The organism is Caulobacter sp. DWR2-3-1b2 (assembly GCF_049896345.1).
Lineage (GTDB): Bacteria > Pseudomonadota > Alphaproteobacteria > Caulobacterales > Caulobacteraceae > Caulobacter.
This window is the reverse complement of sequence record NZ_JAFCUC010000008.1, coordinates 54,927-110,888: the sequence shown is the minus strand read 5'-3', so window position 1 is coordinate 110,888 and position 55,962 is coordinate 54,927. Positions and strand designations below refer to the sequence as shown.

Annotated in this window: 55 protein-coding genes; 46 read left to right on the top strand and 9 right to left on the bottom strand. The window is 68.8% G+C overall.

From position 1 onward, the window contains the following. Window positions 1-147: 147 nt before the first annotated feature. The 10 genes from ACP694_RS18680 (at window position 148) to ACP694_RS18635 (ending at window position 8,249) form a co-directional block, all read left to right on the top strand. Window positions 148-621: a PaaI family thioesterase gene (locus ACP694_RS18680; protein WP_426014957.1), complete on the top strand. Its 474-nt coding sequence runs from the start codon at window positions 148-150 to the stop codon at window positions 619-621. Between the two features lie 2 nt (window positions 622-623). Further along, window positions 624-1,547, top strand: coding sequence for an alpha/beta fold hydrolase (locus ACP694_RS18675; RefSeq protein WP_426014955.1), 924 nt, complete (start codon window positions 624-626; stop codon window positions 1,545-1,547). A gap of 102 nt (window positions 1,548-1,649) precedes the next feature. Then, a complete protein-coding gene (locus ACP694_RS18670) occupies window positions 1,650-2,690 on the top strand; it encodes a glycosyltransferase family 9 protein (protein ID WP_426014953.1) in 1,041 nt (346 codons plus the stop codon). A 59-nt stretch (window positions 2,691-2,749) separates the two neighbouring features. Continuing rightward, window positions 2,750-2,980 carry an aa3-type cytochrome c oxidase subunit IV gene (locus ACP694_RS18665; protein WP_426014951.1) on the top strand — a complete coding sequence of 77 codons (231 nt, stop codon included), beginning with the start codon at window positions 2,750-2,752 and terminating at the stop codon, window positions 2,978-2,980. Window positions 2,981-3,100: 120 nt separating this feature from the next. Continuing rightward, on the top strand, window positions 3,101-4,243 hold the full coding sequence (locus tag ACP694_RS18660) for a Re/Si-specific NAD(P)(+) transhydrogenase subunit alpha (RefSeq protein WP_426014950.1): 1,143 nt from the start codon (window positions 3,101-3,103) through the stop codon (window positions 4,241-4,243). A 26-nt stretch (window positions 4,244-4,269) separates the two neighbouring features. Continuing rightward, complete coding sequence (locus tag ACP694_RS18655; RefSeq protein WP_426014948.1) at window positions 4,270-4,608, top strand: NAD(P) transhydrogenase subunit alpha; 339 nt, start codon at window positions 4,270-4,272, stop codon at window positions 4,606-4,608. Further along, a complete protein-coding gene (locus ACP694_RS18650) occupies window positions 4,605-5,546 on the top strand; it encodes a hypothetical protein (protein WP_426014947.1) in 942 nt (313 codons plus the stop codon). Before ACP694_RS18655 ends, ACP694_RS18650 begins: the two co-directional genes overlap by 4 nt. Window positions 5,547-5,553: 7 nt before the next feature. After that, the gene (locus ACP694_RS18645) at window positions 5,554-6,450 is read left to right on the top strand and encodes a hypothetical protein (protein ID WP_426014945.1); all 897 of its coding nucleotides are present in this window, start codon (window positions 5,554-5,556) and stop codon (window positions 6,448-6,450) included. Next, the gene (locus ACP694_RS18640) at window positions 6,447-6,767 is read left to right on the top strand and encodes a hypothetical protein (RefSeq protein ID WP_426014944.1); all 321 of its coding nucleotides are present in this window, start codon (window positions 6,447-6,449) and stop codon (window positions 6,765-6,767) included. The genes ACP694_RS18645 and ACP694_RS18640 overlap by 4 nt, the downstream gene beginning before the upstream one ends. A 63-nt stretch (window positions 6,768-6,830) precedes the next feature. Beyond that, a complete protein-coding gene (locus ACP694_RS18635) occupies window positions 6,831-8,249 on the top strand; it encodes an NAD(P)(+) transhydrogenase (Re/Si-specific) subunit beta (RefSeq protein ID WP_426014942.1) in 1,419 nt (472 codons plus the stop codon). Window positions 8,250-8,670: 421 nt separating this feature from the next. Here ACP694_RS18635 and ACP694_RS18630 read toward each other — a convergent pair whose 3' ends face one another. Both ACP694_RS18630 and ACP694_RS18625 read right to left on the bottom strand, forming a co-directional pair. Beyond that, on the bottom strand, window positions 8,671-11,748 hold the full coding sequence (locus ACP694_RS18630) for an efflux RND transporter permease subunit (RefSeq protein WP_426014940.1): 3,078 nt from the start codon (window positions 11,746-11,748) through the stop codon (window positions 8,671-8,673). Between the two features lie 202 nt (window positions 11,749-11,950). After that, entirely contained in the window at window positions 11,951-12,931 is a 981-nt protein-coding gene (locus ACP694_RS18625; RefSeq protein ID WP_426014937.1) for an efflux RND transporter periplasmic adaptor subunit, read from the bottom strand. Between the two features lie 327 nt (window positions 12,932-13,258). Between ACP694_RS18625 and ACP694_RS18620 the strand changes: the two genes are divergently transcribed. The 5 genes from ACP694_RS18620 (at window position 13,259) to ACP694_RS18600 (ending at window position 17,716) form a co-directional block, all read left to right on the top strand. Continuing rightward, entirely contained in the window at window positions 13,259-13,891 is a 633-nt protein-coding gene (locus ACP694_RS18620; protein ID WP_426014935.1) for a TetR/AcrR family transcriptional regulator, read from the top strand. A 64-nt stretch (window positions 13,892-13,955) separates the two neighbouring features. Then, on the top strand, window positions 13,956-14,156 hold the full coding sequence (locus tag ACP694_RS18615; RefSeq protein ID WP_426014933.1) for a hypothetical protein: 201 nt from the start codon (window positions 13,956-13,958) through the stop codon (window positions 14,154-14,156). Between the two features lie 11 nt (window positions 14,157-14,167). Then, complete coding sequence (locus ACP694_RS18610) at window positions 14,168-15,052, top strand: EamA family transporter (protein WP_426014931.1); 885 nt, start codon at window positions 14,168-14,170, stop codon at window positions 15,050-15,052. Window positions 15,053-15,125: 73 nt separating this feature from the next. Then, entirely contained in the window at window positions 15,126-17,111 is a 1,986-nt protein-coding gene (locus tag ACP694_RS18605; RefSeq protein ID WP_426014929.1) for an alpha/beta fold hydrolase, read from the top strand. 95 nt (window positions 17,112-17,206) lie between these two features. Beyond that, window positions 17,207-17,716, top strand: a complete 510-nt coding sequence (locus ACP694_RS18600; RefSeq protein ID WP_426014927.1) for a DUF1993 domain-containing protein — start codon at window positions 17,207-17,209, stop codon at window positions 17,714-17,716. A gap of 7 nt (window positions 17,717-17,723) precedes the next feature. On the opposite strand, the gene ACP694_RS18595 is transcribed toward ACP694_RS18600, so the two are convergent. From ACP694_RS18595 to ACP694_RS18585, 3 genes are all read right to left on the bottom strand, one after another. Continuing rightward, window positions 17,724-19,571 carry an ABC-F family ATP-binding cassette domain-containing protein gene (locus ACP694_RS18595; protein WP_426014924.1) on the bottom strand — a complete coding sequence of 616 codons (1,848 nt, stop codon included), beginning with the start codon at window positions 19,569-19,571 and terminating at the stop codon, window positions 17,724-17,726. 205 nt (window positions 19,572-19,776) lie between these two features. After that, a complete protein-coding gene (locus tag ACP694_RS18590; protein WP_426014923.1) occupies window positions 19,777-20,373 on the bottom strand; it encodes a transposase in 597 nt (198 codons plus the stop codon). 153 nt (window positions 20,374-20,526) lie between these two features. After that, complete coding sequence (locus ACP694_RS18585; RefSeq protein WP_426014920.1) at window positions 20,527-22,689, bottom strand: transglycosylase domain-containing protein; 2,163 nt, start codon at window positions 22,687-22,689, stop codon at window positions 20,527-20,529. Window positions 22,690-22,743: 54 nt separating this feature from the next. On the opposite strand from ACP694_RS18585, the gene ACP694_RS18580 reads away from it, so the two are divergent. The 3 genes from ACP694_RS18580 (at window position 22,744) to ACP694_RS18570 (ending at window position 26,267) form a co-directional block, all read left to right on the top strand. Then, on the top strand, window positions 22,744-23,232 hold the full coding sequence (locus ACP694_RS18580) for a YcgN family cysteine cluster protein (protein ID WP_426014966.1): 489 nt from the start codon (window positions 22,744-22,746) through the stop codon (window positions 23,230-23,232). Window positions 23,233-24,646: 1,414 nt separating this feature from the next. Then, window positions 24,647-25,132: a hypothetical protein gene (locus ACP694_RS18575; RefSeq protein ID WP_426014918.1), complete on the top strand. Its 486-nt coding sequence runs from the start codon at window positions 24,647-24,649 to the stop codon at window positions 25,130-25,132. Beyond that, window positions 25,083-26,267 (top strand): DNA-packaging protein, encoded by a 1,185-nt coding sequence (locus ACP694_RS18570; RefSeq protein ID WP_426014916.1) that lies wholly within the window; start codon window positions 25,083-25,085, stop codon window positions 26,265-26,267. Before ACP694_RS18575 ends, ACP694_RS18570 begins: the two co-directional genes overlap by 50 nt. Window positions 26,268-26,325: 58 nt before the next feature. Here the strand turns inward: ACP694_RS18570 and ACP694_RS18565 are convergent, their stop codons facing one another. Beyond that, complete coding sequence (locus ACP694_RS18565) at window positions 26,326-26,733, bottom strand: endonuclease domain-containing protein (protein WP_426014914.1); 408 nt, start codon at window positions 26,731-26,733, stop codon at window positions 26,326-26,328. A gap of 81 nt (window positions 26,734-26,814) precedes the next feature. Between ACP694_RS18565 and ACP694_RS18560 the strand changes: the two genes are divergently transcribed. The 10 genes from ACP694_RS18560 (at window position 26,815) to ACP694_RS18515 (ending at window position 32,669) form a co-directional block, all read left to right on the top strand. Beyond that, entirely contained in the window at window positions 26,815-28,014 is a 1,200-nt protein-coding gene (locus tag ACP694_RS18560; protein ID WP_426014912.1) for a phage portal protein, read from the top strand. 156 nt (window positions 28,015-28,170) lie between these two features. Beyond that, window positions 28,171-28,419 carry a hypothetical protein gene (locus tag ACP694_RS18555; RefSeq protein WP_426014910.1) on the top strand — a complete coding sequence of 83 codons (249 nt, stop codon included), beginning with the start codon at window positions 28,171-28,173 and terminating at the stop codon, window positions 28,417-28,419. Beyond that, window positions 28,416-28,835, top strand: a complete 420-nt coding sequence (locus ACP694_RS18550) for an HK97 family phage prohead protease (protein ID WP_426014908.1) — start codon at window positions 28,416-28,418, stop codon at window positions 28,833-28,835. Before ACP694_RS18555 ends, ACP694_RS18550 begins: the two co-directional genes overlap by 4 nt. A 157-nt stretch (window positions 28,836-28,992) precedes the next feature. Beyond that, complete coding sequence (locus ACP694_RS18545) at window positions 28,993-30,231, top strand: phage major capsid protein (RefSeq protein WP_426014906.1); 1,239 nt, start codon at window positions 28,993-28,995, stop codon at window positions 30,229-30,231. A 138-nt stretch (window positions 30,232-30,369) separates the two neighbouring features. After that, window positions 30,370-30,654 carry a head-tail connector protein gene (locus ACP694_RS18540; RefSeq protein ID WP_426014904.1) on the top strand — a complete coding sequence of 95 codons (285 nt, stop codon included), beginning with the start codon at window positions 30,370-30,372 and terminating at the stop codon, window positions 30,652-30,654. After that, on the top strand, window positions 30,651-31,067 hold the full coding sequence (locus tag ACP694_RS18535; protein ID WP_426014902.1) for a DUF3168 domain-containing protein: 417 nt from the start codon (window positions 30,651-30,653) through the stop codon (window positions 31,065-31,067). The genes ACP694_RS18540 and ACP694_RS18535 overlap by 4 nt, the downstream gene beginning before the upstream one ends. Window positions 31,068-31,221: 154 nt before the next feature. Beyond that, window positions 31,222-31,638 (top strand): phage major tail protein, TP901-1 family, encoded by a 417-nt coding sequence (locus tag ACP694_RS18530; protein WP_426014901.1) that lies wholly within the window; start codon window positions 31,222-31,224, stop codon window positions 31,636-31,638. 31 nt (window positions 31,639-31,669) lie between these two features. Next, window positions 31,670-31,960 carry a GTA-gp10 family protein gene (locus ACP694_RS18525; RefSeq protein WP_426014900.1) on the top strand — a complete coding sequence of 97 codons (291 nt, stop codon included), beginning with the start codon at window positions 31,670-31,672 and terminating at the stop codon, window positions 31,958-31,960. Next, complete coding sequence (locus ACP694_RS18520; protein ID WP_426014898.1) at window positions 31,957-32,142, top strand: phage tail assembly chaperone; 186 nt, start codon at window positions 31,957-31,959, stop codon at window positions 32,140-32,142. Before ACP694_RS18525 ends, ACP694_RS18520 begins: the two co-directional genes overlap by 4 nt. Next, a complete protein-coding gene (locus ACP694_RS18515) occupies window positions 32,139-32,669 on the top strand; it encodes a phage tail tape measure protein (RefSeq protein ID WP_426014896.1) in 531 nt (176 codons plus the stop codon). Before ACP694_RS18520 ends, ACP694_RS18515 begins: the two co-directional genes overlap by 4 nt. Window positions 32,670-32,720: 51 nt before the next feature. Here ACP694_RS18515 and ACP694_RS18510 read toward each other — a convergent pair whose 3' ends face one another. Both ACP694_RS18510 and ACP694_RS18505 read right to left on the bottom strand, forming a co-directional pair. Beyond that, the gene (locus tag ACP694_RS18510; protein WP_426014894.1) at window positions 32,721-33,179 is read right to left on the bottom strand and encodes a DUF805 domain-containing protein; all 459 of its coding nucleotides are present in this window, start codon (window positions 33,177-33,179) and stop codon (window positions 32,721-32,723) included. Window positions 33,180-33,271: 92 nt separating this feature from the next. After that, window positions 33,272-34,246: a hypothetical protein gene (locus ACP694_RS18505; RefSeq protein WP_426014892.1), complete on the bottom strand. Its 975-nt coding sequence runs from the start codon at window positions 34,244-34,246 to the stop codon at window positions 33,272-33,274. 65 nt (window positions 34,247-34,311) lie between these two features. On the opposite strand from ACP694_RS18505, the gene ACP694_RS18500 reads away from it, so the two are divergent. From ACP694_RS18500 to ACP694_RS18480, 5 genes are all read left to right on the top strand, one after another. Next, window positions 34,312-34,941 (top strand): phage distal tail protein, Rcc01695 family, encoded by a 630-nt coding sequence (locus ACP694_RS18500; RefSeq protein WP_426014890.1) that lies wholly within the window; start codon window positions 34,312-34,314, stop codon window positions 34,939-34,941. Beyond that, window positions 34,941-35,591: a baseplate hub protein gene (locus ACP694_RS18495; protein ID WP_426014889.1), complete on the top strand. Its 651-nt coding sequence runs from the start codon at window positions 34,941-34,943 to the stop codon at window positions 35,589-35,591. The genes ACP694_RS18500 and ACP694_RS18495 overlap by 1 nt, the downstream gene beginning before the upstream one ends. A 131-nt stretch (window positions 35,592-35,722) precedes the next feature. Beyond that, window positions 35,723-36,166, top strand: a complete 444-nt coding sequence (locus ACP694_RS18490) for an NlpC/P60 family protein (protein ID WP_426014888.1) — start codon at window positions 35,723-35,725, stop codon at window positions 36,164-36,166. A 14-nt stretch (window positions 36,167-36,180) separates the two neighbouring features. Further along, on the top strand, window positions 36,181-39,999 hold the full coding sequence (locus tag ACP694_RS18485) for a baseplate multidomain protein megatron (RefSeq protein ID WP_426014887.1): 3,819 nt from the start codon (window positions 36,181-36,183) through the stop codon (window positions 39,997-39,999). 81 nt (window positions 40,000-40,080) lie between these two features. After that, window positions 40,081-41,010 carry a DnaJ C-terminal domain-containing protein gene (locus tag ACP694_RS18480; RefSeq protein ID WP_426014886.1) on the top strand — a complete coding sequence of 310 codons (930 nt, stop codon included), beginning with the start codon at window positions 40,081-40,083 and terminating at the stop codon, window positions 41,008-41,010. Window positions 41,011-41,021: 11 nt separating this feature from the next. Here the strand turns inward: ACP694_RS18480 and ACP694_RS18475 are convergent, their stop codons facing one another. Continuing rightward, entirely contained in the window at window positions 41,022-42,323 is a 1,302-nt protein-coding gene (locus ACP694_RS18475; RefSeq protein ID WP_426014884.1) for a hypothetical protein, read from the bottom strand. 221 nt (window positions 42,324-42,544) lie between these two features. Between ACP694_RS18475 and ACP694_RS18470 the strand changes: the two genes are divergently transcribed. From ACP694_RS18470 to ACP694_RS18410, 13 genes are all read left to right on the top strand, one after another. Beyond that, window positions 42,545-42,862 (top strand): PepSY domain-containing protein, encoded by a 318-nt coding sequence (locus ACP694_RS18470; RefSeq protein ID WP_426014882.1) that lies wholly within the window; start codon window positions 42,545-42,547, stop codon window positions 42,860-42,862. A 13-nt stretch (window positions 42,863-42,875) separates the two neighbouring features. Next, window positions 42,876-43,556: a response regulator transcription factor gene (locus ACP694_RS18465; protein WP_426014880.1), complete on the top strand. Its 681-nt coding sequence runs from the start codon at window positions 42,876-42,878 to the stop codon at window positions 43,554-43,556. 217 nt (window positions 43,557-43,773) lie between these two features. Beyond that, window positions 43,774-45,162: an ATP-binding protein gene (locus ACP694_RS18460; RefSeq protein WP_426014878.1), complete on the top strand. Its 1,389-nt coding sequence runs from the start codon at window positions 43,774-43,776 to the stop codon at window positions 45,160-45,162. Between the two features lie 383 nt (window positions 45,163-45,545). Further along, on the top strand, window positions 45,546-46,886 hold the full coding sequence (locus ACP694_RS18455) for a hypothetical protein (RefSeq protein WP_426014876.1): 1,341 nt from the start codon (window positions 45,546-45,548) through the stop codon (window positions 46,884-46,886). A gap of 55 nt (window positions 46,887-46,941) precedes the next feature. Next, window positions 46,942-48,069, top strand: coding sequence for a c-type cytochrome biogenesis protein CcmI (gene ccmI, locus ACP694_RS18450; RefSeq protein WP_426014874.1), 1,128 nt, complete (start codon window positions 46,942-46,944; stop codon window positions 48,067-48,069). Continuing rightward, window positions 48,066-48,557: a cytochrome c maturation protein CcmE gene (gene ccmE / locus ACP694_RS18445; protein ID WP_426014872.1), complete on the top strand. Its 492-nt coding sequence runs from the start codon at window positions 48,066-48,068 to the stop codon at window positions 48,555-48,557. Before ccmI ends, ccmE begins: the two co-directional genes overlap by 4 nt. Before the next feature lie 181 nt (window positions 48,558-48,738). Beyond that, window positions 48,739-50,715: a heme lyase CcmF/NrfE family subunit gene (locus tag ACP694_RS18440; RefSeq protein WP_426014870.1), complete on the top strand. Its 1,977-nt coding sequence runs from the start codon at window positions 48,739-48,741 to the stop codon at window positions 50,713-50,715. Window positions 50,716-50,903: 188 nt separating this feature from the next. Then, on the top strand, window positions 50,904-51,344 hold the full coding sequence (locus ACP694_RS18435) for a cytochrome c-type biogenesis protein (RefSeq protein WP_426014964.1): 441 nt from the start codon (window positions 50,904-50,906) through the stop codon (window positions 51,342-51,344). Between the two features lie 144 nt (window positions 51,345-51,488). Continuing rightward, entirely contained in the window at window positions 51,489-53,078 is a 1,590-nt protein-coding gene (locus ACP694_RS18430) for a trypsin-like peptidase domain-containing protein (RefSeq protein WP_426014868.1), read from the top strand. Between the two features lie 149 nt (window positions 53,079-53,227). Then, window positions 53,228-53,899 (top strand): response regulator transcription factor, encoded by a 672-nt coding sequence (locus ACP694_RS18425; RefSeq protein ID WP_426014867.1) that lies wholly within the window; start codon window positions 53,228-53,230, stop codon window positions 53,897-53,899. 33 nt (window positions 53,900-53,932) lie between these two features. Continuing rightward, the gene (locus ACP694_RS18420) at window positions 53,933-54,154 is read left to right on the top strand and encodes a hypothetical protein (RefSeq protein ID WP_426014865.1); all 222 of its coding nucleotides are present in this window, start codon (window positions 53,933-53,935) and stop codon (window positions 54,152-54,154) included. Beyond that, entirely contained in the window at window positions 54,155-54,469 is a 315-nt protein-coding gene (locus tag ACP694_RS18415) for a type II toxin-antitoxin system RelE/ParE family toxin (RefSeq protein WP_426014863.1), read from the top strand. It abuts the gene before it with no gap. A 3-nt stretch (window positions 54,470-54,472) separates the two neighbouring features. Continuing rightward, a complete protein-coding gene (locus ACP694_RS18410) occupies window positions 54,473-55,879 on the top strand; it encodes a sensor histidine kinase (protein ID WP_426014861.1) in 1,407 nt (468 codons plus the stop codon). Window positions 55,880-55,962: the final 83 nt, after the last annotated feature.

Below are 55,962 nucleotides of genomic sequence, written 5' to 3'. Positions count from 1 at the left end.
CCCCCCCCCCCCCCCCCCCCCTCCCCCGTTGCACGGGGGAGGAAGCGGAACGAATACGCATCGTGACGGAGGGGGCGTCTCGCCGCGTTACTCACCTTCCCACGCGTCGCCCTTGCCACGGTTCAAACGCCCGTTAGACTTTCCCCCATGTCCGACGATCTCACAGACGCCCAGGCGGCCGCCATTCCCGAGGGCTATAGCCAGCTGAACTGGTCGCGCGGCTTTGGCCGGCAGATCGGGCCGCTGTACGAGCAGCGAGCCGGACCGGGCGAGGCCACGCTGGGCTTCCGGGTCGAGGAGCACCACACCAACGGCCTGGGCAATTGCCACGGCGGCATGCTGATGAGCTTCGCCGACATGGCCTGGGGGCGGATCATCTCGCTGCAGAAGTCCTACAGCTGGGTCACGGTGCGGCTCAACTGCGACTTTCTCTCGGGCGCCCAACTGGGCGATTTCGTCGAGGGGCGGGGCGAGCTGATCTCCGAGCAGGAGCTGGTGTTCGTCGTGCGCGGCCGGATCTGGGTGGGCGAGCGGACGCTGATGACCGGCACGGGGGTGTTCAAGGCTCTGCAGCCCCGCTCGCCGCGACCGGGCGAGATCGCCTTCAAGGCTGAGGACTGAACATGGCAGACGACCGTCCTACGCCTTCGTCGCTGCTGGGCCCCTTCAACGGTGAGACGCCGCCGGCGCCGGCCTGGTTCGACGCCGCCATCGCCGTGACCCCCGAGCGCTCGCGCATTCCCGTCGAGGGCGCCGAAATCGAGCTGCTGACCTGGGGCGAGGTCGGCAAGCCGGGCCTGCTGTTCCTGCACGGCAACGGCGCCCATGCCGACTGGTGGAGCTTCATCGCGCCATTCTTCGCGAAGGACTGGCGCTGCGCGGCGATCTCGTGGTCGGGCATGGGCGGCTCGGACTGGCGCGAAGCCTATACCGCCCAGCTGTTCGCCGCCGAGATCTTCGCCGCCGTTGCAGCGGCGGGGCTGGAGGCGGGCGGGGTCAAGCCGATCCTGGTCGGCCATTCGTTCGGCGGCTTTCCCACCCTCTATTGCGGCGTAGAGCATGCTGACCGGCTGCGGGGGATCGTCATGGTCGACAGCAGCATCCAGCCCCCGGAAAAACGCTGGCGCGGCCCGCCCTCGCGGCCCGACGCCGCCAACCGGGTCTATGCCACGCTGGAGGAGGCGCTGGCACGCTTCCGGCTCGCCCCGCCGCAGGGCTGCGAAAACCCCTATATCGCCGATTTCATCGCGCGTGGGTCGCTGAAGGCCGTCGAGGGCGGCTGGACCTGGAAGTTCGACCCGGCCATCTGGCAGAGGTTCTCGATGCCGGACCTGGGCGAGCTTCTGCCGCGCATCGCCTGCCCGGTGGCCCTGATGTGGGGCGAGCGCTCGGCGCTGATGCACGACGAGACGCTGGACTACATGTTCAGCCAGATGCCCGACGACACTTTGCGTCTCGCCATCCCCGACGCCGACCACCACGTGATGGTCGATCAGCCCCTGGCCTTCGTGGCGGGGCTGCGAGGACTGCTGGCGGGGTGGGGGTAGGGTTTGCCAGCCAGCCGCTGACGTTCTACTTCCGTCTTTCCGGCCCCTGAGGAGCGCGCTACGCGCGACCTAAGGGCCGGGGAGACGGAGTTTTAGGGCAGGATGAGCGCTGACAAGTCGTCACGAGCCGGCCCCGTCCTCGTCTACGCCCCCGATCGCGGGATCGGCGACCTGATGTGGCACTTGCCGACCTTCCGGGCGATCGCCGCCCAGACGCCGGAGGGGCAGGTGGTGCTGGCCGCGCGACCGTCGAGCCGGGCCGCCGAGGTGTTGGCGGTCGAGCCGTCGATCGCCAGCGTGGTCTATGCGCGCCATTTCTCCGGAACCCTCAAGGGCGTCAGCGAGGTGCTCGACTTCTGGCGCATTTGCCGCGAGGTCAAGCCGCGCGCCGTGTGGATCCTGGAGAAGATAGGCCGTCCCGCCCAGGCCGCCTGGCTGGCCGGCGTGCCGGAGCGGCGCGGCTTTGGCCTTGGTCACAAGAGCCAGGAGCAGTGGCTGCAGGGACCGTTCCTGCCCAAGGCCCTGCGCCCGGCCCATCGGTTGGACAAGCTGGCGGCCTTCGAGGCCCTGCACGGCCTGAAGGTCGAGAGCCGCGAGCCAAACCTCAAGCTCGACCCCAAGGCCGTGGCCGCCGTCCAGGCCCGGTTCGCCGAACGTCCCGGCCCGTGGCTGGTGCTCGGCGTCGGGGCCAGCGAGCCGGCGCGGACCTGGCCCGCCGAGCGGTTCGCGGCCGTGTCGCAAGGCCTGGCCGACCTGTTTCCGACGGTGTTCTGGCTGGGCGGCCCAAACGACGCGCTGCGCGTCCAACAGACAGTCGACGCCCAGCCCGCGCCCATCCCTGGCGTTTTGGCCCGCGACCTGCTCGCCTGCGACCTGCCGCTGGACCAGGCCGCCGCCCTGATCGCCCTGTCAGCCGGGTTCCTGGGCAACGACTCTGGCCCCCTGAACGTCGCCGCCTCGGTGGGATGTCCGGCCATCGGCCTGATGGGGACCAGCCCCGTGCCGGCCTATTCGCGCTGGCTCAGTCGCCTCGACGGTGGGGAGGGCAGGATCGCCGATATTTCGGTCGATCAGGCCGTCCAGGCTGTTCGAACACGGTTCACTGACGAGGCTTGGGCCAACCGCGACATCGGGGCGGCTTGAGCCGGCGCGCCGCACGTTGTAAGCGGCGGGGCGTTTTTTCTTCCAAGTAGGAATTAGACATGGCCGGCGACTACAACCGCGGTGAAATGAACATCCACGAACAGGCCGCGACCTTCGAGGGTTTTGGCAAGTTCACCAAGTGGGGCTCGCTGGCGATCGCCACCCTGCTGCTGACCATCACCGTGTGGTTCTGCACCGACGCCGGCCCGCTGGCCGGCTTCGGCGCGGGAATCGCGCTGGCGGTGCTGGGCTTCCTGGCCCTGCGCGAAAAGCCCGCCTCCGCCCACTGACACCGGTAGACATCGGTATATTTTTGCCCCTGACGCGAGCGTAAGGCTCGACATGGGGCAAGAACCTCCCCTAGAGAGACGCGCAAGCTCGCGTGAGCAAGCAGCGTCCTTGGGAGGGGTATGCCGGTGGCCATCATCGCCGTCACGAAAGAGACCCGCGGGGGTGAAACCCGGGTCGCGGCCACGCCCGAGACCGTCAAGAAACTGGCCGCGGCCGGCTGGACGGTGGTGGTCGAGGCTGGGGCCGGCGCCGCCGCCGCCTATCCCGACGCCGACTACGCGGCGGCCGGGGCGACCCTGGCCGCTACAGCGGCGCAGGCGGTGAAGGACGCCGACGTTCTTTTCAAGGTGCGCGCGCCCGAGGCCGCAGAGATCGCCGCCCTGAAGACCGGCGCGATCGTCGCTGCGGCGCTCAATCCGCATGTCGACAAGGACAGTCTGAACGCCCTGGCCAAGGCCGGCGCCAGCAGTCTCGCCATGGAATTCATCCCGCGCATTACCCGGGCCCAGGTGATGGACATGTTGTCCTCGCAAGCCAACCTGGCCGGTTATCGCGCCGTGATCGAGGCCTCGGAAGCCTATGGCAAGGCCCTGCCGATGATGATGACCGCCGCCGGCACGATCGCCGCGGCCAAGGTGTTCATCATGGGGGTCGGCGTCGCCGGCCTGCAGGCCATCGCCACGGCCCGCCGCCTGGGCGCGGTGGTCACCGCCACCGACGTGCGTCCCGCCACCAAGGAACAGGTCGAGAGCCTGGGCGCCAAGTTCCTGGCGGTCGAGGACGAGGAGTTCAAGAACGCCCAGACCGCCGGCGGCTACGCCAAGGAGATGAGCGCCGAGTACCAGGCCAAGCAGGCCGAGCTGGTCTCGGCCCACATCGCCAAGCAGGACATCGTCATCACCACCGCCCTGATCCCCGGCCGCCCGGCTCCCAAGCTGGTCAGCGCCGCCCAGGTGGCCTCGATGCGGCCGGGCTCGATCATCGTCGACCTGGCCATCGAGGCCGGCGGCAATGTGGTCGGCGCCAAGCTCGGCGAGACGGCGGTCACCGAGAACGGCGTCAAGATCCTGGGCATTCCCAACCTGCCCGGCCGCATCGCCACCGACGCCTCGGCGCTCTATGCCCGCAACCTCTTCGCCCTATCGGGCCTGTTCCTGAACAAGGAGGGCAGCTTTGCCCCCGACTTCGAGGACGAGATCCTGAAAGCGGCCTTGGTCACCCGAGGCGGCGAAGTCGTGCATCCCGCGTTGAAGACCGCCTAACTCCAAGCTCGAAAAGGGAGGCTCCCATGGAAGCCGTCGACCCCACCGTGTTCCGCCTGGCGATCTTCGTGCTCGCCATCTTCGTCGGCTATTACGTGGTCTGGAGCGTGACGCCGGCTTTGCACACCCCGCTGATGGCCGTGACCAACGCCATCTCGTCGGTGATCATCGTCGGCGCGCTTCTAGCTGCCGCTGCGCACGGGGCTGACGCCGACCTGGCCGGCGGCACGGTCGCCGCCTCGACCTGGATCTCCAAGGGAGCCGGCGCCATCGCCGCCGCCTTCGCGGCCGTCAACATCTTCGGCGGCTTCCTGGTCACCAACCGGATGCTGGCCATGTACAAGAAGAAAGAGAAGGCCAAGTGAGCCAAAACAGCGCCCTTCAAGCCCTCGGGCTGCTGGTTGCGCTATTCGTAACGGGTTCGGGCGCGGAGGCGGCCGAGCCGTCCGCGAGCGGCCGACCCTTGCTTCTTTTCCCAATCATCGTCGAGCCGCCAACAACGACCTCGACGACCGCCGTTGCCAGTGGCGGAGACCTGTTCAGCCAGGCATTCCGATCCGAAGCGGCGGTTCGTCTGACGTTCGCCTATCAACTGCCGGACGCCACTGGGCGCACCATCGCCTTCCCGGAAGGCGCTGTGTTCGCAAAGGCCGTGACCGCCGAGAGCGACGTGTTTTGCGCGCCGAGCTCCAACGGGGCGATCGGCATCTTCTTGAAGGGGGACGTCGGTGTTTGCTTTCGCGACGCGGATCATGACGGAGTGTTCGATGGGCAAGCGCTGGTCGACTCCGCTTCGCGCGCCCGTACCGCCTACGAGCTGAAACCGAAGGCTTGGCGCTGGGCTCCTGCGAAGGTGGCCTACAGCCCGATCCGCCCGGAGGACATCCCGGCCGGGAGGATCGCTATCGACTACTTTTACGTCGATCCGCCTTTAGCCCGCCCCCAGGCATCCGTCGCGTTGCGTATCTGCGCGCCGGACGCCATGACCGCCCCAACCAAGGAATGGACATGGGGCCAGTGCGGAACGTTGATGGTGGGCTTCAAGGTCACCGCTTACAGGGACCGGACGGCGATCGACCTGAAAGCCCCGGGGCCTCAAGCCCTGACCTTGGGGCCAATGGCTACGACGGTTCGGGTGGATGTCGCGGGTCTAGCTTCGGCGGAGACCGGCCAGCCGTTTCCGGCCGGACGTAAGCTGATGATGCTCGCTGCCACCTACGGCCGTCCCAACGACCCGGCCCTCCAGACTTCGATCTTTGCGCTGTTGCCCGCTGACGCTCCCCTGGGCGAGGTCCGTCCATGAGCCGCTCGTGTTCAAGGGGCGGGTGCTGATGTTCGGCGGCAAGCGCATCGTCAAACAGGCCCAGGTCGCCAACCGCATCGCCTTGCAGCGGTGGTGGGACGACCTGCGGACCAGTGCGCGGGCGCGCCAGCCCGGCCGGCTGATCGCCCATGGCCGCAAGACCTATAGCCAGAACGACGAGGACGGCATCGTCCTGGAGATCTTCAACCGCCTCGGCGAGGGCGACCGGCGGTTCATCGAGTTCGGCGTCCAGGCCGGGGTCGAGTGCAACACCGCCCTGCTGCTGATGGCCGGCTGGAGCGGTCTGTGGCTGGACGGTTCGGACAGGTATGTCGCCGCCGCCAAGGGCCACCACGCCGTGGCCGTGGGGCAGGGGCGGCTGACTGTCCAGAAGGCCTTCGTCACGTCCGAGAACATCGACGCCCTGCTGGGCCCTTGGGCTAGCGGGACCGCCGCCAAGCCCGCCTCCGTCGACCTGCTGTCGATCGACATCGACGGCAACGACTACTGGATCTGGGACGCGATCACCGCCGTGCGGCCCCGCGTCGTGATTATCGAATACAACGCCGCCTATCCGCCGCCCGTTGCCTATGTCGCCGAGTACAGGGCCGACCGCACCTGGGACGGCGGCAATGACCACAGCGCCAGCCTGACCAGCCTGGAAGCCCTGGGCCGCGCCAAGGGCTACGCCCTGGTCGGCTGCAATCTGTCGGGCGCCAACGCCTTCTTCGTGCGCGACGACGAACTGACCGGCGAGGGCGGCCAACCCCGCTTCGCCGCGCCCTACACGGCGGCGAACCACTACGAGCCGCCCCGCTACGACCTCTCCGGCCTGCCTTCAGGCCATCCGCCACGGTTCGGCGTCAACGCCGCGCCTGAGCTGGCGGGGGGGAGGTCCGCATGAGCGATGGCGCTTCGCCCTTGCTGACCATCATTTTGATGAGCGCAGCTTTTGGCGGCGGATTCCTGCTGCTTCTCTTCATGTTGTGGGCCAGTGGTCGCAGCCCGATCGTCCGGATCGCCGGGGAGTTGGCCGCGAACCTGCTATACTTGGCGATGGCGCTGCTCCAGGCCTGGAACGCCCGTGGAGCGGACGACGCGACCGTCTGGAAGGCTGTTTCAGCGACCTTGGCGGTTGCAGCGGCCTTTAACGCATTCCGCTTCGCGAAGTCTCGCCAGAAGTCCGAGTTTTCACCGCCCGATGGAACGGCCAAGCCATGACGTTCCACCATCTCAGCGGCGTCGCCGCTCGTTTCTCTCCGCTCTTGGGGGCCAAGACCTGACATGAACGCCAATTTCGCCGCCGTCCTCTACATCGTGTCCGGGGTGCTCTTCATCCTGGCCCTGCGTGGGCTGTCCAGCCCGGTGACCAGCCAGGCGGGCAACCGCAACGGCATGATCGGCATGGCCATCGCCGTGCTGACCACCCTGGCCACGCTCTGGAAACAGGGCGCGCTGGACCCCGTGACCATCGGGTTGATCCTCGGCGGCGTCGCGGTGGGCGGCACGGTCGGGGCGGTGATCGCCCGCAAGGTGGCCATGACCTCGATGCCGCAGCTGGTGGCGGCCTTCCACAGCCTGGTCGGCATGGCCGCCTGCCTGGTGGCCGTCGCGGCGATCTACACCCCGGCCGCCTACGGCATCGTCGGCGAGGACGGCCATGTGCACCTCAACAGCCTGATCGAGCTGTCGCTGGGCTTGGCGATCGGCGCCATCACCTTCACCGGCTCGGTCATCGCCTTCGCCAAACTGAACGGCAATATGGGCGGCGCGCCGATCATGCTGCCGGGTCGCCACCTGCTGAACATCGCCCTGGCCGTGGGCATCGTCGCCCTGGTGGTGGTGCTGGTGATCAGCGGCGGCGCGGCGATCTGGGCGTTCTGGGCGATCTTCGCCCTGGCCCTGATCCTCGGGATCACCCTGATCATCCCGATCGGCGGGGCCGACATGCCCGTCGTGGTGTCGATGCTCAACAGCTATTCCGGCTGGGCGGCGGCGGCCCTGGGCTTCACGCTGGAAAACACCACCCTGATCATCACCGGCGCCCTGGTGGGCAGCTCGGGGGCGATCCTGTCCTACATCATGTGCAAGGCCATGAACCGGTCCTTCATCTCGGTGATCCTCGGCGGCTTCGGCGCCGCCGACGCCGTGGCGGGGCCTGGCGGGACGGCCGAGACCCGGCCCGTCAAGCAGGGCAGCGCCGAGGACGCGGCCTTCATCATGAAGAACGCCAGCAAGGTGATCATCGTCCCCGGCTACGGCATGGCCGTCTCCCAGGCCCAGCACATCCTGCGCGAGATGGGCGACAAGCTGAAGGAGGAAGGCGTCGAGGTGAAATACGCCATCCACCCCGTCGCCGGCCGGATGCCCGGCCACATGAACGTGCTGCTGGCCGAGGCCAATGTCCCCTATGACGAGGTGTTCGAGCTGGAGGACATCAACAGCGAGTTCTCGACCGCCGACGTCGCCTTCGTGATCGGCGCCAACGACGTCACCAACCCGGCCGCCAAGACCGATCCGACCAGCGCCATCTACGGCATGCCGATCCTCGACGTCGAAAAGGCCCGCACCGTGCTGTTCATCAAGCGCGGCATGAGCTCGGGCTATGCCGGGGTGGAGAACGAGCTGTTCTTCCGCGACAACACCATGATGCTGTTCGGCGACGCCAAGAAGATGGTCGAGGGGATCGTCAAGGCGCTCTGAAGCTTTTTTCGAGCGAAGTGGTTCCGGTTCGCGTGAAGAAAAATGCGTCAAAACAAAAGATTAGAGCTCACGGCCTGACGCAGTCAGGTCGGGAAATGCTCTAGGGCTTTTTTCGAGCGAAGTGGTTCCGGTGAGGGCGGCAGACGATCTGCCAGGACGGGCCGCACATCTTGTCCTGTTCTTCTCGGAAGAGGCTTTCGTTGGCGTCGATCCAGCCGGGCAGGCCCCTACGGTGGGGGCGTTTCTAGAGCAAGCCGCGCGATATAGAAATCGCACGGCTTGCTCTAGATTCTTGTTTTCGCATCGCTTTTGCGGAAAATCGGTGGCCACTTTTCCGCGCGATGCTCTAGGCAGATGGCTTCGGGCTGTGGTCGCTTGCCGGCCACTCCCCCCACCGCCACATCCCCCACAGCGGGAGGCATTAGGACCGCTCTTCCCCCCGCGCCGTCAGCCAGTACATCACCGGCGTCGCCACCCGCGACAGCACGGTGCTCGTGATCAGCCCGCCGATGATCGCGATGGCCAGTGGCGAGTACAGCCCCGAGCCCTCCATCGCCAAGGGCAGCAAGCCGCCGATCGCCGTGACCGAGGTCAGCAGCACCGGCAGGAACCGCACCTCCCCCGCCTTCTCGATGGCGTCGTGCAGACCCATGCCGCCGCGCCGCAGCTGTTCGGTGAAATCGACCAGCAGGATCGAATTCTTGATCTCGATGCCAATCAGGGCGATCAGGCCGATGGTCGCGGTGAAGCTCAGCGAATGGCCGGTGATCCACAGAGCCGCCACCGCCCCGAACAGGCCGAACGGGATGATGCCGGCCACCACCAGGGCGGTCTTGAACCGCTGGAACTCCAGGACCAGCACCGCCAGGATTCCGAACACCGCCACCATCACCGCCGCGCCGAGCCCCGCGAAGCTTTTGGACTGGGCCTCGGCCTGGCCGCCCAGGGTCAGGCGGTAGCCGGGAGGCATGGGCAGGTCGCGATCGAGCCGCGCCACGATGTCGGCGGTGACCTTGGCGGTCAGGTAGCCGGTCTGGACATAGGACGAGACGGTCACCGTCCGCTCGCGGTCGAAGCGGTCGATGCGGGCCGGGCTGGAGCGCAGGGTCGGGGTGGCGATGGCGCCCAGCGGGGCGGCCTCGCCGTCGGCGGTGGGCACATAGATCTTGGACAGGTCGGCCAGGGCGTTGCGATCTCCCGTTTGGGCCGACCCGTCGGTCGCGGCCATCGGCAGCCGCACCTTGACCGCATAGTCGTCGCCGTCCGGATCGCGGAAGCGGCCGGTCTCCTCGCCCGACAGCGCCAGGCGCGCCACCCGGCGGGGGGCTCCGGCCGGCACGCCCAGGGCGGCGGCCTTGCCCTCGTCGACACCGAGGTCGAGGTCGGTGCGGTCCAGCCGCACGGGGTTGCTGACGTCGCGGGTCCCCGGCGCGGCCTTCAGCACCGCCTCGGCCCGGGCGGCCAGGGCCTTCAGGACCTCCAGGTTCTGGCCGGTCAGGCGCACGGCGATCGGGGCGTCGATCGGCGGGCCGTTCTCGAAGGTCACCACGCTGATCCGCGCCCCGGGGAAGCGGGCGAAGTCGCGGCGCAGGTCGTCCAGCACCGCCTCGCTCTTGCCTGGCTCCCAGGCCTTCAGGCTGGCGAACACCTCGCCATAGGTCGTCGAACTCTCGCGCTGGCTGACATTGTAGAAGATCTGCGGATTGCCCCGCCCCAGATTGGCGGCACGCCAGGTAATGTCCGGCTCGGCCTTCAGACGCGCCTCGACGAACCGAAGGGCGCGGTCGGTGCGGGCCAGGGGGCTGCCGTCGGGGGTCTCGACCCGGACGATGAACTGCGGAGTCTCGGCGGCCGGAAACAGGCTGCTGCCGATGATCTTCAGCATCGGCAGGGTGGTGAGGCAGAGGGCCAGCATGATCGCCAGGCTCAGCCACGGCCGCGCCAGGCCGAAATGCAGAACCGGTCGGTAGAAGCGATGGATGGCCCCGTTCACCGCCCGCAGCAACGCGTTGCCCTCGGGGTCGGAATGCTTGTCCAGCACCCGGCTGGCCAGGAACGGGATGATGGTCATCGACACCACGAAGGACGCGCCCACCGTGCATAGCACCGTCACCGGCAGCGAGCGGATATAGGCGCCCGAGCCCGCCGGCAGGGCCATCAGCGGCAGGAAGGCCAGCATCAGGCAGGCCGTGCACCCCACCACCGCCAGGGCGATCTGCCGGGCGCCATTGATCGCGGCGGCCGTGCGCTCCTCGCCCTCGCGGATGCGGCGGGCGATGTTCTCGGTAATGACGATGCTGTCGTCGACCAGCAGCCCCAGGGCCAGCACGAAGCCGGCGATCGACAGCTGGTTCAGGGTGAAGCCGAAGGCCTGCAGCATCGACAGGCCGATCAGCAGGCTCAGCGGGATCGACACCATCACCACCAGCCCGGCCCGCGTCCCCAGCGGCAGCAGGGTGATCAGCACCAGGGCCAGGGCGATGCCGAAGTCGCGGAACAACCTATTCAACCTGAGTTCGACATTCCTGGCCTGGACAAAGCCGCGCTCCAGCTTGACCCCGGCCGGCAGGGTCTTCTCATAGTCGTCCAGCACCTTGTCGACGCCGGCGGTGATCTTGGCGACGTCCTGGCCGTCCTTCTGGGTGACGGTGATGAACACCGCCCGCCGGTCGTTGAAGCGGGTCAGGTGGGTGGGCTCGGCCTGGGCCCAGGCCACCTGGGCGACGTCGCGCACCCGCACCACCTGGCCGCCGAGCGAGCGGACCGGCGTGTCCTTGACCGCGTCCAGCGATCGGAAGGCGCCGCCGGCCTTGACGTTGAAGCGGCGGTCTCCGGCCTGCACCGCCCCGATCGGCGCCTCGGCTCCAGCGGCCTTCAGGGCGTCGGAGACGGCGATGGCGGGGAGTTTCAAGGCCGACAATCGGGCCAGGTCCAGCGACACCCGCACCTCGGAAGGCGGCGCGCCGTAGTAGCGGGCCTGGCGCACGCCGGGCACGCGGTCGAGCCGCTCGCGCAGCCGGTCGGCCACCTTTTCCAGCCGGCGCATCGGCAAGACTTCGCTCGTCAGAGCCACCTGGACGATGGCCACCTCGGTGGTGCGCACGCGGTCGATCTCGAGGCGAGTCAGGCCTGCCGGGAGGTTACCCCGGATGGCGTTCACCTCGCGGACCACCTGATCGTATTTGCGCTCGGGATCGACATCCCAGGTGAAGTGGACCCGGATCACCGCCGCACCGTCTAGGCTGGTCGATTCGACCTTGTCGATATTGTCGAGGCCGTCGACCGCATCCTCGATCGGGTCGGCGACCAGCTGCTCCATCTCCGAGGGCTCGGCCCCGGGCAGCACGGCGCGGATCACCACGATGGGGATCGGGAAGTGCGGATCCTCGGAGCGCGGCACGCTGAGGAAGGCGTTGACCCCCAGCATGACCAGCAGGCCAAAGGCCACCAGGGTGAACTGCCAGCGGCGGACCGCGAAGCCGAAGAGATCGGGCTTCATCGCGAAGGTCCCCGATCGCGAACTCCCCCAACATCCGTCATTCCCGCCCTTGTGGCGGGAACCCCTGGTTCAGCCGACGGTGAAGCGCCATGGCGCGCTGGCGCGCCACACTTCCGCACCTGCGGCGGAGAGAGGGGTTCCCGCCACAAGGGCGGGAATGACGGCTGAAATGTGGGGGCCTTAGCGAGAAAGGCAGAGCGCATCATCGCCCCGCCTTCCCGCCCAGCGCCTTGGCATCCGTAACCGTCACCCGGTCGCCGTCCGAGACGAAGCCGGCGCCGGCGGTGATCACCCGCGCGCCGTCCGGCAGGCCGGCCACCAAGGCGTCGTCGCCGTCGAAGCCGCCGAACCGCACGGGCGTGCGGCGGGCCTTGCCGCCCTCCAGCCGCAGCACGGCCGCCCTTCCGCCCGAGGCTTCCAGCACCGCCTCGGCGGGGATGCGGGCGAAGCCGGCGTTGGCGGTGGGCGCGCGGGAGGCGAGGCGGGCATTGGCGATCTGGCCGCTGCGCAGGTCAGGCCTCTCTTGGTTGGAGGAGGCGGCGACCTCGATCTCGACGATGACCGCGCCGGTCCGCACGTCGGTCGCCTGGCCCACGCGGGTGACGTGGCCCGTCAGCATCTGGCCAGGTAGGGCGTCGACGGTGATCTCCACGGGCGAGCCGACCGCGATCCCCGCGACGTCGCGGGCGGCCAGCGGGACGCGCAGCACCAGCGGGCTGGTCAGGTCGGCGACGGTGACCACGGCCTGGCCGGCCTGCACCACCTCGCCGGCCTGGGCCTTGCGCTCCAGCACCACGCCGGAAGCTGGGGAAACAAGCTGGGCCCAGCGACGGTCGAAGGCCGCGCCGCCATAGGCGGCGCTGGCCGAGCGCACGGCGCTCTCGGCGTCGTCGACGCGGACCTTGGTGACATAGCCCTTGGCGAAGAGAATCTTGGCCCGGTCCAGGTCGCGGCGGGCCTTGTCGAGCTCGGCGCTGGAGGCTTGCTGGCGGGCGTCGACGGCGGCCGGGTCGATCGCGGCCAGCACCTGGCCAGCCCGGACCGGGTCGCCGGCCTCGACGCCGACCCGGGTCAGCACCCCGGCGATCCGGAACGACAGCGCCATCTGCCGGCGACGCTCCAGGGTCCCGGTGGCGGTGACGCCGCCATTGGCGTGGGGCGCGGCGACGGCGACGGCCTCCACCGCCTGGGGCGGGGGTGGAGCGGCCGGGGTCTTGTGGGGGCCGCAGGCGGTGAGGGCGAGGGCGGAGAGCAGGGCAAGGAACGCCGCCTTCCCCCTGGAGGGGGGAAGGGCTGGGGATGGGGGTGGAAACGCATTAGGATAAGGCGCGAACGCAGCGGCCGCCTCCAGCGACGCCGCCCCCATCCCCGACCCTTCTCCCCTCCAGGGCGAAGGGAGTTTCTCCGTGCCCATAACCCCGCCCCCTCGACTATCGATCGATGATAAGTTATCAGTGATAGATTATCGCGACTTGTCAAGCCGCTCGCGGTCGGAGAAAGCATCGAAACGATGAAGGCGCCGCAGGTCCGATCTCCCCGCAAGGCCAAGGGCCAGGGCGGCGAACGTCGCGAGGAGATCCTCGACGCCGCCCTGACCCTGTTCAGCGCCAACGGCCTGCAGGCGGTCTCGACCCGGCAGATCGCCGAGGCGGCCGGCATCAGCCAGCCGGGGCTCTACGCCTATTTCGCCACCAAGGATGACCTGATCGCCGAGCTGTGCGTCCGGGCCTTCGCCAAGCTGTCGGCGCGAATGGAGGCGGGCAAGGCCCAGTGGACCCCGACCCCGGAGATGTTCGACCGGGCGATGATGACCTATATCGACTTTGGCCTCAGCGAACCGGACGCCTATCGCGTGGCCTTCATGGTCGAGAAGAGCCACGACGGCTCGTTCCTTTCGCGGAGCGGCGGGCGGCCCATGGCGGCGGGTCTTGAAGCCTTCCAGGGCTTCGTGGCGATGATCGCCGACCTCCACGACCACGGCTTGACGGCCGACGACGACGCCCTGCGCCTGACCCAGACCCTGTGGGCGGGGCTGCACGGACTGGTCTCGCTGCTGATCGCCCGGCCGGAGTTTCCGTGGGTCGAGCGCGAGGCGCTGATCGCCGCCCATATCGCCATGCTGCGGCGCGGGGCGCTGAAGTAGGAGAGGGTTTCGGAGGGCGGGCTCCGCGCCTATATCCCGCCTTCCTCATTCTGAAAGACACCCCATGGCCAAGCTGCAGCTCCTCGAAACCTTTAGCCTGCAGGAAACCGAGAACGGCTATAGGCTGCTGGTCTCGGCGGTGGGCGGCGACGCCCTCTATGTCGAGATCACTTCGGCCCAGATGGACGACATCATCGAGAGCCTCGAAGCGGCCATGGGCGGCGAAGAGGACGGTGACGCGGTCGAGGACGACGAGGCGTTCTAGGGCAACGGCTTATGCCGCAAGCCGCTCGCCTTCGCGCCCTGACGCCCTACGCCGCCTTGCTGGGCGCCATGGTGTCGTTGTGCATCGGCACGTCCTTCGCCAAGAGCCTGTTCCCGCTGGTCGGGGCCCAGGGGACCAGCGCCTATCGGGTGGGGTTCTCGGCCCTGATCCTGCTGGTGGTCTGGCGGCCCTGGCGCACCCGGTGGGCGGGGCCGGATCTGAGAGCGGTGGCGATTTATGGCGCGGTCATGGGGGCGATGAACCTGTGCTTCTACATGTCGCTGCGGACCATCCCGATGGGCCTGGCGATCGCGATCGAGTTCACCGGCCCGCTCAGCCTGGCCATGCTGCACGCTCGCAAGCCCAGCCATTTCGCCTGGATCGGCCTGGCGGTGGTCGGGCTGGCCCTGCTGCTGCCGTTGGGCGACGCCAGCCTCAATCTCGACCCGGCAGGCGTGGCCTTCGCGGCGGCGGCGGCGGTGTTCTGGGCGCTCTATATCGTGGCCGGCCAGCGAACCGGTCATCTGCATGGCGGCCAGTCGGTGGCCCTGGGCATGACCACGGCCGCCCTGGTGGTGGCCCCGTTCGGGATCGTGGCGGCCGGGACCAAGCTTTTGGACCCCATGGTGCTGGGCCTTGGCCTGGTGGTGGCCGTGGTCTCCAGCGCCATCCCCTATTCGCTGGAAATGGTCGCCATGCGCGGCATCTCCAAGCGTAGCTTCGGGGTGACGCTCAGCCTCGAACCGGCGGTCGGGGCGCTGGCGGGCCTGCTGTTGCTGGGCGAGCACCTGGTCCGCCGCCAATGGCTGGCCATCGCCTGCGTCATCGCCGCCTCTGTCGGCACGGCCCTGTCGGACCAGGCCGGGCGGCGCGCCAAGGCCCCACTGCACGACTAAGCGTCGATCCCCGACTTGATTTAAGGCCAAGCTTCGATCTAATGCGCGGGTGCAACCCAGAGTAAGTTGATCCATGCCTAGACCCATCGGGGCCGCCCTGACCGGCCTTACCCTTTCCGCGTTGGCAGGGACGGCGCTCGCGGCCGAGACTCCCGCCGCCACGGCGTTCGGGGCTCGCCAGAGAGTGCAGCAGGCCAGTCTGTCGCCCGACGGCCAGTCGATCGCCCTGGTTCAGCCCTTGGCCGAAAGCCAGGCGACCGCCGTGTTCGTGGCCCGGCTGGACGGCGCCGGCCAGCCCAAGCCTATCCTCGGTTCATCCGGTCATCCCGACCGCCTGACCAACTGCCACTGGGTGTCCAACGGCCGGCTGGTCTGCGGCATCTTCATGATGGTGGATCAGGACGCCGAGAAGATCGGCTATTCACGCATCGTCGCCGTCAACGCTGACGGGACCAAGGTGCAGGAGCTAAGCGCGCGCTCCCGCGGGATGGCGGTGGCCTACCGGCAGGACGGCGGCGACATCGTCGATTGGCTGGCCGACGACGCCAATGGCGCGCTGTTGATGACCCGGTCGTTCATGCCCGAGGAGACGACAGGGACAATGCTGTCCAACCAGAAGAGCGGCCTAGCGGTCGAGCGGGTCGACACCACCACCCTGGCCCGCAGCCCGATCGAGCCGCCGCGCGGCGATGCGGTGGAGTATCTCTCCGACCAGCACGGGGCGGTCCGCATCTACGGCCAGCAGCCCAAGACCAATGCCGGCTACCGGACTGCGCGGACCAACTATTTCTACCGCCTGCCGGGCGCCGGCGCCGACTGGCGGCCGCTCGGGACCTATGACGCCGAGGCCTACACGGGCTTCTCGCCCGTAGCGGTGGATCGCGACCTGAACGCCGCCTACGGCTTCGAACGGGTGGACGGTCGCCAGGCGTTGGTTAGGCTGTCGCTGGACGGCGCGATGAAGCGCGAGGTTCTGGTCGCCCGCGACGACGTCGATGTGGACGACGTGATCCGTATCGGCCGCCAGAACCGCGTGGTCGGGGCCAGCTTCGCGACCGACAAACGCCAGTCGGTGTTCTTCGACCCGGCCCTGCAGAAGCTGGCCGCGTCCCTGTCCAAGGCCTTGCTGGGCCATCCCGTCGTCACGTTTGTTGACGCCAGCGCTGATGAGAAGCGGCTGTTGTTGTGGGCCGGCAGCGACGTCGATCCGGGGCGATACTACCTGTACGACCGCAACACCCACCAGCTTAGCGAGGTCATGGCCCAGCGGCCCGAGCTGGCGGATTTCAAGCTCTCGCCGGTTCAGGCCATCACCTACAAGGCCGCCGACGGAACCATGGTGCCGGCCTATCTGACCCTGCCGCCCGGCAGCGACGGCAAGAACATCCCCGCCATCGTGATGCCGCACGGCGGGCCGGAAGCGCGCGACGAGTGGGGCTTCGACTGGCTGTCGCAATATTTCGCCAACCGCGGCTTCGCGGTGCTGCAGCCCAACTTCCGGGGCTCGTCGGGCTATGGTGAGGCCTGGTTCGAGAAGAACGGCTTCCAGTCGTGGCGCCAGGCGGTCGGCGACATCAACGACGCCGGGCGCTGGTTGCAGAGCCAGGGCGTCGCCGCGCCGGGCAAGCTGGCCATCGTCGGCTGGTCCTACGGCGGCTACGCGGCCCTGCAGTCTTCAGTGCTAGACCCCGACCTGTTCCAGGCCATTGTTGCGGTCGCCCCAGTCACCGACCTGGAGACCCTGCGCGAAGAGGCGCGCCTCTATGACAAATACAAGCTGGTCGACGCCTTCATTGGCCGGGGACCGCACGTGAAGGAAGGCTCGCCGGCCCGGAACGCCGAGAAGATCAAGGCGCCGGTGCTGATGTTCCATGGCGACGACGACACCAATGTCGGGATCGGCGAGTCCCGCCTGATGCTGTCGCGGCTGAAGGCGGCGGGCAAGAGCGCCGAGTTGGTGGTGTTCAAGGACCTGGATCACCAGCTAGACGACAGCGCGGCGCGCGCCCAGATGCTGGACAAGGCCGACGCGTTCCTGCGCAAGACGCTGGGGCTGTAGGGTCCCTGCTCCCGCAAGGGGAGAAGGATCCAGGCCCTTGCCAGCGCGGCTCCAGGACCGCAATCTCCGCTCAAAAGCCTAGGGAGACGCCCGTCATGACCGTCAGCCTGTTCACTTTCGTGGATCTGTTCACCCGCCACCTGGGGACCGCCGAGCACCTGCTCACCAAAGGCGCGGCCCATGCCGCGGCCCACGGGCTGAGCGAGGAAGCCGTGCTCGACTGGCGGCTGATCGACGACATGCACCCGCTGCGCTTTCAACTGATGGTGGTCTGCAACTTCGCCCAGCAATGGCCGGCGCGGGTGGCGGGCCTGCCGGTTCCCGAAGCGGTCGGCGACCAGCTTGACCTGGCCGGTTTGAAAGCCGCCATCGCCGGGGCGAAGGCGTTCCTGGCGGGGCTGACGGCCGAACAGTTCGAAGGCCGCGACTCGGTCCTGCTGACCTACGCCATTGCCCAGGGCATGGAGCCGACCCTGGAGTCCGGCCACTGGCTGAGTGTCTTCGCGACGACCAACCTGATGTTCCACCTGTCGACGGCCTACGCCATCCTGCGCGCCAAGGGCGTGCCGCTGGGCAAGCCCGACCTGTTCGTTGCGGGGCTTTAGGCGGGCGCTAACCCGCCATGGTCTCGCGCTTTTCCTCGAGCGCCAGCCATTCTTCCTCGGCCGTGGCCAGGTCGGCTCGGGCCTTGTCGAGAGATTTCATCACCTTGTCGAAGCTGACCGGGTCCTTGGCATAGAAGGCCGGATCGGCCAGTTTGGCCTCGATGTCGGCGATGATCTTGGGCGAGGCGGCGACCAGGGTCTCGCACTCCTCCAGCCGCCGCTGATCCTTGTAGGACAGCTTGACGGTCTTCTTCGGCGGGGTGGGCGCGGGCGGCGGGGTCAGCACCGCCTTGTGCGAGCCTGTGCCGGTGGCGAAGTCGCCGGCCGCGCCCCGGGCGCCCTTGAAGAAGTCCGGGGCCTGGTCGATCAGGTCGGTCCAGCCGCCCGGGGTTTCCAGCACCTTGCCATGGCCGTTCATGGCGATGGTCGAGGTCGCCAGGCGGTCGATGAAATCGCGATCGTGGCTGACCAGAATGAGGGTTCCCTCGAAATCAGCCAACAGCTCCTCGAGCAGGTCCAGCGTGTCCATGTCCAGGTCGTTGGTCGGTTCGTCGAGCACCATCAGGTTGGTCGGCGAGGCCAGCGCCCGGGCCAGCAGCAGGCGGTTGCGCTCGCCGCCCGACAGGCTGGTGACCGGCTGGCGCAGCTGAGCCTCGGTGAACAGGAACTCCTTGGCGTAGCCGGCCACGTGCTTGGCGATGCCGCGCACCAGAATCGAGTCGCCGCCGCCGGGGGTCAGAAAGTCCCACAGGGTCATCTTCTCCGACAGAGCCATACGGTTCTGGTCGACATAGGAGATCTCAAGATTGGTGCCCAGCTGCACCGTGCCCTCGTCGATCGGGATCTCGCCCAGCAGCATCCGCACCAGCGTGGTCTTGCCCGCGCCATTGGGGCCCACCAGGGCCACGCGGTCGCCGCGCAAAATGCGGGTCGAGAAGTCCTCGATGATCGTCCGGTCGCCGAACCGCTTGGTGACGTGCTTGGCCTCGACCACCCGCTTGCCCGACGTGCCCGAGCTCTCGACGGCCATGGTCATGCTGCCGCGCTTGTCGGACTGCAGGTCCTTCTTTTGGCCGCGCAGGTCCATCAAGGCGCGGCGACGGCCCTCGTTGCGGGCCCGGCGGCCTTGGACGCCGCGGGCCAGCCAGGCGTTTTCCTTCTCCAGCTGCTTGTTGAGCCGCCGCTCCTCGTCGGCCTCGGCCGACAGCACCTGCTCGCTCCACAGCTCGAACTCGGCGAAGCCCTTGTCGAGGCGGCGCACCTTGCGATGCTCCAGCCAGAAGGTGCGCTGGGTGACGCGATTGAGGAAGGCGCGGTCGTGGCTGACGATCAGGGCGGCGCACTTGGAGCCGGCCAGCTCCTCTTCCAGGGTCTGGATCGCGAAGATGTCCAGGTGGTTGGTCGGCTCGTCCAGCAGCAGCACGTCGGGCTGTTCGGCGAACGCCCTGGCCAGCGCCGCCCGGCGACGCTCGCCGCCCGACAGGCCCTGGGTGCTCTTGGCGTAGTCCAGGCCGAAATCGGCCAGGGTGGCGTGGGCCTCGTAGTCCTCGGCCCCGCCGGCCGTGCAATAGTCCAGCAGGGTGTCGCCGGTGATCTCTGGCTCCTGGCTGACATAGACGATCTTCGAGCCCGGCTGGGCTGAGCGCTCGCCGCTGTCGGGCTCTACGCCCTGGTTGGCCAGGATCTTCAGCAGGGTGGACTTGCCAGCCCCGTTGCGCCCGACCAGGCAGGCGCGGATCCGCGGCTCCAGGGCCAGGTCGACGCCGTCGAACAGCGGCTTGGCGCCATCGGCGAGGCGAACGTCCTTGAGGGCCAGGACAGGGGCCTTGCCAGAGGCGCGGAGAGGGGAAGCCATGATCGGTGGGTCTACTGTCGAACGGAAACGGAGGAGGAGGTGGGGGCTATAGCAGGGCCGGCGCGGGGGCGGGGGGATTTCTTGTTGCAGCGCGGCGGGGGCGGGGGCGGCGGAGGACGGGGATGAGGACGGGGACACACACTCACCCAGACCACGGCTCTCGCACGACCGAGGCGCTGGGATGAGTGTGTGTCCCCAAATCATCCTAAATCTCGGCTCTGGCTTTTAGCGGCCGCCCCAACCGCGTCGCGACCTGCAAAGCGACACGTGCGTCGGCGCTAATGTCGTCATCGAAGAAGGTAGCCATGTCGTCTCCCAGCAGTCTCGATAGAGGCGCGGGCGCCAGCAGCACGTCGGCATGACCGGTCAGGTGCGCTCTTACGCTGGACCATGGCCAGTCGATCGCCCGGCGAGTCAGGCCGGCTCGCACCGGGTTCAGTCCCACATAGCGGGCGCAGAGGCGCAGATAGGTCTCGTCCATCGGAAACGACGCGAACCGGCCTTGCCAAAGGTAACCCTTCCAGCCCTCACGGCGGTTGATGTGCCGAGTGTAGCGGACATGGGTCATGGCGATCGCCTCGGCCAAGCCCTCGTCGGTCGAGGGAGTGGCGATGAGGTGGACGTGGTTGGGCATTAAACAGTAGGCCCAGACCTCGACCTCTGCTGCCTTGAAGGCTTCGGCCGCGAGCTGGAGATAGGTTTTGTAGTCGGCCGCGCAGAGAAAGGTTGGCTGTCGGCGGTTGCCGCGCTGAGTGACGTGGTGCGGCGTTCCTGGGATGACCACGCGCGCCGTTCTGGGCATGAGATGTCCCCATTTTTGTTCTATATTTGTTCTAGTTTCGCTCGTTGTCAATCGGAGAGGTGAATTGGCTGTTTGGGGACACACACTCACCCTGACGACGCTGCCAAGACGGCTTGAGTGAAGGAATGAGTGTGTGTCCCCGTCAGCCCTAAGCTAATAGGGCAGTTCCGGCTGCGGGGCTGGCGCCGGAACCGGCGCCTCGGGGGCGACCACCGGCTCGGCCTCGGCGGCGGTGCGGGCGAATTCCGAGGCCAGGGTTTCGTAGAAGCCATTGCGCGGGTCGGGCGCGCTCGTGGGCGCGGCGTCAGGCAGCAGCCACGGGAAGTCTCGGATCGCCAGGCCCTCGTGGGCGCTCAGCATGAACCGCCGCCAGATGCTGGCCGGGATGTCGCCGCCGACCACCTTGTTCATCGGCCTGTCGTCGTCATTGCCCACCCAGACCCCGGTGACATAGTCCGGCGTAAAGCCCACGAACCAGGCGTCGCGCCAGTTCTGGCTGGTGCCGGTCTTGCCCGCCGCCGGCCAGCCGAAGGCGGCCCGCTTGGCGGTGCCGATCTCGACGACCTTTTTCATCATCCGCACCATCATGCTGGCCTTGGCGATGTCGTAGACGCTGACGAGATTGGGCGCGGCCATGTGGCTGAAGATCGCCCGGCCGTCCTGGGTGGTAATCGTCTCGATGACATAGGGCTCGAGCCGATTGCCGCCCTGCTGGAACACCTGAAACCCCGAGGTCAGCTGCAGCAGGTTCACCTCATAGGCCCCCAGCGCCACCGACAGGTCGGGGTTGGACGGCAGCGACGTTATTCCAAACCGCCGGGCCAGATCGCCGATCGCCGGACCGCCAGCCTCCTGGGCCAGCTTGATGGCGATGGTGTTGATCGAATTGACCAAGGCGCTCTGCACGGTCATCGGGCCGCGATAGCCTCCGCTGTAATTTTCGGGTTTCCAACTGCCGAACTGCACGGGTCCATCCACGCGGATGTCGGTGGGCAGCACGCCCTTCTCCAGGGCGGCGGCATAGATGAACGGCTTGAAGCTGGAGCCCGGCTGGCGCTTGGCCTGGACGGCGCGGTTGAAAGGACTGTCGACATAGTCCGTGCCGCCGACCATGGCCCGGATCGCGCCGTCGGCCGACAGCGACAGCAGGGCCGCCTGGCGGGCTCCGGCGCTCTGCCCGCCGATGGCGATGGCCTGGCGCACGGTGTCGGCCCCCACATGCTGCAGGCGCGGATCGATGGTCAGGCGCACCACCAGGTCGGGGGCGTTCTGGCCGGCGATGCGCACGGCCTCGGTGGTGGCGTAGTCCAGCACCCAGCCAAAATCGCCCTCGTCCTGCCTCGCCAGGGGCGACAGGCGCGGGGTGTCGTCCAGGGCCCGGCTCTCCTGCTCGGGAGTGATCCAGCCTTCGCGACGCATATTGGCCAGGATCAGGCGCGAGCGGGCGATGGCTCCGCCCATGTCGCGGGTCAGGGCCAGGCGGGTGGGGGCCTTGGGCAAGGACGCCAGCAGGGCGGCCTCCGACAGGGTCAGCTGGCTGGCGGGCTTGTTGAAATAGGTCTGGGACGCGCCGTCGACGCCATAGGTGCCGGCCCCGAAATAGACCCGGTTCAAATAGAGCTCGAGGATCTCGTCCTTGGTCAGCACCCGCTCCAGCTTCCAGGCCAGGACCATCTCCTGGACCTTGCGCTTGGTGATCCGGTCGGGGGTCAGGAACAGGCCCTTGGCCAGTTGCTGGCTCAGGGTCGAGGCGCCCTGAACGGTGCGGCCAGCCCGGTGATTGACCCAGGCGGCGCGGACGATGCCATAGGGGTCGATGGCCCCGTGCTTGTAAAAGCGCTTGTCCTCGGCGGCCAGGAAGGCCAGCGGCAGGTAGTTGGGCACGCCGGCCAGGGTGATCCGCTGGCCATAGCGGGGCCCGCGGGTGGCGATCACCTGGCCGCCTCGGTCCTCGAAGCGGATGCCCGGCGCGCGATTGACCGCGAACAGCGCCTCGCGCGAGGGCAGGGGCGGCACGTCGCGCAGGTACTTCCACCAGACCATGCCGACGCCGGAGCCCGCGGTGACCAGGCCCACGACGAACAGCGCCAGCACGGCGATCCAGATCCACCGGCCCTTCCGGGCCTTGGCGTGTTTCAGGTCGGCGCGGAACGGCTCTTCCGGCTCGGGCCGGCGTGGGGGTTCGGGCAGGCGTTCGGGCGGGGGAGGCGGAGGCGGTGGCGGCGGTGGAGCCGAGCCGAACGCGGGCGGACGCGCGCCCTCGGCCGGCGCCGCCTTGTCGTTGAACCGATAGGGCGGCAGCGTCCAGTCGTTCACGATCGTCCCATGGTCCCGGTTGGTATCGGCAGCGTTTGGGTTTAGGACGCCGGGATCATGGCGCGCAAACCTTTCTGGGAGACGAAGTCCCTAAACCAGATGACCGTCCCCGAGTGGGAAAGTCTATGCGATGGCTGCGGCCTTTGCTGCCTGGTTCGCTTCGAAGACGAAGATACCGGCGAGATCATCCCCACAAGGGTGCACTGCCAGCTGTTCAACACCCACAGCTGCACCTGCAGCGACTATCCCAACCGCAAGAAGACTGTGCCCGACTGCATCAAGCTGACGCCGCACAATATCGAGCGCCTGGCCTGGATGCCGCCGTCCTGCGCCTATCGCCGGCTCAACGAGGGCAAGACCCTGCCGCTGTGGCATCCGCTGATCACCGGCGATCCGGAGAGCGTCCACACGGCAGGGGTCTCGGTGCGGGATCAGACGGTGTCGGAGCTATCGTTCGACCAGGCCGAGGACGCCATGGACTTCGTGGCGCTGGATCTGATGTACGACAAGAGTGACGTGGTGGACTGGGAGCCGGAGGAGTAGGGGGTTTGCAAGCCGGCGATGAAAGTCTGATTTCCAACGCGGTGGAGCATAGTGCTCCGTATTCGAACTTTGGCGGAATCGTGTTGTTAAGGACACTTGTCGACTAGCGGCACCGTAGTTGGCAGCTCATGTTATAAAAGTCACCTCATTAATATGAGACGTCATGTGAGTAGACTCAAACCGCCAAAAGGCTGCATTTTCTGTGGTGATGGAGGGCTTTCGCGCGAGCATCTTTGGCCTGCTTGGGCGCGGGATATACTCCCTGAAACTAACGGGTATAGCCAAATAGGCTCCAATGACCCTTCCGATGGTCAGTGCTCTGTTGGGCTCTCGCGTCAATTTGAGCGACAAGGGCGCATCACTGACGCCCGGCTACGCGTCGTCTGTCGCGCCTGCAACAATGGGTGGATGAGTCGTCTTGAGGAAAGTTCACGCTTAGACGTAACCGCACTGATATTAGGCGAGCAGCGCCAGATCGGGACAGAAGGGTTAAAAAATATTTCGGAGTGGATAACTCTTAAAATCATAGTTGCTGATGCATCCCCTGGAGGCAGAAGTGTGTTTCTGACGGATGAGCGAAGAGGGTTTTTCGCGGAGAGAATTATACCGTCTCCACTCACTATACAACTATACAGGTGTGGCGAAAGTCCATGGGATACGATTTTCCACTCAATTTCTTCTAAGGCTAGCCACCAATCCAATGGAAAGCCAAACTCTGATAATTTAAAGATATTCTTATTCGGAGCCGGTGAGGCGCTTTTTCACGCTGTATACGGCCGTAATTTAAACATAGCTGCCGCACCGAATCCGGGTTTAAGCCTCTCTCTTATTCCACCAGCCGCAGATTCTACTTGGCCGCCTTCGCAGCGGCTGAGCGTTGAGCAGGCGCATATACTGGCGACTGAGCTCAGACGGCAGAGTAGTCCGGCGTTCCGCTGGCACGCCGGCTAATATCCGCTCCCCGGCGAACGCCCGCATCCGCCCCGGATGCGGCTGCGCCTTAAACCCTTGGTGGATTGGAGCTCTGGCGTTTGGCCGTGTCAAGGACGGCCCGGAGGGCCGCCGCTCCGCGGCCGGCCGGAGGCCGGTCCTTGACACGGCCAAACGCCAGAGCAAGCTCGCCATCAAGGTTTCAAGGCGCGGCCTCGCCGTGGCGGGCGGATCGGGAAGGGGCTGGGCGGTCATCCCGTTGATCCGCTCATCCCGGCATTCGCCGGGATGAGCGGTGTTTCGGACCGCTGGCAAGCGGTCCATTAGGGCGCTTTTCAGCCCCCTCCTGGGGATAGAGCGCCGTCGACGCTCGGCGTCGAGCACACAGACCCAAGTAAAATCAATGCTCTAAAACTATCTCACCCTCTTTGCGCTGGCGCGCCCGCTGCTGCCGTATCTTTGTGTCATGGCCCGGAGAAGCGAGATGAGCCCCGAGGAACTGATGCGAGACGGCGATAGGTTGCTGGTCGAACTGCACATCGCCAACCTCTTCGACGTGCAGGACACCACCGCCCTGCGCACCCCGGCCGAGCAGACCAAGCTGCTCGGCTCCGTCGCTTTCACCGCGCGCCGGATGAACGCGACCGTCGCCGCCAGCCGCCGCTCCCTGGCCGATGTCATGGCCGACGCCAGGGCGATCAAGGCTTCCAGGATGAAGGCCCAGGCCGCCAAGGCGGCCGCCAACGAGAACAACGAGAACCCCAGCCCGGAGATGGAAATGGATGACGACTCTGGCCGCACCCCCGAACGCGTCGCCGCTTTTCATACCGAAATCCAGCGAAGACTGGCTGCTCTTGTTGAACGAAGAGAAGCTAAAGGAATGGGTCGCCAACACCCCGTGGTCGGCCTTGGAGCGTCAGATGAAGGCCTTGCGGCCGTCGCAGGCCCCTCACCAGAAAGCCCCATCTGACCCCTGGACCACTTGGCTGTTCCTCGGCGGTCGCGGCGCCGGCAAGACCTTCGCGGGCGCGTCCTGGATCGTCGACCAAGCCGAGCCCGGCGTCCACCTCGCCCTGGTCGGTCCCACCTTCCACGACGTGCGCGAAGTGATGATCGAGGGGCCGTCCGGCATCAAGAGCCTCTACCCGCCCGGCGAGCGGCCGACCTGGCGCGCCAGCCGCAAGCGCCTGGAGTTCAAGAACGGCGCCGTCGCCCAGGCCTTCTCGGCCGAGGATCCCGACAGCCTGCGCGGCCCCCAGTTCCACGCCGCCTGGGCCGACGAGTTCTGCGCCTGGCGGAGGCCCGCCGAGACCCTGGCCATGCTGCGCTTTGGCCTGCGCCTGGGCCAGGATCCGCGCCTGGTGGTCACCACCACGCCCCGGCCGATCCGCGCCCTGCGCACCCTGATCGCCGAGCCCGGCACGATCGACACCCGCGCGGCCACCGGCGCCAATGCGGCCTATCTCGCTCCGGCCTTCCTGGCCACGCTGCAAAGCCTGTACGGCGGCACGCGCCTGGCCGCCCAGGAGTTGGATGGCTTGATCGTCGAGGGCGAGGGCGGGCTGTTCCGCGCCGAGGACCTGGCCCGCTGCCGGGGCGCGCCGCCGGCCGCCTTCGACCGGGTGGTCGTGGCGGTGGATCCGCCGGCCACCGCCGGCGGCGACGCCTGCGGCATCGTGGTCTGCGGCCGGGCCGGCGACCGGGCCTTCGTCCTGGCCGACCTGACCGCGCGCGGCCTGTCGCCCCACGGCTGGGCGAGGCGCGCCGTCGAGGCCGCCCACCGCTTCGACGCCGACGCCCTGGTGGCCGAGGCCAACCAGGGCGGCGACATGGTCCGCGCCGTCCTGGCCCAGGCCGACCCGCCGTGCCCGGTCAAGTTGGTCAAGGCCTCGCTGGGCAAGCGGGCCAGGGCCGAGCCGGTGGCGGCCTTGTATGAACAGGGCCGGGTGGTTCACTGCGGGGCCTTTCCGGCCCTGGAGGAGGAACTGATGGCCCTGGGGTCGGGCGATCTGGCGCACAGCCCGGACCGGGCGGACGCCCTGGTCTGGGCGCTGGCGGACTTGATGCTGGGGATCGGGAGGCGGCCGCGGTTGTCGGTGCTGTAGGGGCCGCATACTCCCCCCACCGTCGGCTTCGCCGACACCTCCCCCACAGGGGGAGGACTTAGAAGCGGAAATCCTCCCCCTGTGGGGGAGGTGGCCCGAAGGGCCGGTGGGGGGAGTGTTCCTGCATGTCCGTGCGGATCGCCGCGACCGCGCTATCCACGTCGTCCAGCACCCAACGAGCGGGAATTCGGAGCGTTCGCACACCCCGTTCCGCCATCCAGGCGTCACGGATGGCGTCGCGCTCGGGCTGGTCGCCGACCTCGTGCGCGTAGCCGTCGATCTCGACCGCCAGCCGCGCTGAAACACAGAAGAAGTCAAAGACGTAGGGTCCCATCGGATGTTGGCGGCGAAACTTCAAACCGTCGAGCCGAGACCCCTTCAGGGCTGACCACAGCACTCGTTCCGGCAAGGACATTTCCTTCCGCAGCTCACGCGCTCGGGCCACGTAGGCCTTGGGTTCTCGCATGTCGTTTCACGCCCCCCACCGGCCTTTGGCCGCCTCCCCCACAGGGGGAGGACCTGATGTTGATCATCCTGCATCTATACCATGTTCCCTCTTCGTTCTCAACCTCCGAGGCGCCCCATGCCCCTGTTCAAACGACGACCGCCCCCCGTGGCGCCGGAGGCCAAGGACTCCCGCGCCGCTCGGCTGATCGCCATCACCGCGGCGGGCCAACCGCGCTGGACGCCGCGGGACTATGCCGCCCTGGCGTCCGAAGGCTTCGCCAAGAACCCCATCGCCTATCGCTGCGTGCGGATGATCGCCGAGGCCGCGGCCTCGGTGCCGCTGACCGTCTTCGTCGAGGGCCAGCGGGCCGACGACCATCCGCTACGGGCGCTGCTCCAGGCCCCCAACCCCGAACAGGGCGGGCCCGACCTGATGGAGGCGTTTTTCGGCAATCTGACGGTGGCCGGCAACGGCTACCTGGAAGCCGCTCAAGGGGGAGAGGGCAGCGACGTCCCCACCGAGCTCTACGCCCTGCGGCCCGACCGGATGACCGTGGTGCCCGGCCCGCGCGGCTGGCCGCTGGCCTATGACTACCAGGCCGCCGGTCGCACGGCGCGGATCGGGCGCGACGCCGCCGGCTGGCTGCCGGTGCTGCACCTCAAACTGTTCAACCCCACCGACGATCACTACGGCTTTTCCCCGCTGGAGGCGGCGGCCTTCGCCATCGACGTGCACAACGCCTCGGGGGCCTGGAACAAGGCCCTGCTCGACAATAGCGCCCGGCCGTCCGGGGCCCTGGTCTACGCCAACCGCGACGCCGGCGACCGACTGAGCGCCGAGCAGTTCGAGCGGCTGAAGGCCGAGCTGGGCGACGCCCATTCCGGGGCCGCCAACGCCGGCCGGCCGCTGCTGCTGGAGGGCGGGCTGGACTGGCGGCCGATGTCGCTGAGCCCGGCCGAGATGGACTTCATCGCCGGCAAGCACGCCGCCGCCCGCGAGATCGCCCTGGCCTTCGGCGTGCCGCCCCAGCTGCTCGGTATTCCGGGGGACGCCACCTACGCCAACTATCGCGAGGCCAACGGAGCGTTCTGGCGCCACACCGTCGTGCCCCTGGCCGAGCGGGCGGCGCGGGCCCTGTCGGTGTGGCTGGCGCCGAAGTTCCCCGGCGCGAAGATTGCCTGCGACCTGGACGCGGTCCCGGCCCTGTCGGCCGAGCGCGACGCCCTGTGGGCGCGACTGGAGGGCGCCAGCTTCCTCACCGACGCCGAGCGGCGGCGGCTGGCGGGGCTGGAGGGATAGTCCTCCCCCCGTGGGGGAGGTGTCGGCGAAGCCGACGGAGGGGGGAGGGATCGGAGGCCAGCCGCCTCCCGGATCAACGACCCCAACACTCCCCCCACCGGCCTTCGGCCGCCGCCCCCACAGGGGGAGGACCTTTCCGATCAACCGGAGACACCCATGACTTCACCCCCGCGCTGGCGGCTGGACCGCCAGGTCTCGGTCGCCCTACTGGTGGCCATCGCCTTGCAGGCCGCTGGCGCCTTGCTGTGGACTGGCCGGGCCAGCGCCCGCATCGACAATCTGAGCCAGCGGCTAGACGCCCAGACCCCGGTGGCCGAGCGCCTGGCCCGGTTGGAGACTCAGGCCGAAGCCACCCGGGCCTCGCTGGCCAGGATCGAGACGAAGCTGGATGGAGGTCAGCCATGAAGGACGACCTCCAAATCCAAGGCCACGCCAGCCTGTTCTGGACCCGCGACCTCAATGACGACGTCACCGCCGCCGGGGCCTTCGCCGCCAGCCTGGCCCGCACCGGCCCGGCCGGGGTCAAGATGCTGCACCAGCACGACGACGCCGAACCCGTCGGGGTCTGGGACGAGATCGCCGAGGACGCCTCGGGCCTCTACGTCCGTGGGCGGATTCTCCGCACGACCCCGAGGGGGAGGCTGGTCGCCGCCCTGGTCGAGGCCGGGGCGCTGGACGGCCTCTCGATCGGCTTCCGCGCGGTGAAGGCCAGACCCGACGACACCGGCCGCCTGCGCGTGCTGCGCGAGGTGGAGCTGTGGGAAGTGTCGATCGTGACGTTCCCGATGTTGCCGGGGGCGCGGCTCAAGCGCGTCGGCTGAGGCCCAGAATTCCTCCCCCCGTGGGGGAGGTGTCGGCGGAGCCGACGGAGGGGGGAGTGATCCGCCGCTCCAAAACTCCCCCCACCGATCGCTTCGCGATCGCCTCCCCCACAGGGGGAGGACCTTCTTTCTGACCTTTCAAAAACCGGAGATCCCCATGAAGGAAACCAAGCAGGCCTTGGCCTCGCCGGAGGCCCGCGCGGCCTTGCACGAAGTGCTGGCGGCGTTCGAGGGCTTTAAGGCCGCCAATGACCAGCGGCTGGCCGCGCTGGAGACCAAGCGGGCCGACGTGCTGTTGGAGGAGAAGGTCGCCCGCATCGACGAGGCCGTCTCCAACGCCCAGGCGCGGCTTGACCGCGTGCTGTCTGACGCCCGGCGGCCCACGCTTGGCGGTGACGCGCCGCTGGCGCGGGTCGACGAGCGCAAGGCCGCCTTCGACCGCTATATCAAGACCGGCGAGACGCCTTCCGCGTCCTTGGCCTCGCTGCTGGAAGCCAAGGGCCTGTCGGAGGGCGTGGCCACAGCCGGCGGCTATGTGGCGCCGCCCGAACTGGAACGCCAGATTCTGCGGCGCCTCCAGGCCACGAGCCCGATGCGCGACATCTGCCAGGTGCGCACCATCGGCTCGGGGACCTTCCGCAAGCCGGTCTCGACCGCCGGTCTTGCCGCCAGCTGGGTGGCCGAGACCGCTGCGCGGCCGGAGACCACCCCGCCGACCCTGGACGTCATCGACTTCCCGGCCGGCGAGCTCTATGCCAGCCCCGCCGCCACCCAGGCCCTGCTCGACGACGCCTATGTCAATATCGACGAGTGGCTGGCCGAGGAGGTGCAGGACGCCTTCGCCGCCCAGGAGACCGCCGCCTTCGTCAGCGGCGACGGGGTCAACAAGCCCAAGGGGCTGCTGGCCTATGTGGCCGCCGCCGACGCCTCCTACGCCTGGGGCCAGATGGGCTATCTGGCCACCGGCGTGGCGGGCGCCTGGCCGGCCACGAACCCGACCGACAAGCTGATCGACCTGATCTATGCGGCCAAGACCCAGTACCGCCAGAACGGCCGCTTCGTGATGAACCGCCGCACGGTCAGCGCGGTGCGCAAGTTCAAGGACGCCCAGGGCAACTACATCTGGAACGCGGCCCTGCAGCCGGGTCAGTCGGCGTCCCTGCTCGGCTATCCGGTCACCGAGATCGAGGCCATGCCCGATGTCGCGGCGGGTAGCCTGGCCCTGGCGTTCGGCGACTTCGAAAAGGGCTATCTGATCACCGACCGGGCCGGGGTGCGGGTGCTGCGCGACCCCTATTCGGCCAAGCCCCACGTGCTGTTCTACACCACCAAGCGGGTCGGCGGCGGGATCCAGAACTTCGACGCCATCAAGCTGCTGAAGTTCGCCGTTTCGTAGGCCCTAACACTCCCCCCTCCGTCGGCTTCGCTGACACCTCCCCCACGGGGGGAGGACTTCGCGACCAAGCTCCTCCCCCCGTGGGGGAGGTGGTCCGAAGGACCGGAGGGGGGAGTCCCTTCCTTTAGGAATCCCAACATGCCCCTCTCCACCACCCTGGCCGAGGCCAAGGGGTTCCTGCGCGTGGCTGACGCCACGGAGGACGCCCTGGTCACCCTGCTGATCGACGCGGCCGAGGCGCGCGTCGCCGCCGCCACGGGCCTGGTCCTGGCCCCCGCCAGCCCCGCGCCCCTGCGGCTGGCGATCCTGACCCTGGTCTCCCACGCCTATGAGCACCGGGCCCAATCTTCCGAGACAAGCGCCGAGCCGCCGCTGGGGCTGGTCGAGCCGTGGCTGGCCCCCTATCGGACGGCGCGGCTGTGAGCGGCCCCGGAAATTTGGGTCCCGACGCGGCCCTGGCCGCCGCCCTGGTCGCCACGCTGAAGGCCGCCCCGGCCGTCACCGTCCTGGTTGGCCAGCGCATCTATGTCGATCCGCCGCGCAGCCCGACCTATCCCTGCGTGCTGGTCGGCCGCCAGGAAAGCCGGCCGGCGGGACCCGACGCCGACGCGCTGGAGCACTTGGTCACCGTAACCGCCGCCTCGCGGTTTGGCGGACCGGAGGAGGCCCGCGCCCTGACCGCCGCCGTTCGCGCCGCCCTGCACAACGCCGCCCCGGCCGTCGAGGCCCGGCGGCTGGTCACCCTGCGCGTGACCTATGCCGACGTCTTCCGCGCCGCCGACCGCGAGCTGTCGCTCGGGGTGCTGCGGGTGCGGGCGGTGACGGAAGGCTCCTGATCCAGACTTGCCCCCACCTGACCGCTTCGCGGTCGGTCCGCCCCCATAGGGGGCGGAGCCCAAGCGCGCGAACTCTTCCCCCTCTGGGGGAAGACGGCCGAAGGCCCGTAGGGGGCAAGTGTTCGCCGCAATCCTCGAAAACCGGAGATTCATCATGGCCGCCCAAGCCGGCAAAGACATCCTGCTGAAGATCAGCGACGGCGCGCCGACGCCGGTCTTCACCACCGTGGCGGGCCTGCGGGCTCGCACCATCAGCCTCAACGCCAAGACCATCGACGCCACCGACGGCGACAGCACCGGCCGCTGGCGCGAGCTGCTGGCCGGGGCCGGCGTGCGCTCGGTCGCCGTCTCCGGCGCGGGGGTGTTCCGCGACGCGGCTTCCGACGCGATGGTGCGCGACAGCTTCTTCGCCCAGACCGCCCGGGTCTGGCGGCTGGTGATCCCCGACTTCATCCAGCTGGAAGGGCCGTTCCTGGTCGCGGCCCTGGAATATGCCGGCGAACACGACGGCGAGGCGGCCTTCGCGTTGTCGCTGGCCTCGGCCGGCGCGGTGACGTTCACGGCGATCTAGGACCCGCAAGTGCGCCAGTGAAAGGACTTCCATGCCCACCCCCAACCCCACTCGCGGCGAAGTCTCCGTGCCCCTGGCCGGGACCCCGCGCCGCCTGTGCCTGACCCTGGGCGCCCTGGCGCGCATCGAGGCCGCCCTGCAACTCGACGACTGGAGCCAGCTGCCCGACCGGTTCGGCCGGATGTCGGCCACCGAGCTGACCGCCGTGCTGGCCGCCCTGCTCGAGGGGGGCGGCGAGGACCCGGATGTGCTGACGGCCCAGCCCGTCACCCTGCCCGAAGCGGTCGCCGCCGTGGCCGCCGCCCTGGCGGCCTGCGCGTGAGCCCGCGCTGGGCCGACGCTCTTCGGCTGGCGACCCTGCGCCTGGCCATCGCCCCCGAGGCCTTCTGGCGGTTGTCGCTGCCCGAATGGCGGGCCCTGACCGAAGCGCCGGCCGCGCTGGTCCTGACGCGGGGCGCGCTTGACGCCCTGCTGAACCGCTTTCCCGACGAGGAGACCCGATGAGCGAGTTCGACCTTGATGGCCTCGACGCCATCCCCGCCCGCGCCACCGAGGCCGCCGCCGCGCTCGCCGCCCTGAAGGCCCCGGCCGAGCAGGCGGCGCGGAGCATAGACGAGGCCTTCGCCAAGGCCGGCACGGGCTTGGTCCGCTCGCTGGCCCACGCCGCCGCCGACGGCAAGATCAGCCTGGCCGAGCTCGCGCAAGCGGTGCTGCAGGCGGTCTCGGCCGGGGCAGGCGGCGGACAGGGGAGCGGCCTGGCGGCGGCCCTGGCCAGCGCCGTCGGCTCCATATTTTCTGGAGCGAGGGCCGACGGCGGGACCGTGAGCGCCGGCGGCGCCTATCTGGTCGGCGAGCGCGGCCCCGAACTGTTTCGTCCCGCGACCGGCGGCGCGATCGAGCCGGTGGGCGGAGGCGGGGTGAATGTGACAGTCAATGTCCAGGGCGGCGACGTCGCTGGCCTGGCCCGCTCGGACGCTCAACTGGCCCAGGCCCTGGCCCGGGCGGTCAGCCTGGGCGCGCGGCGGCTATAGGGATTATTTTCACCGCTCATCCCGGCGAACGCCGGGATGAGCGGCTTATTGTTACACCAGCACCGGCGTCAGCGACGGTTCGCCGTAGCGGTTCTCGTCCCGCTGGCCTTCGGCGGTTCCCACCCACAGGGTGAAGCCGACCAGCACCACCAAGGCGATGGCGAGGCTGACGAACAGGCCGCCGACCCCGGCCAGGGCCAACAGGCCCGCGTCACCGTTCATCATCTCGGCGGCGATGGCGCCGAAACCGATCGAGATGGCCGAGGCGACCACCAGCACGGGACCCAGCAGGATCGGCAGCAATTGCCACCAGCCGGTGCGGCCCATGTCGTGCAGGCGCTTGGTGTAGATACAGACGCCCGCGAAGCTGGCCGCCAGGCCGATGGCCCAGCCGATCAGCGGAATCCAGCCCGCGACCATGTGCGCGCCCAGCAGCATCAACCAGCCGATCCAGAACGTCTGGCGGCCGATACGGCCCTCGGCGGTGAAGAAAAGCGATTTCCAGTCCATGTCATTCAGCTCCCAGCTTGGGGAGAATTTACGGCCGCCCCGCTCGCGGTTGAAGTGAATTGCAAGTCATGACGCGGGTTTAACTTCGCGGCCTATTCGAGTTGCTGGCCGGGAGGGGCGGGCGAGGCGATTGGCTCCCCTAGCGCCACCCAGATTCCGTAGCCGAGCCAGAACACAGCGAGGACGCCGGCGGCAAGGCTGATCGCCAGCATCCAGATAGCCGGAAAGGCAAGGCTCTCGACCAGCGGTTGGTCGAGAAACAGCCGGTTTCCGAGCACCAAGGCCGTTGAGATCGTGGCGACCGAGAATCCGATCATGGCGATCAGACTGCCTGGTCCGCGCCCCGCGTCACGCAGGCGCTTCAGATACAGACAGATGATCACATAAGAGACGAGCAGGAGCAGGAGAGGCACGCCGCCCCGCCTCGCCAAGGCCGTGGAGAACGACAGCATGGTCGGCGCAAAGAACAACGTGGCGTGAAGTGCCAACTCGCCCAACACGAAGGCGCGGCGGCCAGCACGACCGCGCGGGTCCAGAACTACTCTCAGCCAGGTGAACGGGCGCCATTGCTCGGGCGAGAGGGGGCTGATCCCCACCCAGATCGTGAAGCCAAGACCAAGGCCGGCCGTGATCGCCGCGTCGACTGCGATGGGCAGGATCATCGCCACATCGTCGTCGTCAAAGAGATCGTAGATCCACAGTCCTACGAGCCCTTGAACGAGCAATTCAGCCAAACCGAGAGCGATTAGTGGGCCGGCGCTCTTACGAGCGTCGCGCGATCGCTTCAGCATCAGGCATGCCGAGGCGTAGAGACGCGCCGTAGCGATGAGGATCGACGCCACCAGCGCGACGCTTGGAGGGCTGGCCGTATAGACATGACCGGTGATGTCGGCGGTGATAAGGGCCTCGCCGATCGCGGGAAGCACCGCCGACGCCGAGGGAAGACCTAGCGACGCAAGTGCGAAGCTGAGGGTCAGACTGATCACCGCCAGCTGAAGCAGACCGGACCAGAAGGTGCGCCGATCTATCGCGCCGCGCGGATCGAACAGCAGAGGCAAGACAGGCATCAGGCGGCTCCTCAAGATGCCCGCCGAACATAAGTGAATAATCACTCACACGCAAGGAGCCATCCATGGCCTTCCATGAAGCGCGCCTGCCCGCGCGGCTGGCGTTCGGCTGCGCCGGCGGCGTCGAGCGGCGGACCCAGGTCACGACCCTGGCCTCCGGATTCGAGCGGCGGTCCAGTCCCTGGGCCCAAGGGCGACGGCGCTACCTGATCGGCACTGCGGCGCGACCGCTGGACGACGCCGCCGCCCTGGTGGCGTTCTTCGAGGAACGGCGAGGGCGGCTGCATGGCTTCCGGTTCCGCGACCCGGCCGACTGCCGGTCGTGCGCGCCGTCGGCCACGCCGGCGGCGGCCGACCAGGCGATCGGGGTCGGCGACGGGGGTCGCAAGACCTTCGCCCTGACCAAGACCTACGGGACGGGCGCCACGGCGGTGGTCCGGCCGATCGCCAAGCCTGTGGCCGGCACGGTCAAGATCGCGGTGGCGGGCTTCGTGCTGGGCCCTGCGGCCTTCGCGGTCGATACGGTGACGGGCCTCGTGACGCTCGCGGTCGCCCCGGCCGTGAGCGCGGCGGTCACCGCCGGCTTCGAGTTCGACACGCCGGTGCGTTTCGACAGCGATCGCATCGACGTCACCCTGGAAAGCTTCAACGCCGCGCGGGTCGGCGCCGTGGCCCTGGTCGAGGTGCGGGTCTGATGCGCGCGGTTCCCAACGCCTTGGCCGCCGCGATCGAGAGCGGCGCGGCCAGCCTGTGCCACGTCTGGATCCTGACCCGCCGCGACGGCGTCGTCCTGGGCTTCACCGACCATGACCAGGACCTGATCGTCGAGGGCGTGACCTGCCGGGCCGCCACCGGCTGGACCGCCGGGGCCAGCGACACGGCGGCGGGCTTCGCGCCCGGTCTGGCCACGGCCGTCGGAGGCTTCGACGACGCGGGGCTTTCCGAGTTGGATCTGGCGGCGGGCCTCTATGACGGCGCCCGCGTCGAGTGCCGGCGGATCGACTGGTCGGCGCCGAGCCTGTTCGTACGCCTGTGGCGCGCCACCGTCGCCGCCGCCAAGGTCCAGGGCGGAGCCTTCACGCTGGAACTGGAAGGACCGCTGGCGGCGCTCGACCGCGTGGCGGGCCGCACCTTCGGACGGTCCTGCGACGCGGCGTTCCGTGACGCCCGCTGCGGGCTCGATGCGGCGGCCTTTCCCGGCGCGACCTGCGACAAGCGGTGGGCGACCTGCTGGGAGACGTTCGGCAACGGCGTGAACTTCCGGGGTTTTCCGACGGCGCCGGGCGAGGATTTCCTGACGCTGTATCCGTCCGAAGGCGAGCGCAATGACGGGGCGCGGCGGTGATGGAACACACTTGCCCCCATCTGGCGGCTTCGCCGCCTGTCGCGGCGGGGGGGCGGAGTTTCCGCTGCGTCAGCGGCGGAGCTCTTCCCCCTCTGGGGGAAGACGATCGCGAAGCGATCCGTAGGCGGCAAGTGATCGCCGCCGAAAACGTGGCAAGCCATCTCGCCCTGACCGAAGCCCGCCATTGGCTCGGCACCCCCTACCAGCACCAGGCCAGCCTGCGCGGCGTCGGCTGCGACTGCCTGGGTCTGATACGCGGCGTCTGGCGCGCCCTGCAGGGCGCCGAGCCGGAAACCCCGCCGCCCTATCGCCCCGACTGGGCCGAGCTGGGCGGTCGCGAACTCCTGGCCGAGGCGCTGGCTCGGTCGCTGATCCCGCTGGACCTCGCCGCCGCCCGGCCGGGCGACGTGCTGCTGTTTCGCATGGCCCCCGACGCCCCCGCCAAGCACTGCGCGATCCTGTCGGCGGCCGACCGGATGATCCACGCCTATTGGGGCCGCGCCTGCGTCGAGAGCTGGCTGGGGCGCTGGTGGCGAGCGCGGCTGGTCGCGGCGTTCCGCTATCCGTCAATCTGAAGGAGACTATCCCCATGGCTCAGGTCATCCTTTCCGCCGCCGGCGGCGCGATGTTCGGTCCGGTCGGGGCGGCGGTCGGGGCGGTGCTGGGATCGGTGATCGACCAGGCCGCCCTCGACGCCCTGACCCCGGCGCGCCAGGTCGGTCCCCGTATCCCGGACCTGCGCCTGACGGGCGCCGCCGAGGGCGCGCCGATGGCCGCCGTGTTCGGCCGGGCCCGGGTGGCCGGCCAGGTGATCTGGGCGGCGCGGTTCAGGGAACGCTGGGTCGACGGTCACGCGGGCGGCGGCGGAAAAGGCCCGCGCACCACCAGCGCCGCCTATAGCCTGTCGTTCGCCGTCGCCGTCTGCGAAGGCCCGATTGACGGGATCGGCCGGGTCTGGGCCGACGGCAAGCCGATGGACATGGCCGGCGTCCTCATGCGCGTTCACACCGGCGCCGAGGACCAGGCGCCCGACGCCCTGATCTCGGCGGTGGAGGGGGACGCTCCGGCCTATCGCGGCACGGCCTATGTCGTGTTCGAGGACCTGCCGCTCGGCGCCTATGGCAATCGCCCACCGCAGCTGTCGTTCGAGGTGTTCCACAGGCCGCGCGCCAGCGGCGCGGCTGCGGGACTGGAGGAGCGCCTGAAGGGCGTCTGCCTGATTCCCGGGGCCGGCGAATTTGTCTACGCGACCGACCTGGTCTTGCGCCGCGACGGCCTCACCCGCACGTCGGCCGAGACCCTGAACAACACCGAGGGGCTCGCCGATCTGGTGGTGTCGCTCGATCAGTTGCAAGCGCAACTGCCCAATGTGGACGAGGTGACCCTGGTGGTCGCCTGGTTCGGCGACGACCTGCGCTGCGGGTCGTGCGCGATCCGCCCCAAGGTCGAGACGGCGACCAAGGCGACGATCCCGTTCGAATGGCGGGCGGGAGGCCTCGATCGCGCTGACGCGGCGGTGGTGTCCTCGCATGGCGGAGGTCCGGCCTATGGCGGCACGCCGGCCGACCGGGCGGTGCTGCAGGCCATCGCCGAACTGAAGCGACGCGGGCTGCGGGTGACGCTCTATCCGTTCGTGCTGATGGACATACCGGCCGCGAACGCCTTGCCCGATCCCTATGGCGGCGCGGCCCAGGCGGCCTATCCGTGGCGCGGCCGGATCACCTGCCACCCCGCCGCCGGCCGCGCGGGCTCGCCCGACAAGACCGCCGCCGCGACGGCCCAGGTCTCGGCCTTGTTCGGCGCGGCCACGGCGGCCCAGTTCGGGGCGGCCGAAGGTCTTCCGGCCTATAGTGGCCCGGTCGGAGACTGGGGTCTGAGGCGGATGCTGCTCCACTACGCCAAGCTGGCCCAACTGGCGGGCGGGGTGGACGGCTTCATCCTGGGTTCCGAGCTGCGCGGTCTGACCACGGTGCGCGACGGGATCTCGTCCTATCCAGCCGTGAGCGCCCTGAAGGCGCTGGCGGGGCAGGTGCGCACCCTGCTCGGACCAGCCGCGAAGCTCGGCTATGCCGCCGACTGGAGCGAGTATTTCGGCCACCGGCCCGGCGACGGCAGCGGCGACCTGCATTTCCATCTCGATCCCTTGTGGAGCGACGGCAATATCGATTTCGTCGGCGTCGATTTCTACCCGCCCCTGGCCGACTGGCGCGACGGCGAGGCTCATCTCGACGCGGTCGCCGGCCACAAGGGGCCGCACGACCTCGCCTATCTGAGACAAAGCCTGGCGGGCGGCGAGGGCTTTGACTGGTTTTACGCGAGCGACGCCGCGCGCCTGGTCCAGACGCGAACGCCAATCAGCGACGGCGCCTATGGCGAGCCCTGGGTCTACCGACCCAAGGACCTGCAGGCCTGGTGGAGCCACCAGCACTTCAACCGCCCCGGCGGCGTCCGGGCGGCCAGTCCCACGGCCTGGGTCCCCAAGTCCAAGCCGTTGCGGCTGGTGGAGTTCGGCTGCGGCGCGGTCGACAAGGGCGCCAACGCGCCCAACCTGTTCGTTGACGCCAAGAGCGCCGAGAGCGCCCTGCCGCCGTTCTCGGATGGAACGCGTGACGAGGTCGGCCAGCGCCGGGCGCTGGAGGCGGTGCTGGCCCATGTAAGCGACCCGGCCGCCAATCCCATGTCGCCGGTCTATGGCGGGCCGATGATCGACCGCGCGGCGGCCTGGTGCTGGGACGCGCGGCCCTTCCCCGACTTCCCCGCCCGGGCGGGCGTCTGGGCCGACGGGCCCAACTGGACGCTGGGCCACTGGCTGAACGGCCGGGCCGGGATTGCGCCGCTGCCCGAATTGATCGCCGCCCTGGCTGACCGGGCGGGGGTGACGCTCGATCCGGGTGAGGCCGGCGGCAGCGTGATCGGCTACGTGGTCGACCGGCCCATGCGGCTGCGCGACGCCCTGGCGCCGCTGCTGGGGGCCTTCGCGCTGGACGCCGTCGAGCGGCAGGACGGCGTTGTCCTGGCCGGCCGTTGCGGCCCGCCGGCCTTGACGCTGGGCGACGACGACCTGGCCTGGCCCGAGGATCGCGAGGCGCCGACCGCGACGGGCCGCGCCCTGGCCGCCCCGGTGCGGGCCCTGCGCCTGCGCTTCATCGACGCCGCTCGCGACTACCAGACCGGCTCGGTGATCGTCCGCCGCGAGGTGGGGGAGGGCAACGCCGATCTCGACGTCCCGCTGGTGTTGAGCGCCGCCGAGGCCCGCGCCGTGGCCCGGCGTCGCCTGGCGGCCACCGATCCGCGCGACGCGACCGTCCACCTGTCGCCCCTGGCCGCCCTGCGCCTGGAGCCCGGCGACCGCCTGGCCTTGGACGGCGTGACCTGGCGCGTGGCGCGGGTCGATCTCGACGAGCATCCCCGTGTGCGACTTCTGCCCACGGCCCCACCCGTCGCCCTGGACGGCGACCTCGACTGGTCGCCTGCGCCGCCGCGCGAGACGTCGGGGCCGCCGATGCTGCACATACTGGACCTCCCCGGACAGGATGACGACCGGCCGCTGGTGGCGGTGGCCGCCGCGCCTTGGCGGGCCTTCGACATCCATGCCGGCGCCGGGCTGGCGTCCCTGCGGGCGCGGGCCAGCGCCGCCGTGCCCGCCACGGTCGGAGTCACCCTGTCGGACCTGCCGGCCGGCCCCCTGCACCGCTTCGACCGCGCCAACCGGCTGACTGTCCGGCTGGAGGGCGCCGCGCCTCAGGGCCGCGATCGCTCGGCCGTGCTGGCGGGCGCCAACGCCATCGCCGTGCGCGGCGCGGGCGGGGAATGGGAGGTGATCCAGTTCCTCGACGCCCAGGCGGTTGGCGATGATCGCTGGACCCTGTCTGGCCTGCTGCGCGGCCAGGGCGGCAGCGAGTCGGCCATGGCGGCGATCAATCCCGCCGGTGCGGCGGTCGTCGTACTGGACGCCGCCCTGGCGCGGGCCGACCTGTCGTCGTCGGAGCGCGGATTGCCGTTGGTCTGGCGCGCGGCCCCAGCCGGCGGCCCGGCCTCGGGACCGGCGATGACCGAGGTCGTCGCCACCTGGCGCGGCCTCTCGAACCGGCCGTGGTCGCCGGTCCACCTGAAGGTCCGCAATGCGAGCGTCGACTCGCTGGTCAGCTGGATTCGTCGCACCCGCGTGGCCGGCGACGGCTGGGAGGCCGAGGTCCCTTTGGGCGAGGAGCGCGAGGCCTGGCGGGTCGAGATCCTCGACGGCGAAATGGTGGTCCGCACCGTCGAGACCGCCGCGTCTGCCTTCACCTACACCGCCGCTCAGCGGGCCGCCGACTTCCCCGCTGGACCGACCGGCCTGGTGGCTGTCAGGATCGCCCAAGGCTCGGCCCTGTTCGGCTGGGGCGCGTCAAGCAGAGTGTTGCTGTGATATTAATGCAACATAACGCTTGCGCGCGGCGGCAAACGGCCTAATTGAGGCGTCCCCGGTCTTTCGAAGTGAGGAGCCTCCTTGGCGCGCGACCCCTATACGGAACTTGGCGTTTCCCGCACCGCCACTGCGGCCGAGATCCGCAAGGCGTTCCACAAGCTGGCCAAGGCGCACCATCCGGACACCAATCCGGGCGACAAGAAGTCGGAGGAGCGCTTCAAGCAGGTCACGGCCGCCTTCGACATCATCGGCGACGTCGACAAGCGCAAGAAATTCGACGCCGGCGAGATCGACGTCGATGGTCGCGAGACCGCGCGCGGCGGCTTTGGCGGGGCGGGCTCGCCGTTCGGCGGCGGCTTCAATCGAGGTCGCCCAGGGGCGGGCGGCGGCGACGGCCCGGAGATCGACCTCAACGACCTGTTCGGCGACATCCTGGGCCGTAATCGCGGCGCTGGCGCCGGCGCCGGCAGTTTCGGCGGCGGTTTCTCGCCCAAGGGCGCCGACGTGCGCGCGCGTCTCGACATCGACCTGGAAGAGGCGATCAAGGGCGGCAAGAAGCGGGTGGCCTTCTCCGACGGCCGGACCATTGACGTGACCATTCCGGTTGGAGCCCAGGAGGGCCAGACCCTGCGCCTGAAGGGCCAGGGCAGCCCCGGCCGAGGCGGACAGGGCGACGCCCTGATCGAGCTGGCCATCAAGCCGCACCCGATCTATCGCCGCGAGGCCGACACCCTGGTCATGGACCTGCCGATCTCGGTGCCTGACGCGGTGCTGGGCGGCAAGGTCGAGGCCCCGACGCCCGACGGCCCGGTCACCCTGTCGATTCCCAAGGGCTCCAACACGGGCGCCAAGCTGCGGCTCAAGGGCCGGGGCCTCTCCGACGGCAAGGGCAAGCGCGGCGACCTGTTCGCGCGGCTGGTGGTGACCTTGCCGGAAACGCCGGACGCCGAACTGGAGCAGTTCGCCGAGACCTGGCGGACCCAGAGGCCCTACGCGCCGAAGCGGCGGTAGGCGCTTTCGGCCTAGCCTTTCCCGGCCGGCAGCACGGCCTTCTTCACCAGATACGCCCCCTGACCCAGGCCGAAGATGGCCAGCAGGGCGGAATCGACGTCGGGCAGCAAGATGTCCCTGGCGATGTCGAGCAGCAGCATCACGTGGATGCTGGACACCGCGAAGATGCCGGCCGCCACCACGCTGATCAGGATCATCTGGAAGTCGCCCAGGTCGGTCTCGCCCTCGCCGTTCTTGAAAAGGTCGAGGAGCCTGGCCTTGACCGTTCCGGCCGTCGCAGCGGGCATGTCCTTGGCCGCGGGGGTGTTGGCCGCCCTGTTCGCCAGCAGCGCCGCCGAGGTCGCGGCGACGGTGGCCACCTGCACGGCGGTCGTGGCGCTCAGGGTCGCGCCGGCCACGGCCGGATCGCCGGCGTCAAGATTGGCCACGGCGGCGGTCGAGCTGTTGGCGGCGTCGGCGGCCGTCTTGGCGGTGACCGCGGCGGTCTGGGCGTCGGCATTGGCCGTGTCGCTGGCGGCGTTCTGCTTTTGGGTGGCGACGAGTTTCGCGCCGCCGAAGGTGACGGCGCTCAGTCCCGTCAAGGCCAGCACATTCACGGTCAGGCCGATCCCGCTGATGAACTCGGCCCCCAGCAGCAGGACGCGCAGCATCAGCATCGAACCGTAGGCGATGGCGACGACGCCAAACCACAGCGCCAGCTGGAACTGCGAGTTGCTCAGCCGTCCGTCGTGGCCGGTGATGAACCGCAGCGGCTTGCCGCCCGAGGCCAGGAAGGCGACCGACAGCAGGGCCGCCGTCACGCCGCAGACGGTCCAGCCGACCATCCACGGGTCGACCGGTCGCGCGATCCCGGTGATCTTCATGACCTTGGTCGCGGTCACCGGATCATCGACATCGATCCAGACGAGGTCGGCCCTGCCAGGCCTGGGCGGGATGATCCGCTTGTTGGCCCCTAGCCGCAGCGCCTGCTTGTCCGCCTGATTAACCACCAGCATATCGAAGGCCGGATAGCCGCCGTCGGGCTGGAACCGGATCGAATCGAAATTGGCGGCCTTGGCGGGGACAAGCTTGCCGTCCGGGCCCGGCAGCGCCTTGAGGCCAACCCCGACGATCGCGCCCGAGAATTGACTGAACGTCAAATTGGCGGGTGACGCTGGCGGCGTGGCCGTACCCGAGAGGGCCGGGGCGAAGGGCAGGGCGACGGGCGGGGCGACGGGCGGCGGGGCAGCCCGGGCGTGGGCGGCGCCGGCCAGAAAGGCGCCCAGGACGACGGCGGCCACAGCCACGCGCCAGGATGTCATGACCAGTCGCATCGCTCCCTCCCCAGAAAACCTTGCCGAGCTCTCCGCGATTTTACGCGCGAAGATTGCACTCTAGAATGGCCCAGTTTTCGTGACAAGCGGCTCGGCGGCGCGAGAGACAGCCCCTGGACGCGAAGGGCTTGGCGCCTGTCCGGCCGTGACAGAACGACGCGACCCGTCCATAACGGCCGTGTTCAGCCTCTATTCAGCCGCGAGGCTCTAAAACCGAGCCCATGAAGCCGATCAACATCCTTTTCGCCGCCCTGCTGGCCGCCTCCGCCCTGCCGGGCGTGGCGTCGGCGCAGCGCGGGCCGGACTCGCTGGGCGCTGACTGGCGCGCCCGGCAGGATCAGGCGCGGGGCGGCGTTCAGTCGGGCCAGCTGGTGCCACTGGGCCGGGTGATCGAGCAGATCGGTCGCCGCACGCCGGGCCGCGTGCTCGACGCCGGCCTCGAAGGCTCCAACTATCGCGTCCGCTGGGCCACCACCGACGGCCGCCGCATCGACTTCATCGTCGACGCGCGGACCGGCCAGATCCTCAGCGCCAACTAAGGTTTCCTGTTCCATGCGCATCCTGCTTGTCGAAGACGATCCCGACCTGTCGCGCCAGCTGAAGCTGGCCCTTGGGGACGCGGGCTACGCCGTCGATCAGGCGCCGGACGGTGAGGAAGCCCAGTTCCTGGGCGAAACCGAGCCCTATGACGCGGTCATCCTCGATCTCGGTTTGCCCAAGGTGGACGGCGTGTCGGTGCTGGAGCGCTGGCGGCGCGGCGGCGTGGCCACGCCGGTGCTGATCCTCACCGCGCGGGGTTCGTGGAACGAGAAGGTCGCGGGCTTCGACGCCGGCGCCGACGACTACCTGACCAAGCCGTTCCATACCGAAGAACTGCTGGCCCGCCTGCGCGCCCTGCTGCGCCGCTCGGCCGGCCACGCCTCGCCCAGCCTGTCGTGCGGCGGCCTGCGCCTGGACCCGCGCGCCGCCCGAGCCAGCGTCAATGGCGAACCCTTGCGCCTGACCTCGCTGGAATACCGCCTGCTGCACTACATGATCATGCACCAAGGCCGGGTGATCGGCCGCACCGAGCTGGTCGAGCACCTGTACGACCAGGACTTCGACCGCGACAGCAACACGATCGAAGTGTTCATTGGCCGGCTGCGCAAGAAGCTGGGCAGCGACCGGATCGAGACCGTGCGCGGCCTGGGCTATCGCCTGACGCCGCTGGAAGGCGAGACGACAGAGGGTTAGAGCCTTCGCCAATTCGTTTTGGCCCGGCCCAAATCTCCGCTCATCCCGACGAAAGTCGGGACTCACGCTGAGGCGGGGTGTTGGATCAGAGCGAAACCGCGAGGTTCGGCTTGAGTCCCGACTTTCGTCGGGATGAATGGAAAAAGGGGGGCGAGGTGAGCGAAACGGAAAAGCGTCCCGAGCCCCTCATCGTCCCTTCAACGGGCTTGCGCTAGCCATGTGGGACCTCAGCAAGCACTCGCTCGTCCGTCGGCTGGTGCTGCTGGCCGGGGTATGGAACCTGGTCGTGCTGCTGGTGGCGGGCGTTTTCCTGACCGCCCAGTTCCGCGACTCGGCCATCCGCCGCTTCGATTCCGCCCTGACGGTGCTGACCGACGATCTCTATGCCAGCTCCAGCGTCGAGGACGGCGTGGTCAAGGCGCCGTTCCTGACCGACATTCGCGCCACCCGGGTCTATTCCGGCCGCTATTGGCAGATCCTGGAAATGCGGCCACAGGGCCTGCGAATAATCGACCAGTCGCGGTCGCTGTTCGACAGCTCGCTGACCATCCCCGGCGCCCAGGCCGAGCGGCTGGCCGCCGCGCCGGGCAAAACCCTGTTCTTCGACCTGATGGGACCGCAGAACGCGCGGCTGCGAGCCGCCGCCATCCTGACCCGCCTGCCGGGCTATCCTCGCCCCGTGGTGTTCATCGCCGCCGAGGATCGGGCCCCGATCGACCGTGACGCCGACATCTTCGCCCGCAACACAGCCATCGCGTTGATCCTGCTGGGCGCGGGCCTGGTGTCGGCGGTGGTGGTGCAGGTGCGCGTCGGTCTGTTGCCGCTGTTTCGCCTGCGCCGCGAGGTGGGCGCCGTGCGCCGTGGCAAGGCCGAGCGGCTGGAGGGCGTCTATCCTGAGGAACTGGCGCCGCTGGCCGGGGAGCTAAACGCCCTGCTGACCCATAACCAGGAAGTCGTCGAGCGCCAGCGCACCCATGTCGGCAACCTGGCCCACGCCCTGAAGACCCCGCTGTCGGTGATGCTGACCGAGGCCAGCCAGCAGCCTGGCAGCCTGGCCGAGGTGGTCGAGCGCCAAGCCGCCACCATGCGCGAGCAGGTCGATCATCACCTGCGCCGGGCCCGCGCCGCCGCGCGCTCCCAGACCTCGGGCGAACGCACGCCCGTCGAGCCGATCATGGACGAGCTGGCTGCCACTCTGGAGCGGATCTTCCAGGACAAGCCAGGGGGGCGGGGCGTCGAGATCGACTGGCGCTGCCCCGACGACCTGGCCTTCCAGGGCGAGCGTCAGGACTTCATGGAACTGGCCGGCAATGTCATGGAAAACGCCTGCAAGTGGTGCAAGGCCAAGGTGCGGGCCGAGGCCGTGGCCAGCTCGCCCGAGCAGTTGACCCTGACCGTCGATGACGACGGCCCCGGTCTGCCCCCCGACCGCTGGATCGACGCCCTCAAGCGCGGCCAACGCATGGACGAGCATACGCCAGGCTCGGGCCTGGGTCTGTCGATCGTCGACGAACTGGCGCGGGCCTATGGCGGCTCGGTGACCCTCTCGGCCTCGCCGCTGGGCGGGCTACGGGTGACCCTGGTGCTGCCGCGCTCGGAGGGGTGAACCTCTTTCCTCACCCGTGAAACGGGGGAGGTGGCGCGGCGCCGATAGGCGAAGTGACGGGGGGGCGGTCCCAGATTCCATCGGCGACGCCCGTTGGATCAGCGAACACTTCGCTCGCGGCATAGCGCATCACCGACCGTCCCATTGCTGCCGAGTCAGCATCGCGCCACCGCCCCCGCCTTACGGGTGAGAAGAGATCAGGCGAGCCCCACAACCTCACATCGCGCACCTCTCAACCGCACATCGCAAGACACCGGTTTCCGCCATCCAGCGACCTTTCGACGCTGTGGCTCGAACAGCAAAAACTTATGGTTTCGGAAAGTCTTAACCTCGTTGACGACATGGTTGACGCGGGCCCCAGTGGGCTGCTTTTGCGGGGAGTTATGGCCGGGGTCGTCGCCAACAAGTTGCTGATGGTTCGGAAGCTGGTGGAAACCGCCCCCGACGCCGCTCTGCGCAGCCTGGAGCTTGCCTTGTCCGGTCCGGCCGGAGGGCAAGGCGCCCTGGCGTCGGTGCGTCGGTTGGTCGAGGACGAGACCGCCGCCCGCTATATTCGCAACAGCGTCCTGGCCCCGATCGTGCCGCTGTGCGACGCGCGCGACAGCGAACAGACCTCTTTCCCGCCCCGCGTGCTCTCCCTGTTGTGGGAGGCCTTGAAGATCGACTCGCCGCGCAAGATCGAGGAGGCCGCGGCGCGCTGCAATCCCTGGGACCTCGAACAGGGTCCGCCCGAGGTGTTCAACGAACTGTGCGAGATCGCCGCCCGGGGCGTGCGCGCCCAGACCGCGCCGGGCTTCGTGGCCCTGGGCCAGATCTGCGACATCGACGAGTTGGCCGCGTGCCTGGAGCTGTCGGCCATCGTTCGCGCCGCCCTGCCCAAGCTGTCGGAATGGATCAGCAAGATGAGCGAGGAGCGCGCCTCGTCCGCGCGCCTGGCCTATAACGACGCCTGCGAGATCCGCGACGACGCCGGACCGCTGTTGTTCGAAATCCTCGCGGCGCACCTGCCCGACGATTTCCGGATCCTGCGGGTGATCTCGGCGGTGATGGAGCGGCCCACCGACAAGTTCTGGGCCTCGTCCGAGGTCGGGGTGTTCGGCGAGCGGGTGCTGACCGACATCGAGAAGAACATCGACTTCATTCGGACCTTCGACGCCGACCGGGGCGAAGCCGAGGGCCGCAAGGCGGCGCTGGCCGCACAGAGGGTCGCGGCGCAGATCACCGAGTTCGAACAGTCTGTCGATCTGAACAAGGACGGTCCCTGGGGCAGGCGGATCGGTAAGTACAAGCAGGGCGTCGCCCAGACCGTCGAAAGCCGCATGAACGCCGCCGAGAAGGAACTGCTGGCGGCCCTGCCGCTGCGGCCGATCTCGATCCTCGGCGGCAAGAATGGCAAGGGCATTCCGGCGCTGACCGCCGAGCCCGACGAGCGCTTGGTCAGCCGCGTGACCGCAGTGCTGGCCTTCGTCGCCGACGTCCGGTCCTGCGCCGCCCAGAGCGGCTATGGCGCCAGCCGGGCCAAGGTGCTGGAAAAGCTCAACACGCGTCTCGACCAGTATATCGAGGACATCCTCTATGTGGTCCGAACCGGCGAGGGCGGTGATCGGGCCCTGGCCCAGCGCTATCTCGACCTGGCGGCCGGCCTCATCGCCTATAGCCGCGACGAGAAGACCGCCGAGATCGTCCGCCGCCGCGCCGCCGCCGCCGTGGCCCAGGCGGCCTGATCCTTACGCGATTTTTTCGCTAACGGCCGTCGCCATTCCCCTTTAACACGCGCGCATGATCGCTTTCTGGATCGCTGCGGCGGGATTGTCGGCCGTCGTCGCCGCCTTGGTGCTGCGCGGCGCCGCGCAGGCCTCGCTGGGGGCGGGCGACGACGCCAGCCTGGCCGTGCATCGCCGACAGGTTTCCGAGATCGACGACCTGGCCGACCGCGGCCTGCTGGCCGACGGCGAGTTGAAGACGGCCCGCGCCGAGGCCGGCCGCCGGTTGATCGCCGCCGCCGACCAGCAACAGGCCTGGCCCGTCGCCGATCCCAAGACCCGGCCGCTGATCCTGGCCTTCGCCGCCCTGGCCCCGCTGATCGCGCTGGGCGTCTACGTCGCCGTCGCCGCGCCTGGCCTGGCCGACCAGCCCTACCTCAAGCGGGTGGCGCAGTGGCGCAACACCGAGCTCTCGCAACTGAGCCCCGACCAAATCGCGGCGGTGTTGCAGGAAACAGCCAAGGCCAAGCCCAATGATCCTGAACTGTTCAGGCTGCTGGCCCTCACCCGTCTGCAGGCCGGCGACCCGACTGGCGCGGCCCAGGCCCTGCGGCGCGCCGTCTCGCTGGCGCCCGACCGGGTCGATCTGTGGGTGGGTCTGGGCGAGATGTTCATCGCCGAAGCCAAGGGCGAGATCGGAACCGACGCCAAGCGGGCCTTCGCCGAGGCGCTGAAGCGTGACCCGGCCAATGTCATCGCCCGCTACAACCTCGCCAAGGCCCGCATCGCCGAAGGCGACCTGGCCGGCGGCCTGGCCGACTGGCGGGCGGTGCTCGCCGCCATGCCGTCCGACGACCCGCGTCGCGCGGGTTTCGCCGAGGAGATCGTCCAGACCCAGGCGCGCGGCGGGCTGCTGCCAGAACCGACGGCCCCTCAGGGGCAAGCCGCCGCGCCGGCCGGCGACGGCTCGGGCGTCGATGGCTTCATCCAGGGCATGGTCGCCAGCCTCGCGGCCAAGCTCCAGGCCAATCCCGACGACGCCGATGGCTGGGTCAAGCTGGTGAGGGCCTATGCCGTGCTGGGCGACACCACCAAGCGCGACGCCGCCCTGGCCCAGGCCCAGGCCCGCTTCGCCGGCCAGCCCAAGGTGTTGGCCGCGCTGCGTCAGGCCGCCCAGGCCCCCAAGGCGGATACGACATCATGAGTTTCCTGCCCAAATCCCGCAAGGCGCGCCGCCGCCTGACCGTCCTGGCGGTCGCCGCCCCGGTGGTCGCCCTGGCCGTCGGCCTGGCCCTGTGGGGCATGCGCGACGCCATCTCGCTGTTCTACACCCCCGCCCAGGCCGCCGCCGCCCATGTGCCGGCCGGCCGCAAGGTGCAGCTAGGCGGGCTGGTGGAGAAGGGCAGCGTGGTCAAGCACCCCGACGGCCTGGTGGAGTTCGTGGTCGCCGACCAGCGCGCCACCAATCTCGTGCGCTACCAGGGCGACCTGCCCGACCTGTTCCGCGAGGGCCAGGGGATCGTCGCTTCGGGCGCCTTCGACGAGACCGGTGTCTTCGTCGCCAAGCAGGTGCTGGCCAAGCACGACGAGCGCTACATGCCGCGTGAAGTGTCCAAGGCGCTGAAGGAACAGGGCGAGTGGCGAGGGGATGGCCAAACGCCGTCCTACTCAACAGGGAAGCCCGCCTCGTGAGCGTAACGCTTAAATTTCCTTCCCCCCTTGCGGGAGAAGGTGGCGGCCCCAGGCTTGATCCGGGGCCGACGGATGAGGGGTCGCGCCGACCTGTCCGCCGTGCGCGGCTGACCTCGCCTTCAACCCCTCATCCGTCGCTTCGCGACACCTTCTCCCGCAATGGGAGAAGGGAAGGTTTGGCATGATTACCGAGTTTGGCGCCTACGCCCTGATCCTGGCCCTGGTGCTGTCGGCCCTGCAGATGGGGCTGTCGGCGGTGGGCGGGGCGCGGCGGATGTCGGTCCTGACCGGGGCGGGACAGGGCGCGGCCCTGGGCGCCTTCCTGTGCACGGGCCTGACCTTCCTGGCCTTGGTCCATGCCTTCGTGGTGTCGGACTTCTCCGTGGCCAACGTCGCGGCCAACTCCCACACCGCCAAGCCCATGCTCTACAAGGTGGCTGGCGCCTGGGGCAGCCACGAGGGCTCGATGCTGCTGTGGTGCCTGGTGCTGACGGGCTTTGGCGCGGCCATGGCGGCCTTCGGCGCCGCCCTGCCGCCGCGCCTGCGGGCCTATGCGGTGGCGACGCAGGGCGCGCTGGGCGTGCTATTCCTGGCCTACACCGTCTTTGCTTCCAACCCGATGACCCGGCTGATCAACGTTCCGGTCGAGGGGGCGTCGCTCAATCCGCTGCTGCAGGACCCGGCGCTGGCCTTCCATCCGCCGTTTCTCTACTGCGGCTATGTCGGCTTCTCGGTGGTGTTTTCGTTCTCGATGGCCGCCCTGATCGAGGGCCGGGTCGATGCGGCCTGGGCCCGCTGGGTGCGGCCCTGGACCCTGGCGGCCTGGAGCTTCCTGACCGTCGGCATCACGCTCGGCGCCTTCTGGGCCTATTACGAACTGGGCTGGGGCGGCTGGTGGTTCTGGGATCCAGTCGAGAACGCCAGCTTCATGCCGTGGCTGATCGGCACGGCGCTGCTGCACTCGGCGGTGGTGCTGGAAAAGCGTGGCGCCCTGCCGGGCTGGACCGTGTTCCTGGGGTTGGCCGCCTTCACCTTCTCGATGCTTGGCGCCTTCCTGGTGCGCTCGGGCGTGCTGACCAGCGTCCACGCCTTCGCCGTCGATCCGGCGCGGGGCATCCTGCTATTGACCATCATGGGGATCGCGGCCGGGAGTGGCTTCCTGCTGTTCGCCCTGCGCGCCCCCAGCCTGAACAGCGGCGGGTTGTTCGCCCCGGTGAGCCGCGAGAGCGCGATCGTCGTCAACAACATCATCCTGTCGACCGCCACGGCCACGGTATTGCTTGGCACGCTCTATCCTCTGATCCGCGAGGCCATGGACGGCGAAGCGGTGTCGGTCGGCCCGCCTTGGTTCAACCTGACCTTCGTTCCCTTGATGGTGCTGGCCATGGCCATCCTGCCGGCCGGACCGCTGTTGGCCTGGAAGCGCGGCGACGCCCGGCTGGTGATGCGCCGCCTGTGGCTGGCCCTGGCCTGCGCCGCGATCCTGGGCCTGGTGGCCTTCGCCGTGATCGCGCCGCGCCATGCCCTGGCGAGCGCGGGCCTGGCCCTGGGGGGCTGGCTGGTGGCCGGCGCGGTGCTGGAGCTGGCCGAGCGGGTGCGGGCTTTCCGTGCGCCCTGGGCCGAGGTCCGGCGCCGGACCGTGGGCCTGCCGCGCGGCGCCTGGGGCATGACCCTGGCCCATGCCGGCCTTGGCCTGTTCGTGCTGGGCGCGTCGTTCGAGACCACCTGGCGCGTCGAGGCCGCTCAAGCCCTGAGCGTCGGCGGCCAGTTGAAGCTGGGCGCCTATGAGCTGGCCCTGACCGACGTCGGCGCGGTCGAGGGCGCCAACTACATCGCCGAGCGGGGGATCGTGAAGATCACCCGCGGCGGCGCTCCGATCTGCACGGCCCAGCCCGAGCGCCGCTTCTATCCGACCGGCCGCCAGACGACCTCCGAAGTGGCCATCTGTCCACGGGTGCTGGACGATCTTTATGTGGTGCTGGGCGAGCGCAGAGCGGGCGCGAACGGCCAGCCCGCCTGGCTGGTCCGCGCCTTCGTCAATCCGTGGGTTCGGCTGATCTTCCTGGGCCCGTTGATCATGGCCCTGGGCGGCCTGATCTCGCTGTCGGACCGCCGGCTGCGGTTCGGCGTGGCGCGCAAGGCGGAGACGGCGGCTTGAAGATCGTCTCCTCCTTCCTTCTCCCCTTGCGGGAGAAGGTGGCCGCCTTTGGCGGTCGGATGAGGGGCCTCTCAAACCTGTCCACCTCGATCGTCTGCGGTGTCGACGCCGTGCGACCCCTCATCCGTCGGCTGCGCCGACACCTTCTCCCGCAAGGGGAGAAGGGAAGGGGTGTGCTCGTGGCGCTGATGGCCATCGCCTGCATGGCGGGCGCGGCCGCCGATCCCGCCGAGCGTCTGCCTGATCCCGTGCAGGAATCCCGAGCCCGCGACCTGTTTCGCGAGGTGCGCTGCCTGGTTTGTCAGAACGAGTCGATCGACGACTCCCAAGCCGACCTGGCTGGCGACCTGCGCGGCGTGATCCGCGACCAAGTGAAGCAGGGCCGCAGCGACCGGCAGATTCGCACGTTTCTGGTCGCGCGCTATGGCGAGTTCGTGTTGCTCAAGCCGCCGTTCTCGCCCAGCAACGCCGTGCTCTGGGCCACGCCTTGGGTCGCCCTGGTTTTGGGCGGCGGGTTGATGATCGTGCTTCTGAGGCGACGGGCCACACCCGGAGCGCCCGGCGAGGACGTTGAACAGCTTTCCGAAGGCGAAGAGGCTCGTGTTCAGGCGTTGTTGAAGGATGAATGACACGATTGCGCCGCGAAGACGCCGCAAGACCATCGTCAGCGTGGCGCAAAGATCAGTTGAAGACCATTGCGCCTTTCGCTAGCGCAACTAGGTTCTCAGGCCAAGGACCCGGCGCAGTGCGCCGTGGGTGAGGAAAGACGTAAGATGGCTGCTAGGAAGTCTGGTTTCTTTGTCGGCGCGGTGGCTGGCGCGGGCGTGGCCTGCGCGGCCTTGGTCGGTGTCGGCATGCGCATGGGTCCGGCGAGCGCCGACGCGGCGCCGCAGGTGATCCGCACCTCTGGCGCCGCCGTGGCCGCCGCGGGTGCTCCGCCCGCGATGTTCGCTCCGCCGCCCGGCGCGCCGCTGTCGTTTGCCGACATTTTCGAACAGGTCTCGCCCGCCGTAGTGCAGATCGACGTGACGTCCAAGGCCGCCGCCGCGCCGAAGCTGCGCATCCCAGGCCTGGAAGGCTTCGACATCGTGCCGCGCGGCCAGAAGCCCGAGGACGGCGAGGAAGCCGCCCCCGGTCCCAAGCAGCAGTCGTCGGGTTCGGGCTTCTTCATCTCGGCCGACGGTTATCTGGTCACCAACAACCACGTCGTCGCCGACGCCGATGATGACGGCATCAATGTTGTGCTCAAGGACGGCCGCGAGCTGAAGGCCACCATCGTCGGTCGCGACGAGGGCACCGATCTGGCGGTCCTCAAGGTGGTTGATCCCAAGGCCAAGGGCGCGGCCTTCCCCTTTGTGAATTTCGAGAACCAGGCCAAGCCGCGGGTCGGCGACTGGGTGATTACCATCGGCAACCCGTTCGGCCTGGGCGGCACCGCCACGGCCGGCATCATCTCGGCCTATAATCGCGACCTGGGCGACAGCTCGTCGACCTTCGTCGACTACATCCAGATCGACGCTCCCATCAACCGCGGCAACTCCGGCGGTCCGTCGTTCGACGTCTATGGTCGGGTGATCGGGGTCAACACCGCGATCTTCTCGCCAACCGGCGGCTCGGTGGGCATCGGTTTCGCCATCCCGGCCGACGTGGCCGAGAACACCGCCAAGCAGCTGATCGCTGGCGGCAAGGTCGTGCGCGGCTATATCGGCGCCCAGATCCAGCCCTTCACCACCGAAATGGCCGAGGCCCAGGGTCTGTCGGACGTCAAGGGCGCCATCGTCGCCGACCTGGTGGCGGGTGGCCCGGCCCAGAAGGGCGGGCTGATGCCCGAGGACGTGATTACCGCCGTCAACGGCGTGGCGATCAAGAGCGGCTCGGAATTGACTCGCGAAGTGGCCAAGGGCCGTCCGGGCGGCACCCTGAAGCTGTCGGTCCTGCGCGGCGGCAAGCCCCGCACGGTCGAGATCAAGTCGGGCGTCCGGCCGACCGAGAAGGAACTGGCGGTCGATGGCGACAACACCGACCAGAACGGTGGCGAAACCCCGACCAAGCCGCAGACCCAGAAGTCCGAAGCCCTGGGCATGAGCCTGGCGCCGATCGATGACGCGGCCCGTCGCACCTACAGCATCGACCCCGCCGTCAAGGGCGTGCTGATCGATGGCGTCAAGGTCAACTCCGACGCTGGCGAGAAGGGCCTGCGCAAGGGCGACGTCCTGACCAGCGTCAATGGCGATCCTGTCGCCAGCGCGTCGCAGGTTTCGGCGGCGGTCGAGGCGGCCAAGAAGCTGCAGCGCCCCAGCGTCAATCTTCGCATCGTCCGCGCCGGTCGTCCGACGATCGTGCCGCTGAAGATCGCGCCGTAGGGCTCGGCGCGGAACACCGTCGCGCGGGGGCTTTCCCCCGCGCGCGGATCACGTCACCATCCATGCCGTGACGACGAACACGACGGGGGCGTCACCGATTCGGTGACGCCCCCTTTTCGTGTGCCAGGGCGTGCATCCAGGGGCCTGAAATGCGTATTCTGATCATCGAAGACGATCTCGAAGCGGCCGGCGCCATGAGCCACGGCCTGACCGAGGCCGGCCATCAATGCGTTCACGCCCCCGATGGCGAGGCCGGCCTGACCGAGGCCGGCAAGGGCGGCTTCGACGTGATGATCGTCGATCGCATGATGCCCAAGAAAGACGGGGTCGAGGTTGTCTCTACCCTGCGCCGCGAGGGTGACAACACCCCGGTGTTGTTCCTGTCGGCCTTGGGCGAGGTCGGCGACCGCGTGATCGGCCTGAAGGCCGGCGCCGACGACTATCTGGTCAAGCCCTACGCCTTCGCCGAACTGATCGCTCGCGTCGAGGCCCTGTCGCGCCGTCGCGAGACCGGCGCCGTGGCCACCACCCTGAAGGTGGGCGAGCTCGAGATGAACTTGATCAACCGGACGGTCCATCGCCAGGGCAAGGAGATCGACCTCCAGCCTCGCGAGTTCCAGCTGCTGGAATTCATGATGCGCCACGCCGGCCAGTCGGTGACCCGCACCATGCTGCTGGAGAAGGTCTGGGAATATCACTTCGACCCGCAGACCAATGTCATCGACGTGCACATCTCCCGGCTGCGCAGCAAGATCGACAAGGGCTTCGACCGGGCCATGCTGCAGACCGTCCGCGGCGCCGGCTACCGCCTCGATCCGTAGGCGGCGCGGTTTGGCTGTGGTAGGCTGAGGGCCATGAACAAGCTGACCCAGCCCGTTCCCGACGATGAAGACGACTTCGGACCTGAGCTTTCCGGGGCCGAGATGGACGCTTGGATCGCGCGCAATCGCGACGCGATCAACGAGTCGCTTGACCGGGCGCGCCGCGAGCACGTCGAAGGGCTTTCCGAGCCGTGGAATTTTGAAAAGATGCTCGCGGAGGCCAAACGAGAGTTCAGAAAAAGTCGCCAGGGCTGAATGGGCGAGCCGAAGGTCGTAAAGTCCCGCGAGGCTCAGGCGGACTTCAACCGCATCTATGCGTGGATCGCCCAAGATAGCGGCGAGGCGCGCGCTGAGGCAGTGATCATGCGACTGGACGCCGCCTTGCTGCGCTTGGCAAAACGCCCAGGTCTCGGGCGGCGTCGGCGGGATTTTCGGGGCGATCCGCATGGCTTGACCGTCGCACCATGGCTCGTCGTCTACGACCCCTTGCCCGATGACGCGGGTATTCTTGTCCTCCGCATCGTCGACACACGCCGCGATGTCGCGGCATTGCTCGGCAAGAAGAGCTAGCCCATGCGTCTGCCGCGCCTGATCCGATCGACGCCGTTCCGGCTGACCCTGCTGTTCCTGGCCCTGTTCGCGGCGGCCGCCAGCGCGTTCCTCGGCTATATCTACATCGCCACGGCCGGCGAGGTGAACCGCCGCGCCGACGCCGAGATCACTCGCGAGATGGAGAGCCTGGAGGCCGCCTACCGGGTGGGTGGGGTCAACGCCCTGAACCAGACCATCGTCGAGCGCGCCACCGGCGAGCGGCCGTTCCTGTACCTGCTGCTCGACAAGGACGGCAAGCGAATCTCCGGCTCGATCGAGGAGTCGCCGATCGACGACTTCGAAGGCCAGGGTCCGACCTGGGAGGGCTTCAAGCTCACCGAGACCGACATCGACGGCGCCGAGGTCAGGCGCGCGGCGCGCGGGGTGCAGGAGCGGCTAAGCGGCGGCGAGGCGCTGTTTGTCGGGGCCGACGTCCAGGAGTCCGAAGGCTATGTGATGAAGATCGTCCGAGCCCTGTGGGGGGCCGGCGCGCTGGTCATCATCCTGGGCCTGGCGGGCGGGGTGATCATCAGCCGCAATGTCTCGCGAAGCATGCAGGGCCTGGTCGATGTGGTGAACGCCGTGCGGTCCGGCGACCTGCACGCCCGGGCTGGGGTGCGCGGCACCCGCGACGAGTATGACGACCTGGCCGTGGGCCTCAATGACATGCTCGACCGCATCGAGCGGCTGATGGGCGGGCTGCGCCACGCCGGCGACGCTATCGCCCACGACCTGCGCTCGCCCCTGACCCGGCTGCGGGCCCGCATGGAAGTGGCCCTGATCGATGCCGAGAACGGGAAGGGGGATGCGATGGCCGCCCTCGAGACCGCCCTGCTCGACGCCGACGGCGTGCTCAAGACCTTCAACGCCGTGCTGGCCATCGCCCGCTTGCAGGCGGCCGGCGACGCCCCCGACCAGCAGACCTTCAACTCCAGCGAACTGGCCTCCGACATGGCCGAGCTGTATGAGGCCAGCTGCGAGGACAAGGGTTTGGACTTCAAGGCCGAGATCACCCCCGCCCTGAACATCCGTGGCAACCGCGAATTCATCGCCCAGGCCCTGGCCAACATCCTCGACAACGCCATCAAATATACACCAGCAGGCGGCGCGGTGATGCTGCGGGCCCGTCGCCGCTCGTCTGGCGAGCTGGAGTTCTCGGTCACCGACACGGGGCCCGGCGTGCCCGAGGAAGACCGCGCCCGTGTCGTCCAGCGCTTTGTGCGCCTGGAGAACAGCCGCAGCGAGCCCGGCGCGGGGCTAGGTCTGTCGCTGGTCCAGGCCGTGGCCGTCTCGCATGGCGGACGGTTGGAACTGGCCGAGGGGCCAGGCGTCTATGACGGCTCCGGCCCCGGCCTGCGGGTGGCGTTGGTGTTGCCACGGGTGGAGTAGGATCCTGGAGCATTTCCCGACCTGAATGCGTCAGGCCGTGAGCTCTAATCTTCTGTTTTGACGCATTTTTCTTCACGCGAACC

Bases quoted from the DNA above. Each gene is read 5' to 3' on its own strand.
- ACP694_RS18680 (WP_426014957.1), top strand. From the start codon at position 148: ATGTCCGACGATCTCACAGACGCCCAGGCGGCCGCCATTCCCGAGGGC.
- ACP694_RS18675 (WP_426014955.1), top strand. From the start codon at position 624: ATGGCAGACGACCGTCCTACGCCTTCGTCGCTGCTGGGCCCCTTCAAC.
- ACP694_RS18670 (WP_426014953.1), top strand. From the start codon at position 1,650: ATGAGCGCTGACAAGTCGTCACGAGCCGGCCCCGTCCTCGTCTACGCC.
- ACP694_RS18665 (WP_426014951.1), top strand. From the start codon at position 2,750: ATGGCCGGCGACTACAACCGCGGTGAAATGAACATCCACGAACAGGCC.
- ACP694_RS18660 (WP_426014950.1), top strand. From the start codon at position 3,101: ATGCCGGTGGCCATCATCGCCGTCACGAAAGAGACCCGCGGGGGTGAA.
- ACP694_RS18655 (WP_426014948.1), top strand. From the start codon at position 4,270: ATGGAAGCCGTCGACCCCACCGTGTTCCGCCTGGCGATCTTCGTGCTC.
- ACP694_RS18640 (WP_426014944.1), top strand. From the start codon at position 6,447: ATGAGCGATGGCGCTTCGCCCTTGCTGACCATCATTTTGATGAGCGCA.
- ACP694_RS18635 (WP_426014942.1), top strand. From the start codon at position 6,831: ATGAACGCCAATTTCGCCGCCGTCCTCTACATCGTGTCCGGGGTGCTC.
- ACP694_RS18630 (WP_426014940.1), bottom strand. From the start codon at position 11,748: ATGAAGCCCGATCTCTTCGGCTTCGCGGTCCGCCGCTGGCAGTTCACC.
- ACP694_RS18620 (WP_426014935.1), top strand. From the start codon at position 13,259: ATGAAGGCGCCGCAGGTCCGATCTCCCCGCAAGGCCAAGGGCCAGGGC.
- ACP694_RS18615 (WP_426014933.1), top strand. From the start codon at position 13,956: ATGGCCAAGCTGCAGCTCCTCGAAACCTTTAGCCTGCAGGAAACCGAG.
- ACP694_RS18610 (WP_426014931.1), top strand. From the start codon at position 14,168: ATGCCGCAAGCCGCTCGCCTTCGCGCCCTGACGCCCTACGCCGCCTTG.
- ACP694_RS18605 (WP_426014929.1), top strand. From the start codon at position 15,126: ATGCCTAGACCCATCGGGGCCGCCCTGACCGGCCTTACCCTTTCCGCG.
- ACP694_RS18600 (WP_426014927.1), top strand. From the start codon at position 17,207: ATGACCGTCAGCCTGTTCACTTTCGTGGATCTGTTCACCCGCCACCTG.
- ACP694_RS18595 (WP_426014924.1), bottom strand. From the start codon at position 19,571: ATGGCTTCCCCTCTCCGCGCCTCTGGCAAGGCCCCTGTCCTGGCCCTC.
- ACP694_RS18590 (WP_426014923.1), bottom strand. From the start codon at position 20,373: ATGCCCAGAACGGCGCGCGTGGTCATCCCAGGAACGCCGCACCACGTC.
- ACP694_RS18575 (WP_426014918.1), top strand. From the start codon at position 24,647: ATGAGCCCCGAGGAACTGATGCGAGACGGCGATAGGTTGCTGGTCGAA.
- ACP694_RS18570 (WP_426014916.1), top strand. From the start codon at position 25,083: ATGAAGGCCTTGCGGCCGTCGCAGGCCCCTCACCAGAAAGCCCCATCT.
- ACP694_RS18565 (WP_426014914.1), bottom strand. From the start codon at position 26,733: ATGCGAGAACCCAAGGCCTACGTGGCCCGAGCGCGTGAGCTGCGGAAG.
- ACP694_RS18560 (WP_426014912.1), top strand. From the start codon at position 26,815: ATGTTCCCTCTTCGTTCTCAACCTCCGAGGCGCCCCATGCCCCTGTTC.
- ACP694_RS18555 (WP_426014910.1), top strand. From the start codon at position 28,171: ATGACTTCACCCCCGCGCTGGCGGCTGGACCGCCAGGTCTCGGTCGCC.
- ACP694_RS18550 (WP_426014908.1), top strand. From the start codon at position 28,416: ATGAAGGACGACCTCCAAATCCAAGGCCACGCCAGCCTGTTCTGGACC.
- ACP694_RS18545 (WP_426014906.1), top strand. From the start codon at position 28,993: ATGAAGGAAACCAAGCAGGCCTTGGCCTCGCCGGAGGCCCGCGCGGCC.
- ACP694_RS18540 (WP_426014904.1), top strand. From the start codon at position 30,370: ATGCCCCTCTCCACCACCCTGGCCGAGGCCAAGGGGTTCCTGCGCGTG.
- ACP694_RS18530 (WP_426014901.1), top strand. From the start codon at position 31,222: ATGGCCGCCCAAGCCGGCAAAGACATCCTGCTGAAGATCAGCGACGGC.
- ACP694_RS18525 (WP_426014900.1), top strand. From the start codon at position 31,670: ATGCCCACCCCCAACCCCACTCGCGGCGAAGTCTCCGTGCCCCTGGCC.
- ACP694_RS18515 (WP_426014896.1), top strand. From the start codon at position 32,139: ATGAGCGAGTTCGACCTTGATGGCCTCGACGCCATCCCCGCCCGCGCC.
- ACP694_RS18510 (WP_426014894.1), bottom strand. From the start codon at position 33,179: ATGGACTGGAAATCGCTTTTCTTCACCGCCGAGGGCCGTATCGGCCGC.
- ACP694_RS18505 (WP_426014892.1), bottom strand. From the start codon at position 34,246: ATGCCTGTCTTGCCTCTGCTGTTCGATCCGCGCGGCGCGATAGATCGG.
- ACP694_RS18500 (WP_426014890.1), top strand. From the start codon at position 34,312: ATGGCCTTCCATGAAGCGCGCCTGCCCGCGCGGCTGGCGTTCGGCTGC.
- ACP694_RS18495 (WP_426014889.1), top strand. From the start codon at position 34,941: ATGCGCGCGGTTCCCAACGCCTTGGCCGCCGCGATCGAGAGCGGCGCG.
- ACP694_RS18485 (WP_426014887.1), top strand. From the start codon at position 36,181: ATGGCTCAGGTCATCCTTTCCGCCGCCGGCGGCGCGATGTTCGGTCCG.
- ACP694_RS18475 (WP_426014884.1), bottom strand. From the start codon at position 42,323: ATGCGACTGGTCATGACATCCTGGCGCGTGGCTGTGGCCGCCGTCGTC.
- ACP694_RS18470 (WP_426014882.1), top strand. From the start codon at position 42,545: ATGAAGCCGATCAACATCCTTTTCGCCGCCCTGCTGGCCGCCTCCGCC.
- ACP694_RS18465 (WP_426014880.1), top strand. From the start codon at position 42,876: ATGCGCATCCTGCTTGTCGAAGACGATCCCGACCTGTCGCGCCAGCTG.
- ACP694_RS18460 (WP_426014878.1), top strand. From the start codon at position 43,774: ATGTGGGACCTCAGCAAGCACTCGCTCGTCCGTCGGCTGGTGCTGCTG.
- ACP694_RS18455 (WP_426014876.1), top strand. From the start codon at position 45,546: ATGGCCGGGGTCGTCGCCAACAAGTTGCTGATGGTTCGGAAGCTGGTG.
- ccmI (WP_426014874.1), top strand. From the start codon at position 46,942: ATGATCGCTTTCTGGATCGCTGCGGCGGGATTGTCGGCCGTCGTCGCC.
- ccmE (WP_426014872.1), top strand. From the start codon at position 48,066: ATGAGTTTCCTGCCCAAATCCCGCAAGGCGCGCCGCCGCCTGACCGTC.
- ACP694_RS18440 (WP_426014870.1), top strand. From the start codon at position 48,739: ATGATTACCGAGTTTGGCGCCTACGCCCTGATCCTGGCCCTGGTGCTG.
- ACP694_RS18435 (WP_426014964.1), top strand. From the start codon at position 50,904: ATGGCCATCGCCTGCATGGCGGGCGCGGCCGCCGATCCCGCCGAGCGT.
- ACP694_RS18430 (WP_426014868.1), top strand. From the start codon at position 51,489: ATGGCTGCTAGGAAGTCTGGTTTCTTTGTCGGCGCGGTGGCTGGCGCG.
- ACP694_RS18425 (WP_426014867.1), top strand. From the start codon at position 53,228: ATGCGTATTCTGATCATCGAAGACGATCTCGAAGCGGCCGGCGCCATG.
- ACP694_RS18420 (WP_426014865.1), top strand. From the start codon at position 53,933: ATGAACAAGCTGACCCAGCCCGTTCCCGACGATGAAGACGACTTCGGA.
- ACP694_RS18415 (WP_426014863.1), top strand. From the start codon at position 54,155: ATGGGCGAGCCGAAGGTCGTAAAGTCCCGCGAGGCTCAGGCGGACTTC.
- ACP694_RS18410 (WP_426014861.1), top strand. From the start codon at position 54,473: ATGCGTCTGCCGCGCCTGATCCGATCGACGCCGTTCCGGCTGACCCTG.